56 protein-coding genes (1 of these 56 cut by a window edge) are annotated in these 52,824 nt (G+C 36.1%); 5 read left to right on the top strand and 51 right to left on the bottom strand.

Annotated elements, in window-relative coordinates:
* The 39 genes from BFA01S_RS02035 to gpr form a co-directional block, all read right to left on the bottom strand.
* A protein-coding gene (locus BFA01S_RS02035) for a tRNA (adenine(22)-N(1))-methyltransferase (protein WP_066225200.1) crosses the window boundary here: on the bottom strand, positions 1 to 547 show its 5' portion. The gene continues 170 nt to the left of window position 1, outside the view; only the first 547 of its 717 coding nucleotides appear in the window; it begins with the start codon at positions 545 to 547; its stop codon lies off the left edge, out of view.
* Positions 548 to 661: 114 nt separating this feature from the next.
* Positions 662 to 1,027, bottom strand: coding sequence for a cytochrome c550 (gene cccA, locus BFA01S_RS02040; protein ID WP_066225202.1), 366 nt, complete (start codon positions 1,025 to 1,027; stop codon positions 662 to 664).
* 174 nt (positions 1,028 to 1,201) lie between these two features.
* Positions 1,202 to 2,341: an acyl-CoA dehydrogenase family protein gene (locus tag BFA01S_RS02045; protein WP_066225203.1), complete on the bottom strand. Its 1,140-nt coding sequence runs from the start codon at positions 2,339 to 2,341 to the stop codon at positions 1,202 to 1,204.
* A gap of 68 nt (positions 2,342 to 2,409) precedes the next feature.
* Entirely contained in the window at positions 2,410 to 2,934 is a 525-nt protein-coding gene (locus tag BFA01S_RS02050; RefSeq protein ID WP_066225205.1) for a hypothetical protein, read from the bottom strand.
* 207 nt (positions 2,935 to 3,141) lie between these two features.
* A complete protein-coding gene (gene rpoD / locus BFA01S_RS02055) occupies positions 3,142 to 4,254 on the bottom strand; it encodes an RNA polymerase sigma factor RpoD (protein ID WP_066225207.1) in 1,113 nt (370 codons plus the stop codon).
* A gap of 152 nt (positions 4,255 to 4,406) precedes the next feature.
* Complete coding sequence (gene dnaG, locus BFA01S_RS02060; RefSeq protein WP_066225209.1) at positions 4,407 to 6,230, bottom strand: DNA primase; 1,824 nt, start codon at positions 6,228 to 6,230, stop codon at positions 4,407 to 4,409.
* A gap of 32 nt (positions 6,231 to 6,262) precedes the next feature.
* A complete protein-coding gene (locus BFA01S_RS02065; protein ID WP_066225210.1) occupies positions 6,263 to 6,715 on the bottom strand; it encodes a YaiI/YqxD family protein in 453 nt (150 codons plus the stop codon).
* A 611-nt stretch (positions 6,716 to 7,326) separates the two neighbouring features.
* On the bottom strand, positions 7,327 to 8,127 hold the full coding sequence (locus BFA01S_RS02070; protein ID WP_066225212.1) for a pyruvate, water dikinase regulatory protein: 801 nt from the start codon (positions 8,125 to 8,127) through the stop codon (positions 7,327 to 7,329).
* A 19-nt stretch (positions 8,128 to 8,146) separates the two neighbouring features.
* Positions 8,147 to 8,785, bottom strand: a complete 639-nt coding sequence (gene ccpN / locus BFA01S_RS02075; protein WP_066225214.1) for a transcriptional regulator CcpN — start codon at positions 8,783 to 8,785, stop codon at positions 8,147 to 8,149.
* A 458-nt stretch (positions 8,786 to 9,243) separates the two neighbouring features.
* Positions 9,244 to 11,310: a glycine--tRNA ligase subunit beta gene (gene glyS / locus BFA01S_RS02080; RefSeq protein ID WP_066225216.1), complete on the bottom strand. Its 2,067-nt coding sequence runs from the start codon at positions 11,308 to 11,310 to the stop codon at positions 9,244 to 9,246.
* Positions 11,300 to 12,193 (bottom strand): glycine--tRNA ligase subunit alpha, encoded by an 894-nt coding sequence (gene glyQ / locus BFA01S_RS02085; protein WP_066225218.1) that lies wholly within the window; start codon positions 12,191 to 12,193, stop codon positions 11,300 to 11,302. Before glyQ ends, glyS begins: the two co-directional genes overlap by 11 nt.
* 269 nt (positions 12,194 to 12,462) lie before the next feature.
* Positions 12,463 to 13,218, bottom strand: a complete 756-nt coding sequence (recO, locus tag BFA01S_RS02090) for a DNA repair protein RecO (RefSeq protein ID WP_066225220.1) — start codon at positions 13,216 to 13,218, stop codon at positions 12,463 to 12,465.
* Positions 13,219 to 13,251: 33 nt separating this feature from the next.
* On the bottom strand, positions 13,252 to 13,395 hold the full coding sequence (locus BFA01S_RS21675) for a YqzL family protein (RefSeq protein WP_082799816.1): 144 nt from the start codon (positions 13,393 to 13,395) through the stop codon (positions 13,252 to 13,254).
* Between the two features lie 108 nt (positions 13,396 to 13,503).
* Complete coding sequence (era, locus tag BFA01S_RS02095; RefSeq protein ID WP_066225223.1) at positions 13,504 to 14,415, bottom strand: GTPase Era; 912 nt, start codon at positions 14,413 to 14,415, stop codon at positions 13,504 to 13,506.
* Entirely contained in the window at positions 14,405 to 14,806 is a 402-nt protein-coding gene (locus BFA01S_RS02100) for a cytidine deaminase (RefSeq protein WP_082799817.1), read from the bottom strand. The genes era and BFA01S_RS02100 overlap by 11 nt, the downstream gene beginning before the upstream one ends.
* Before the next feature lie 128 nt (positions 14,807 to 14,934).
* Positions 14,935 to 15,315 carry a diacylglycerol kinase family protein gene (locus BFA01S_RS02105; RefSeq protein WP_066225224.1) on the bottom strand — a complete coding sequence of 127 codons (381 nt, stop codon included), beginning with the start codon at positions 15,313 to 15,315 and terminating at the stop codon, positions 14,935 to 14,937.
* Positions 15,290 to 15,769, bottom strand: coding sequence for an rRNA maturation RNase YbeY (gene ybeY, locus BFA01S_RS02110; RefSeq protein ID WP_066225226.1), 480 nt, complete (start codon positions 15,767 to 15,769; stop codon positions 15,290 to 15,292). The genes BFA01S_RS02105 and ybeY overlap by 26 nt, the downstream gene beginning before the upstream one ends.
* Complete coding sequence (locus BFA01S_RS02115) at positions 15,766 to 17,925, bottom strand: HD family phosphohydrolase (protein ID WP_066225229.1); 2,160 nt, start codon at positions 17,923 to 17,925, stop codon at positions 15,766 to 15,768. The genes ybeY and BFA01S_RS02115 overlap by 4 nt, the downstream gene beginning before the upstream one ends.
* Before the next feature lie 129 nt (positions 17,926 to 18,054).
* On the bottom strand, positions 18,055 to 19,023 hold the full coding sequence (locus BFA01S_RS02120) for a PhoH family protein (RefSeq protein ID WP_066225232.1): 969 nt from the start codon (positions 19,021 to 19,023) through the stop codon (positions 18,055 to 18,057).
* A gap of 3 nt (positions 19,024 to 19,026) precedes the next feature.
* On the bottom strand, positions 19,027 to 20,211 hold the full coding sequence (yqfD, locus tag BFA01S_RS02125) for a sporulation protein YqfD (protein WP_066225234.1): 1,185 nt from the start codon (positions 20,209 to 20,211) through the stop codon (positions 19,027 to 19,029).
* 58 nt (positions 20,212 to 20,269) lie between these two features.
* Positions 20,270 to 20,560: a sporulation protein YqfC gene (yqfC, locus tag BFA01S_RS02130; protein ID WP_066225235.1), complete on the bottom strand. Its 291-nt coding sequence runs from the start codon at positions 20,558 to 20,560 to the stop codon at positions 20,270 to 20,272.
* Positions 20,561 to 20,654: 94 nt separating this feature from the next.
* Entirely contained in the window at positions 20,655 to 21,113 is a 459-nt protein-coding gene (locus BFA01S_RS02135) for a hypothetical protein (RefSeq protein WP_066225239.1), read from the bottom strand.
* A gap of 39 nt (positions 21,114 to 21,152) precedes the next feature.
* A complete protein-coding gene (gene floA, locus BFA01S_RS02140; RefSeq protein WP_066225240.1) occupies positions 21,153 to 22,145 on the bottom strand; it encodes a flotillin-like protein FloA in 993 nt (330 codons plus the stop codon).
* A 19-nt stretch (positions 22,146 to 22,164) separates the two neighbouring features.
* Positions 22,165 to 23,490, bottom strand: a complete 1,326-nt coding sequence (locus BFA01S_RS02145; RefSeq protein ID WP_082799818.1) for an NfeD family protein — start codon at positions 23,488 to 23,490, stop codon at positions 22,165 to 22,167.
* 170 nt (positions 23,491 to 23,660) lie between these two features.
* Positions 23,661 to 24,107, bottom strand: coding sequence for a GatB/YqeY domain-containing protein (locus tag BFA01S_RS02150; protein ID WP_066225243.1), 447 nt, complete (start codon positions 24,105 to 24,107; stop codon positions 23,661 to 23,663).
* 14 nt (positions 24,108 to 24,121) lie between these two features.
* Positions 24,122 to 24,295: a 30S ribosomal protein S21 gene (gene rpsU, locus BFA01S_RS02155; RefSeq protein ID WP_066225245.1), complete on the bottom strand. Its 174-nt coding sequence runs from the start codon at positions 24,293 to 24,295 to the stop codon at positions 24,122 to 24,124.
* Between the two features lie 123 nt (positions 24,296 to 24,418).
* On the bottom strand, positions 24,419 to 25,087 hold the full coding sequence (gene deoC, locus BFA01S_RS02160; protein ID WP_066225247.1) for a deoxyribose-phosphate aldolase: 669 nt from the start codon (positions 25,085 to 25,087) through the stop codon (positions 24,419 to 24,421).
* 105 nt (positions 25,088 to 25,192) lie between these two features.
* Positions 25,193 to 26,557 (bottom strand): tRNA (N(6)-L-threonylcarbamoyladenosine(37)-C(2))-methylthiotransferase MtaB, encoded by a 1,365-nt coding sequence (mtaB, locus tag BFA01S_RS02165; RefSeq protein WP_066225248.1) that lies wholly within the window; start codon positions 26,555 to 26,557, stop codon positions 25,193 to 25,195.
* A gap of 5 nt (positions 26,558 to 26,562) precedes the next feature.
* Positions 26,563 to 27,318, bottom strand: a complete 756-nt coding sequence (locus tag BFA01S_RS02170) for a 16S rRNA (uracil(1498)-N(3))-methyltransferase (RefSeq protein WP_066225250.1) — start codon at positions 27,316 to 27,318, stop codon at positions 26,563 to 26,565.
* Positions 27,319 to 27,341: 23 nt separating this feature from the next.
* The gene (gene prmA / locus BFA01S_RS02175; RefSeq protein WP_066225252.1) at positions 27,342 to 28,280 is read right to left on the bottom strand and encodes a 50S ribosomal protein L11 methyltransferase; all 939 of its coding nucleotides are present in this window, start codon (positions 28,278 to 28,280) and stop codon (positions 27,342 to 27,344) included.
* Positions 28,281 to 28,321: 41 nt separating this feature from the next.
* The gene (gene dnaJ / locus BFA01S_RS02180) at positions 28,322 to 29,437 is read right to left on the bottom strand and encodes a molecular chaperone DnaJ (RefSeq protein ID WP_066225254.1); all 1,116 of its coding nucleotides are present in this window, start codon (positions 29,435 to 29,437) and stop codon (positions 28,322 to 28,324) included.
* Between the two features lie 184 nt (positions 29,438 to 29,621).
* On the bottom strand, positions 29,622 to 31,457 hold the full coding sequence (gene dnaK, locus BFA01S_RS02185) for a molecular chaperone DnaK (protein WP_066225258.1): 1,836 nt from the start codon (positions 31,455 to 31,457) through the stop codon (positions 29,622 to 29,624).
* A 31-nt stretch (positions 31,458 to 31,488) separates the two neighbouring features.
* Positions 31,489 to 32,052, bottom strand: coding sequence for a nucleotide exchange factor GrpE (gene grpE / locus BFA01S_RS02190; protein WP_412758781.1), 564 nt, complete (start codon positions 32,050 to 32,052; stop codon positions 31,489 to 31,491).
* 172 nt (positions 32,053 to 32,224) lie between these two features.
* Positions 32,225 to 33,253 carry a heat-inducible transcriptional repressor HrcA gene (gene hrcA / locus BFA01S_RS02195; protein ID WP_066225262.1) on the bottom strand — a complete coding sequence of 343 codons (1,029 nt, stop codon included), beginning with the start codon at positions 33,251 to 33,253 and terminating at the stop codon, positions 32,225 to 32,227.
* An 84-nt stretch (positions 33,254 to 33,337) separates the two neighbouring features.
* Positions 33,338 to 34,480, bottom strand: coding sequence for a radical SAM family heme chaperone HemW (gene hemW / locus BFA01S_RS02200; protein ID WP_066225264.1), 1,143 nt, complete (start codon positions 34,478 to 34,480; stop codon positions 33,338 to 33,340).
* A gap of 138 nt (positions 34,481 to 34,618) precedes the next feature.
* Positions 34,619 to 36,442 (bottom strand): translation elongation factor 4, encoded by a 1,824-nt coding sequence (gene lepA, locus BFA01S_RS02205; protein WP_066225266.1) that lies wholly within the window; start codon positions 36,440 to 36,442, stop codon positions 34,619 to 34,621.
* Positions 36,443 to 36,783: 341 nt separating this feature from the next.
* On the bottom strand, positions 36,784 to 37,134 hold the full coding sequence (locus tag BFA01S_RS02210) for a YqxA family protein (protein WP_066225268.1): 351 nt from the start codon (positions 37,132 to 37,134) through the stop codon (positions 36,784 to 36,786).
* Positions 37,135 to 37,155: 21 nt separating this feature from the next.
* Positions 37,156 to 38,352, bottom strand: coding sequence for a stage II sporulation protein P (gene spoIIP, locus BFA01S_RS02215; protein ID WP_066225270.1), 1,197 nt, complete (start codon positions 38,350 to 38,352; stop codon positions 37,156 to 37,158).
* A gap of 66 nt (positions 38,353 to 38,418) precedes the next feature.
* Positions 38,419 to 39,522 carry a GPR endopeptidase gene (gene gpr, locus BFA01S_RS02220; RefSeq protein WP_066225272.1) on the bottom strand — a complete coding sequence of 368 codons (1,104 nt, stop codon included), beginning with the start codon at positions 39,520 to 39,522 and terminating at the stop codon, positions 38,419 to 38,421.
* 201 nt (positions 39,523 to 39,723) lie between these two features.
* On the opposite strand from gpr, the gene rpsT reads away from it, so the two are divergent.
* A complete protein-coding gene (rpsT, locus tag BFA01S_RS02225) occupies positions 39,724 to 39,990 on the top strand; it encodes a 30S ribosomal protein S20 (protein WP_066225274.1) in 267 nt (88 codons plus the stop codon).
* A 43-nt stretch (positions 39,991 to 40,033) separates the two neighbouring features.
* Here the strand turns inward: rpsT and holA are convergent, their stop codons facing one another.
* Positions 40,034 to 41,053, bottom strand: coding sequence for a DNA polymerase III subunit delta (gene holA, locus BFA01S_RS02230; protein WP_066225276.1), 1,020 nt, complete (start codon positions 41,051 to 41,053; stop codon positions 40,034 to 40,036).
* 318 nt (positions 41,054 to 41,371) lie between these two features.
* Between holA and BFA01S_RS21680 the strand changes: the two genes are divergently transcribed.
* Positions 41,372 to 41,506 carry a YqzM family protein gene (locus tag BFA01S_RS21680; RefSeq protein WP_082799819.1) on the top strand — a complete coding sequence of 45 codons (135 nt, stop codon included), beginning with the start codon at positions 41,372 to 41,374 and terminating at the stop codon, positions 41,504 to 41,506.
* 34 nt (positions 41,507 to 41,540) lie between these two features.
* Here the strand turns inward: BFA01S_RS21680 and BFA01S_RS02235 are convergent, their stop codons facing one another.
* From BFA01S_RS02235 to BFA01S_RS02245, 3 genes are all read right to left on the bottom strand, one after another.
* Positions 41,541 to 43,865: a DNA internalization-related competence protein ComEC/Rec2 gene (locus BFA01S_RS02235; protein WP_066225277.1), complete on the bottom strand. Its 2,325-nt coding sequence runs from the start codon at positions 43,863 to 43,865 to the stop codon at positions 41,541 to 41,543.
* 142 nt (positions 43,866 to 44,007) lie between these two features.
* Positions 44,008 to 44,469 (bottom strand): ComE operon protein 2, encoded by a 462-nt coding sequence (locus tag BFA01S_RS02240; RefSeq protein ID WP_066225279.1) that lies wholly within the window; start codon positions 44,467 to 44,469, stop codon positions 44,008 to 44,010.
* A gap of 65 nt (positions 44,470 to 44,534) precedes the next feature.
* Positions 44,535 to 45,155, bottom strand: coding sequence for a helix-hairpin-helix domain-containing protein (locus tag BFA01S_RS02245; protein WP_066225281.1), 621 nt, complete (start codon positions 45,153 to 45,155; stop codon positions 44,535 to 44,537).
* Positions 45,156 to 45,245: 90 nt separating this feature from the next.
* Here BFA01S_RS02245 and comER point away from each other — a divergent pair, with 90 nt between their 5' ends.
* Positions 45,246 to 46,067, top strand: a complete 822-nt coding sequence (gene comER, locus BFA01S_RS02250; RefSeq protein ID WP_066225282.1) for a late competence protein ComER — start codon at positions 45,246 to 45,248, stop codon at positions 46,065 to 46,067.
* A gap of 110 nt (positions 46,068 to 46,177) precedes the next feature.
* Here the strand turns inward: comER and BFA01S_RS02255 are convergent, their stop codons facing one another.
* The 8 genes from BFA01S_RS02255 to BFA01S_RS02290 are packed head-to-tail and all read right to left on the bottom strand — an operon-like array spanning position 46,178 to position 51,221.
* On the bottom strand, positions 46,178 to 46,924 hold the full coding sequence (locus tag BFA01S_RS02255; RefSeq protein WP_066225287.1) for a class I SAM-dependent DNA methyltransferase: 747 nt from the start codon (positions 46,922 to 46,924) through the stop codon (positions 46,178 to 46,180).
* Positions 46,914 to 47,276, bottom strand: a complete 363-nt coding sequence (rsfS, locus tag BFA01S_RS02260; protein ID WP_066225289.1) for a ribosome silencing factor — start codon at positions 47,274 to 47,276, stop codon at positions 46,914 to 46,916. The genes BFA01S_RS02255 and rsfS overlap by 11 nt, the downstream gene beginning before the upstream one ends.
* A 27-nt stretch (positions 47,277 to 47,303) precedes the next feature.
* On the bottom strand, positions 47,304 to 47,876 hold the full coding sequence (gene yqeK / locus BFA01S_RS02265) for a bis(5'-nucleosyl)-tetraphosphatase (symmetrical) YqeK (protein ID WP_066225291.1): 573 nt from the start codon (positions 47,874 to 47,876) through the stop codon (positions 47,304 to 47,306).
* Positions 47,866 to 48,432, bottom strand: a complete 567-nt coding sequence (locus BFA01S_RS02270) for a nicotinate-nucleotide adenylyltransferase (protein WP_066225293.1) — start codon at positions 48,430 to 48,432, stop codon at positions 47,866 to 47,868. Before BFA01S_RS02270 ends, yqeK begins: the two co-directional genes overlap by 11 nt.
* A gap of 21 nt (positions 48,433 to 48,453) precedes the next feature.
* The gene (gene yhbY, locus BFA01S_RS02275) at positions 48,454 to 48,747 is read right to left on the bottom strand and encodes a ribosome assembly RNA-binding protein YhbY (RefSeq protein WP_066225295.1); all 294 of its coding nucleotides are present in this window, start codon (positions 48,745 to 48,747) and stop codon (positions 48,454 to 48,456) included.
* Positions 48,741 to 49,583 (bottom strand): shikimate dehydrogenase, encoded by an 843-nt coding sequence (gene aroE, locus BFA01S_RS02280; RefSeq protein ID WP_066225297.1) that lies wholly within the window; start codon positions 49,581 to 49,583, stop codon positions 48,741 to 48,743. Before aroE ends, yhbY begins: the two co-directional genes overlap by 7 nt.
* Before the next feature lie 12 nt (positions 49,584 to 49,595).
* Complete coding sequence (yqeH, locus tag BFA01S_RS02285) at positions 49,596 to 50,702, bottom strand: ribosome biogenesis GTPase YqeH (protein ID WP_066225300.1); 1,107 nt, start codon at positions 50,700 to 50,702, stop codon at positions 49,596 to 49,598.
* Positions 50,703 to 50,705: 3 nt separating this feature from the next.
* Complete coding sequence (locus tag BFA01S_RS02290) at positions 50,706 to 51,221, bottom strand: YqeG family HAD IIIA-type phosphatase (protein WP_066225303.1); 516 nt, start codon at positions 51,219 to 51,221, stop codon at positions 50,706 to 50,708.
* 417 nt (positions 51,222 to 51,638) lie between these two features.
* Here BFA01S_RS02290 and sda point away from each other — a divergent pair, with 417 nt between their 5' ends.
* Both sda and sigK read left to right on the top strand, forming a co-directional pair.
* The gene (gene sda, locus BFA01S_RS02295) at positions 51,639 to 51,779 is read left to right on the top strand and encodes a sporulation histidine kinase inhibitor Sda (RefSeq protein WP_066225315.1); all 141 of its coding nucleotides are present in this window, start codon (positions 51,639 to 51,641) and stop codon (positions 51,777 to 51,779) included.
* 229 nt (positions 51,780 to 52,008) lie between these two features.
* Positions 52,009 to 52,734 (top strand): RNA polymerase sporulation sigma factor SigK, encoded by a 726-nt coding sequence (gene sigK, locus BFA01S_RS02300; RefSeq protein ID WP_066225305.1) that lies wholly within the window; start codon positions 52,009 to 52,011, stop codon positions 52,732 to 52,734.
* The last annotated feature ends 90 nt before the right edge of the window (positions 52,735 to 52,824 follow it).

Raw genomic sequence — 52,824 nt, forward strand, 5'->3', positions numbered from 1 at the left:
TTAAAAATGGTCCTGTTAAAATAGCAGCATCTATATTTTTATTTATATAAGGCTTATTTACTTCTCCGCGCTCTGCTACCAGTATTTCATAAATTTTATCATCTTCTTCTATGATTTGTTCACTAATTAGTTCCCACTCATTTTCCATAAGCCACATTCGGACAAAATCGGCATGAATATTCGGCTGTAAAATAAGCCTGCTTACCCCTTCTAGCTTTTCCTTGCCATCATCAAGTATTTTACTAATTAATCCGCCGCCCATCCCTGCAATCGTTATACAATCAACTTCATTTGGCTCAATAACTTCTAAGCCATCACCTTTTCTCACTTCAATGGAAGCAGATAACTCATTTTTTATAACTTGATTTTTCGCTGACTGAAAAGGACCTTCCGTAATCTCTCCGGCAATTGCTGTTTTCGCTAATCCTTTAATAACCGCATAGCAAGGCAAATATGCGTGATCAGACCCGATATCAGCAAAAGAAGAATCTTTTATAAGATAGCCTGCAACTGTTTCTAATCGTTTTGATAAATGTAGTTCATTCATCTGTTTCACCAACTTTATTTAAAATAGAAAAAGTCCTTCATATAAAAAGGACTTTTACAACAAAATATGACTTCTCTAACTAATTGAAGAGGTCATATTCTTATGATATAACAATTATTTAAGTTTTGATACCCAATCTGCCATTTCGTCAATTTTCTCATCTGGTACTAAACCAGGAGGCATTGTTCCTCTACCATTTTTCAGAGTATCTTTAATTTCATCCAGACTTACTTTTTCACCGATTCCAGTAAGTTGAGGACCTACTCCACCTTCATAGTTTTGACCATGGCAGCTTATACAGCTTTGCTGATAAATTTCTTCTGGTGAAGCGTTTGCAACATCTGCCGTTTTTTCTTCTCCTTCTCCACCGCTGGCTAAGTTCTTATGATCACCGATTCCTTTAAAAGAGAATACAAACATAAGAATGATGCCTAGTACTGCAATAATCGCAAATGGAATTAATGGATTTCGACTACTCATTATGTAACCCTCCCTTATGTAAATATGCTTATAAGTACATTTTAGTAAACAATTTCTATTTTACTTTATATTTGCCAGAAGTAAAAGACCTATCTACTAACTTACCCACTATGTTCACCATTTAGACAAAAAGACTTCACCATTTAAGGTGAAGTAGATAATTATATTGACTTTTTAACACCCTATCATTTTAGCAATGACAGATCGTTGAATTTCACTCGTCCCCTCACCAATTTCAAGGAGCTTCGCATCTCTCATATATCTTTCCACATGATAGTCTTTCATATACCCGTATCCACCATGAATTTGAACCGCTTCCCTTGTTACTTCCATACATATTTCAGAAGCATAAAGCTTACACATGGAAGCTTCTTTTGTAAAACGTTTTCCCCTATCTTTTAGCCATGCAGCTTTATATACCATATTACGTGCCAATTCAATTTTCAACGCCATATCAGCGAGTTTAAACTGGATACTTTGAAAATTGGATAGCCTCTTCCCGAACTGCTCTCTCTCTTTTGCATAGTCTAGCGCTTTTTCATATGCTGCTTGGGCAATTCCTACTGCCATAGCTCCAATCCCAATTCTTCCGCCATCAAGTGTGATTAAAAATTGTTTAAATCCTTTTCCCTTTCCACCGAGTAAATTTCCCCTGGAAACTTTCACATCCTCTAATACAAGCTCAGTTGTATTGGAAGCATGGAGACCCATCTTATCATAGCTATTTAATATTTTGAATCCTTCTGCGTCCGTTGGCACAATGATTGCACTAATTTCCTTTTCTCCATTTTTCTTATTAGTAATAGCAGTTAATGGAAGAAATTTAGCATATGAGGCATTCGTTATGAAACATTTCGTTCCATTAATGAGAAAATACTCTCCTTCTTCTTTCGCTTCAGTCACCGTCCCTCCTGCATCCGAGCCTGCATTTGGCTCCGTGAGACCAAATGCACCTAATGACTCACCAGTACAGATTTGTGTTAAATAAAGCTCCTTCTGCTGCTCTGTACCGAATAGAGCGATCGGTGCACCTCCTAGTGATATATGGGCTGAATAAGTAATTCCTGTAGAGCCGCATGCACGGCTTAATTCTTCAACTACAATGGCAAAACTGATCGTGTCCGCTGCACCACCACCATATTTTTCTTCAAAAGGAAGACCAAGTATTCCAAGTTTGCCCAGCTCTTTAAAAATATCCTTTGGAAATTTTCGAAGTTGATCCCTTTCAAGTGCTCCAGGGGCTACTTCCTCTTCAGCAAATTCCCGAATTGTCTTTTGAATCAGCTTTTGCTCCTCACTTAATTCAAAATTCATCAGTTCTCCCCCTTTAAACCGAAGCTTGCTTATATCTTATTATTAAAAGGAAGAGAGTATATCTTTTTTCAAAAGAAATAGACAAATAATAAAGATAAAAAGCCGATTATACCACTTATAAGCAAATAAATAAGCCTCAGCTTTCTGCTTAAATAAATCCATAGGCAGCAGTTTGCAAATATTGTTAAGCTTAAGAATAATTTATTTCCACCTGTCATATATTCAACGACATCAATTGTTAAAATTAATAATAAAATAGCAGAGACACTTAAGGATAAATGAATAGTCCTATTGTTTTTATAGAAAAAAGCCGTAATAATTAATGAGAAAATAAGGAAAATTGATACGATAAGCATTTGCAAAATAAAAGAGAATTCAGTAAAATAAGTGACAATAAGTGTTAAAGGTAAAAATAATGCAATAATGAATGGAAGAATATGATTAAAAGAGAACTTTTTCCTATATTTACTTTGTTCAACATTACCTTCCGTGTATAATGCTAATAAGAAATCACAATATGTATGGGGAAGCATTTTATTTCGTTTCCAATGAAGAATTTCTTCAATAATGATTGTCTTTTTTTCTTTATTCATAACGATCCGCCTTCTTCTTTGATACTATTAGTTTAAAAATAATTACAGCGATTGTAAACTATAGTTTTTTGTTAGCGCTATCATAGAAAAGCGGAAGGGACTGTTCAGACCCGACAAGCATAAATAAAAGACCCAGTCTACAATAGTTAGAAAGTATTAGCAACAAAATAAAAAAGACAGACTAATGTCTGCCTTTTAGAAAATGGCCTATTCTAAGAAATCTTTCAATCGTTTACTACGGCTTGGATGTCGAAGCTTTCTTAATGCCTTTGCTTCGATTTGACGGATACGTTCACGGGTAACACCGAAAACTTTACCTACTTCTTCAAGTGTCCTTGTTCTTCCGTCATCAAGGCCGAAACGAAGTCTTAATACATTTTCTTCACGATCTGTTAAAGTATCTAATACGTCCTCTAATTGTTCTTTTAAGAGTTCGTATGCAGCATGTTCTGATGGTGAAGTAGCTTCCTGGTCTTCAATAAAATCTCCTAGGTGGGAGTCATCTTCTTCCCCGATTGGAGTTTCTAATGAAACTGGCTCTTGAGCAATTTTTAATATTTCTCTTACTTTATCAGGAGTAAGCTCCATATCCTCACCAATCTCTTCAGGAGTTGGTTCGCGGCCTAAATCTTGAAGTAATTGACGTTGGACACGGATTAATTTATTAATCGTTTCAACCATGTGAACAGGTATACGGATCGTTCTAGCCTGATCTGCAATTGCACGTGTAATTGCTTGGCGTATCCACCAAGTAGCATACGTACTGAATTTAAATCCTTTACGGTAATCAAATTTCTCAACAGCTTTCATTAATCCCATATTACCTTCTTGAATAAGATCAAGAAACAGCATTCCACGGCCTACATAACGTTTGGCGATACTGACAACGAGACGGAGGTTTGCTTCAGCGAGTCTCCGTTTAGCCTCTTCATCGCCTTCTTCGATTCGTTCTGCTAATTCAATCTCTTCATTAGCAGATAATAAGTCAACGCGACCTATTTCTTTTAAGTACATTCTTACCGGGTCGTTTATTTTTACACCAGGAGGAACGCTTAAATCGTTTAAATCGAACTCTTCTTCTTTTTCTAATGTTTGAATGTTAGGATCCTCAATTTCCTCATTTTCATTAATTAGTTCAATACCTTGTTCTCCAAGAAATTCATAATACTCATCCATTTGGTCTGATTCAATTTCGAAATTAGACATACGTTCTGCTATTTCTTCATATGTCAAAACCCCACGCTTTTTACCGGCTTCGGTTAATTGCTCTTTTACCTGGTCAATCGTTACTTCTGTTTCATGGGTTTGTTTATCAGCCATTGGATCCCCTCCTTCCAACCTATCAGATATGAAGATAAGGTTCGGATTACTATAGGTCATATTTAATAATTATCCCAAATTCCACCTAATAAGATCTTCCTCAAATCTTCTGCTTTTATCATTTATATTAAAATAAAGAGTAAATGAATTTATTATTTTAAAGCCTGTTTTAATTTGATAATTTCCATTGCTATAAGGGCTGCTTCTTTAAATTTCTTTTGTCTTTCAGCCTCATTTTTTTCAGACTCTTTTTCTTTTATCATTAACATCTTTTGATGATTCAACACATTTTTTATATAATCCGCAATTTCTCGCTCAGTAACTTCATCATTTAAAGAGATCATTGCAATATCTGAAACAAGTGTATGGAGCTCTGCGCTTGGCAATCTTGATAAGAAAAGACTGATATCTTCCTCATTGCCTTCTTCATAATAAGCATATAAGTAAGTAACAAGTGCTCGATGTTCCTCTATATTAAACTGGAGGCCGATTGCATCTAAAACTCTTTGTGTAATTTCCTTACTGCGGAGCATATGTCCAATAAGTCTTCTTTCGGCATTATGAAAAGCCGGTAAGAGCCTTTTGGTTTGGATCGGAGCTCTTCTTTCTTCTCCTATGGGCTTCCGCTCATTCTTGAAATTATTATTATGACCAGATTTCTTCCCTGATCTTGTTTCAACAGCCAGCTGCTCTTTCAAAGCGTCCATTGAAAGTCCAAACTCGGACGACAGCTGTTTTAAGTATAATTCCCGTTCAACTGAGTTATCAATCGAACTAATTTCCTTCATGACATTTTCAATATATTTTAATCTGTCACCTTCATCCTGAAGATTGATACCCCGGCGAAAATAACTCATCTTAAACGTCATTAATGTCACATTTGCCCCTATTACATCGTCTTTAAACTTCTGTGATCCATATTTATTGATGTAGTCATCAGGGTCCATTCCATCTGGTATCATTGCTACTTTTATTTTACATCCAACATTCATCAGCAGTGAAGCGGCTCTTAATGTCGCTTCTACTCCTGCTTTATCTGAATCATAGCAAATGATGACCTCTTCCACGTTTCGGCGAATAATTGTAGCTTGCTCCTCTGTTAAAGAGGTACCCATTGTTGCAATCGAATATTCAACATCTGACCGCACTGCAGAAATAACATCTGCAAACCCCTCAAAAAGAACAACCTGCTGTTTTTTACGGATATGTAGTCTAGCCTGATGGAAGTTATACAGCAGTTTACTTTTATTAAACAATTTTGTTTCCGGACTGTTTAAATATTTTGGCTGTTCTGTACCTAAAACTCGGCCTGAGAAAGCAACTGTAACACCATGATGGTCTAAAATCGGAAACATAATACGGTTTCTAAATCGATCAAAAAATTGATTTGAAGAACTCTTCTTCACTAATAAACCAGCCTGCTCCATCATTTCAAGGTCGAAGCCGTTTTTTGTTAAAAAATTCGTAATAAAATCCCAAGAATCAAGTGCATAGCCGATTTCAAAGCGTTCAATCGTCTCTTTCGTAAATCCTCTATTCAGCAAATATTCTAATGCATGTTCACCTTCTTTTGTATTAAGTAACAAATGATGGTAAAACTTCTTCAGTAATTCATGTGCCTCAATCATTACCTGAATATCTTCATTAACCGCCTGGGGAGCCCCATCACGAACAGCGAGCTTTGGGAGCTCAATATTTGCTTTATTAGCAAGACTTTCTGCCGCTTCAGTAAATGAATGACCTTCAAGCTGCATTAGAAATGAAAAGACATTCCCACCTGCACCACAACCGAAACAATGGAAAATTTGTTTATCTGGTGATACAGAAAACGACGGAGTGTTCTCCCCGTGGAATGGGCAAAGGCCGAAATAGTTACGCCCTTGTTTCTTCAATTGAACATATTCACTTATCACATCGACAATGTCAGATGTCTTTTGTATTTTCTCAACCAATTCTTCGGGAATTCTATTTCCCATGTTAACAACTCCGTGATTCTGATATTCGTGATTTATTTAAGATCTCCTGCAAGTTTCGACAACATTTTTTCAAATGTCGTGATAAAATTTAATAGATCTTCATCAGTAAAACGTTTTGGACCTTTTAAATATTTTCCTCTTCGCCTTTCTTTTGCCGAAAGATAGCGAAATTGCAACGCAGTTTCAATATTATGTTCTGTATATTGTTTTCCCCTCGGAGTAACAATATGAACATCTTTTTTTAATAAAAGACCTGCTAAACCAATATCTTGAGTGACAACAACATTGTTTTTTCTTACATTATTAACAATGTATAAATCAGCCGCTTCTTTTCCAGTATCGACAAAAACCCAGTCACCGCCATATTTTTTGTCAGATAGATGGTTATAAGATGCTACAAAAACGACTTCAAAGTGATATTTTGAAGCAACACTTACAATTTCTTGTTTCACTGGACAAGCATCTGCATCGACAAAAACCTTCATTGTTTTCTCCTCATGATTTTTTATTCTACATCACTCTAGCGGAATCCTTCTTCCTATATGTTATAAAAATAAGAAACCTATCAAATTTTATAAAAAACTTGATTTATTACTTATTTTTTCACATTTCACTTTTGTCGAATTTTTTTTCTATGACAAGCTTGACAAGTTCACAATAAATAGTTTATTCCTTCTACTCCAAGTCTAAACCTAAAACTGTATATTTTTATCACAATTTTTTATTATAATATAAATTCTTATCATTTACTATTAAATAATGAGCTTTTTATTAGAAAATAATGCTGATTTCTCCGGCACTTAATTATAATTAGAAAATAATATTGAAATTACTGTAATTGGGCCTCCATTACGGCGGCATAAGCGAAGGTAAAATATTTATCTATATCAGAATCATATTTGCCTACTTTCCGCTGTTAGCCTTATTACGAGGCCCCCGTTGCCTTTTCCATAAAAAGAGGCATTCTCAAGATAAATATATCCTTCCTCTTTCATTTAGAACTAATACAGCTCTCCAATTGATCCTGAAAGTATGTACGAGTAAAATCGAGAAAGAACAATTCATTATTGAGATCGCCCCCTATTTAGTTATTATTTTAACGAATCATGAGATTTGCAATAATATTTGCTGTTTCCTCAACTGCTTTATTCGAAACATCTACTGTTTGGCAGCCAATTTTCTCTATTACTTTATCAAAAAAGTTTAGCTCTTCTTTTATCCGATCAATATTTGCGTAAATAGCCTGGTCATTTAATCCTAGTGAAATAAGTCTTTCTTTTCTTATATGATTTAATTTATCCGGACTAATACTTAAACCAATACATTTCTTTGCAGGAACTTTATACAGTTCTTCCGGTGGCTCTACCTCCGGAACTATTGGAACATTTGCCACTTTAAATCGCTTATGTGCAAGATATTGTGACAATGGTGTTTTCGATGTCCTTGATACACCAATTAAAACGATATCTGCTTTTAAAATTCCGCGCGGATCTCTTCCATCATCATATTTTACTGCAAATTCAATTGCCTCTACCTTTTTAAAATATTCCTCATCAAGCTTTCTTACTCTTCCTGGTTCATACTTAGCTAATTTACCGTAAGCTGATTCCATCTTATCAATTAACGGGCCGATAATATCGTAATAGATAACCCCTTGTTTTTCTGCTTCCTTTATTAAATAATGCCTTAATTCTGGAACAACGAGTGTAAAACAGACGATAGCTCCCTCTGCCTTGGCAATTTCAACAATTTCTTTAATCGTTCCTTTATCTTCTACGTATGGAATTCTTTTTATTTTCGCACCTGAACCATTAAACTGGCTGACTGCTGCTTTCACTACTAATTCCGCTGTCTCTCCAACAGAATCTGATATAATATAAACGACTCTATACCCCATTTGAACCCCCCTAATCGATCTATAATATTTCATCTTCAGTAAGATTAACTAATATTGAAGTCATATTTGTTTTTGTAACTCTTCCAATGACTTCAAATCCCTTCTCTGTCTCTTTAACGACCGGCAATGCATCAATTTGCTTCTCAATAAGAGTAATAGCAACGTCAATGATATAATCCTCCTTACGGCAGATTGTTATATTCGGCATTCTGGTCATAATAATATTTACTGGCACAGATGTAAGCTCTTGTTTACCTATACTGGCACGCAGCAAATCTTTTCTGGAGAGAACACCTACTAATACAGCTGACTCATCGACTACAAATAATGTACCAACATCTTCAAGGAACATTGTGCATATAGCATCATATACTGATACATTCGTATTTACAACGACTGGGATTGATTGAAAATCCCTCACCTTTAATTTCCTAAGTTTCTCAGCAATAAGCTGGGAACTCGTTTTCCCGGTATAAAAATAGCCGACACGAGGTCTCGCTTCTAAGTATCCGGCCATCGTTAAAATCGCTAAATCTGGACGTAAAGTGGCTCTTGTCAAATCTAATTTCTCCGCTATTTGTTCTCCAGTAATAGGGCCATCTCCTTTAACAATTTGTAAAATTTGTTCTTGGCGCTTATTTAGTTCGATCGTTCTCACCACCTTCTGTTACGAATTTATCCCACATTTAACGGACAGTAAGACTCCCACCTTAAGATTATAGCTAATGCATGGAAGATAGGCAGAAGATCAACTGCCCATAAAAGTCCAATTAGTTCAACTAACGATTAGTGGAGGATGAGGAAAACCCTACTGATCGAAGTTTCACTTTATGAAAAAGAGACTGTCTTATAAAGAGCCCCCTTCCACAACGATAAGATATAGCTGTTCTATCTGTTAAAACACTTGCTATATATAAAGTTAAAGAAAAGTCATACCTTTATTTTAAGACAGCCTTATTCTTCTTTATCCCAGTCTTAACGGGCAGTAAGACCCCACTTCAAAGCTCCAGCAATTCGAAGAAGGTAAATGGGGGATCCAACTGCCTGTAAAGGTCCGATTGGTTCAACTAACCTCCAGTACGGGATCGGGAAAATCCAACTGAAGGAAGTTTCACTTTATTTCACAATAATACTATTCATTTTAGCGTATGTTTGGATAAGATTTGATAAGCCCTTCATTTGAGCAAGCCTATTTTGCTTTATTGCTTCATTTTCTGACATAACCATTGTTCCGTCAAAATAAGTATTGATTTCTGTTTTTAATGAAGCAAGTATTTTAAAGGTTTCGCTCTCATTAATGCTTTCCTCTAGCTGATACACTTTGTCTTTCACTGCTAAATATTTATTGTAAAGCGATTTCTCACTTTCATTTTCAAAAAGAGCTGAATCGATGTCTGCTTTTTCTGCTGATTTAGCAATGTTCATGACACGTGATAATGCCTCAACAACTTCCTTGAATTCTTCATTCTCTGCTTCACGCTCTAATACTTCTGCACGAGCTATGAGTGAATTTACTTCCTGATTTGTTGATTCTAACACTGCCTCAACTAAATCATGACGAATATGATGCTCTGCTAGCACATATTTCAGACGTAATTTAAAGAATGCTACTAAATCCTGCTTCGCTTTTTCAATATTGAATTGCGAATAATTTGCAAGTGCCAGTTCAAATAATACAGGCAAAGAGATATTCCATTTCTTAGATAAAAGAATTTGTACGATTCCGCTGGCCTGTCTTCTTAGGGCATAAGGATCTTGGGAGCCTGTCGGAATTTTATCAATTGCAAAAAATCCGGCAATCGTGTCAAGCTTATCAGCTAATGCTAAAGCTGCACCGACATTTGTTGAAGGTGACGCATCCTCAGCATGACGCGGCATATAATGCTCGTTGATCGCTGTTGATACCGAATCATTTTCACCGCTCAGCTTTGCATATTTCTCACCGATGTTCCCTTGAAGTTCCGGGAATTCATTTACCATTTGTGTTACAAGGTCAAATTTACAAATAGCTGCTGCTCTGTTCACATTTTCTTTCTCTTCTGTAGAAAAATTCAGCTCTTCTGCAATCTTACCTGAAAGGTTAACTACGCGTAAAACTTTCTCACCTAATGTACCAAGTTCTTCATGGAACACAATATTATTAAGTTTTGAAACCGCATCATCGATATTTAATTTTAAATCTTCCTTATAGAAGAAATCTGCATCGGATAATCTTGCACGCAATACTTTTTCATTTCCTCTTGCAACGTTTTCTAAATGCTCAGTATTCCCATTTCTCACTGTCACAAAGTTCGGCTGCAATTGTCCCTCACTGTTACGTACTGGGAAATAACGTTGATGCTCTCTCATTGTTGTAACTAATACTTCATCTGGAAGTGCTAAGTATTCGTCCTCAAATGAACCGAAAAGAGCCGTTGGATATTCAACTAAATTATTTACTTCTTCAAGAAGATCTTCATCCACCGGAATAACCCAGTTATTATCTTGTTCTAATTTTCTTAACTGGCTGCGGATATCTTCTTTACGTTTCACTGGATCTACAATGACAAATTCATTTTTTAAAATTTCTTCGTATTGCAGAGGACTTGCAATTTCAGTTTTCCCGCCTAAGAAACGATGCCCATAAGTTGTTCTTCCAGTTTGAACTTTTGTAATTTCAAATGGGATAATCTCATCACCAAAAAGAGCAATCAGCCATTTAATCGGACGGATAAAACGCATTTCTTCGCTTCCCCAGCGCATGTTTTTTGGAAAAGTTAATCCAGTAATAATATTAGCAACTTCTTTTAAAAGCTCTTTTGTCTCTGTACCTTTAATGAACTTTTGAACATGAACATATTCAACACCGTTTATTTCTTTAAAATAAATATCTTCTACAGAAGCTCCTTGCCCTTTTGTGAAGCCGATTGCTGCCTTAGACCAGCTTCCATCTTCATTTAAAGCGATTTTTTTCGCCGGGCCTTTCGCTTCTTCTTCAATATTTTCCTGTTTCTCAGCAACATCCTGCACTAAAACGGCTAATCGTCTCGGCGTAGAATAAGACTTTACAGCACCGAAAGAAATTTTTGAACTTTCGAGCCATTTTGAAAGCTTTTCTGTTAACTGATTCATTGCATTTGTTACATACTGAGCTGGAACTTCCTCTAAACCAAGTTCAATTAATAAATCACGTTTATTTTCCATTTTTAAGTACCTCCCCATCTTGAAGCATTGGGAAACCTAGTTTTTCACGCTCATCATAATATGTTTTCGCTACTTTTCTAGCTAAATTTCTTACACGAGCGATATAACCCGTTCTTTCTGTAACAGAAATCGCTCCTTTAGCATCTAAAAGATTAAATGTGTGTGAACATTTTAAAACATAATCATACGCAGGATGAACAAGTCCCTCATCCATTTGGCGAATTGCTTCCTTCTCATAAGTTGAGAACAGTTCAAATAACATATCTGTATTTGAAGTTTCAAAGGCATATTTTGAATGCTCGTATTCAGGCATGCGGAAAATGTCTCCCACAGTAAATCCATCTGTCCATTCTAAATCAAATACATTTTCTTTATCTTGAATATACGATGCAAGTCTTTCAATTCCATACGTAATTTCCGCAGAAACCGGTTTACAATCAAGTCCACCTACTTGCTGGAAATACGTAAATTGAGTAATTTCCATCCCATCAAGCCAAACCTCCCAGCCAAGACCCGCACAGCCTAGGGAAGGGTTTTCCCAGTTATCCTCAACAAAGCGAATGTCATGCTCTAATGGATCAATACCTAATGCACGCAGGGAGTCTAAATAAAGCTCCTGAATATTATCAGGTGAAGGCTTGATAATTACTTGGAATTGATGATGCTGATATAACCTATTTGGGTTTTCACCGTAACGGCCATCAGCTGGACGTCTTGAAGGCTCTACATACGCAACCTTCCACGGCTCAGGACCGATACTGCGTAAAAACGTATAAGGGCTCATCGTTCCTGCACCTTTCTCAGTATCATATGCCTGCATTAAAATACAGCCTTGGTCAGACCAATGCTTTTGTAATGTTAATATCATTTCTTGAATGTTCATTACAAACACCTCCATAATTTTAAATAAAAAAACTCTCGTCCCTATGTCTGTATAAGACATAGGGACGAGAGTTACCCGCGGTTCCACCCTAATTGCTAAAATATATTAGCCTCTTTCAATCGTTCTGCTCAGGAATGCCTTTTCCTTCCGACTCATTCCTTAGCTTTCACCATCCTAAGGTCGCTTTTTAATGAATTTATTCGTAAGTACTTCTTTCCTTCAACACAGTATTTTATTAAATAGAATCTTAATCGAAAAAACCACTCATGTCAAATAAATTTTCCTTTTAAATTATCTATTTGTGTTAGAAACCGCTTTGATTTCAAATGAAGTCCGGAATATTCTTCATAATATGCGTCAATAACATGCTTTAATTCTAATTTTGTTTCCTCTTTGACAGAAATCTGACCTAAACGGTTTAAATCGAAATGATAAAATAGCCGCAGCAATTTTACAGTGTTTTGAGAAATTTGCAGACGATACGGATCTTTTTCAAAACAGCGGTGACAAATAAATCCGCCTTCACGGATAGAAAAATGGAACGTTCCATCTTTTTCCCCACATACAGCACAACTGTCCAGCTGCGGGTGCAGCCCTATTACACTTAACATCTTTATTTCAAAAATATTAATAAGAATTTCCGGGTCTACCCCTTCATCTAACAACTGTAAAGTTTGCTTAAAAAATTCAAATAAAAATGGATTTTTTTCAAAGTTCTCTGTACTTTTATCGAGTAATTCAGCTATGTATGAAGCATATGCAGTGAGGAAAATATCCTCTTTTATATTTCTCATAGAAAGGATGGTTTCACCTTGCTGCAAGCTTCCTAGTCCACTTGTTTTTTGAAATAAAAACGAGCCGTAAGTAAGAAGTTGGGTAATAGCTGAAAGGCGGCTTTTTGGTTTTTTCGCCCCTCTCGCCATGAGCCCAACTTTTCCTAGTTCACGAGTATATATTGTAATAATTTTATTTGATTCTCCGTAATCTGTTGATCTGATTACGATACCCTCGCATTTTTGAAGCAAATTTCTTCACCGTCCAGCTAGACCAGCCAAGACTTAAGAAATTGGAAAATCTAATTCGGCTAGTTCGTCTTCTTGAGAATCGGGTCTATCATCGTTTTCCTTTTCTAACTCTTTAAACAGAAGATACGTATCAACGCTACCTGTTTCCGAAAAGACTTTCCAGGTAAAATTCAACATATAAACCCCACCTTTCTGTTTTTAACACTAGCAAGCTTTATCCAATTTCTTATTCTATATCTTGACCTTCTTTTATCTGTTTCATGTTAAACAATTTTTGCTAACTGTTTAATATTCATCTTCTCTAAATCCATAATCTCTTAACTGAGACATTTTATTTCTCCAGTCTTTTTGAACTTTTACCCATAGTTCTAAAAAGACTTTAGATCCTAATAATGCTTCAATATCGATTCTGGCACGCTGGCCAACTTCTTTCAGCATTTTCCCTTGCTTTCCAATAATAATCCCTTTTTGGGAGTCACGTTCAATAATAATTGTAGCAGCTACATAAACAGCATGATTATTTTCGCGTTTCTCAATGGAATCAATAACGACAGCAACTGAATGTGGAATTTCTTCTCTCGTTAAATGTAAAACTTTTTCCCTGATCAGTTCAGCAATAATAAAACGTTCAGGATGATCAGTTACCTGGTCTTCCGGATAATATTGCGGTCCCTCTGGCAGGAAGGATTCAATCTGAGTTAATAATGTATCAATATTATTACCTTCTAATGCGGAAATAGGAATAATTTCTTCGAAAGGATATAGCTGTTTATATTGATCAATTAATACTAATAATTCATCTGGATGTACTTTATCAATTTTATTAATAATGAGGTAAACAGGTGTATTTGTATTTTTTAATCTTTCGATAATAAATTCGTCGCCACGTCCATATCCTTCTTCTGCATTGATCATAAATAAAACGAGATCAACTTCTTTTAACGTATTTTGTGCGACTTTCATCATAAAATCGCCAAGTTTATGTTTTGGTTTATGGATACCCGGCGTATCAATAAAAATGATCTGTGCATCATTTGTTGTGTAAACACCTTGAATTTTATTTCTCGTTGTTTGAGGCTTATCACTCATAATAGCGATTTTTTGTCCAATTACACGATTTATAAAAGTTGATTTCCCGACATTTGGTCTGCCAATGATGGAAACGAATCCTGATTTATACTGTTGTTTATTTGTCATTTAAATCCTCCGGTGAAAATGCTCCTGGTAGCAATTGTTCTACTGTTAGTTGCAAAGTATCGTTTTTTAAATTTGTTAAAATAATAGTCATATTTTTATCGCAAAGTTCACTTATTACTTGTCGGCAAGCTCCGCAGGGCGGGACTGGACGATTTGTATCAGCTACAACTGCCATTGCTGCAAATTGCTTTTCTCCTTCTGAATACGCTTTAAATAAAGCAGTACGTTCTGCACAATTACACATGCTGTATGCAGCATTTTCAATATTACAGCCTCGGTACACTTTACCGTCTTTCGTTAATAATGCTGCACCTACTTTAAATTTTGAGTAAGGTACATATGCCATTTCACGGGCTGCTTTCGCTTCCTCGATAAGCTGTTCTATATTCAATTTATGCTTCTTTCCCTTCTAATTGGCTTAACCTTATCTCCTCTTAATTTTACCTAAAGTATAGAAGAATTTCATCCTTCTATACCGTTTGTAATATTTTTGTAAATTTCCCGCATTATATCTTTTTATTATAAAAATATTTTCGGAAAAAATATAATCATTCCAATAATAGCAGCTAAGATAGCATAAATGAATACTGCTCCTGCAGCCGCATCTTTTGCTGCCTTCGCCAATGGATGATACTCAGATGTTACTAAATCAACAATCTTTTCCAAAGCTGTATTAATAAGCTCCAGGGCAAGAGTGCCTCCTATCAGAAAAAGAACAATGATCCATTCTACTCGTGATAGAGAGATTATAATAGAAGTGATAATGACAGCAACTGAAATAATACAATGAATTTTAAAATTTCTTTCCGTCTGGAATGTGTCTTTAATACCTGCCGATGCAAAAACAAAACTTCTCAAAAATCGTTTCAATCCATTATTCCGCTGATCTTTTGAGTCCATATTGTTCTAATATTTCCTTTTGCTTATTGAACATCTTTTTCTCATCTTCCTCATTCATATGATCATATCCTAGTAAATGTAAGAAACCATGAACAGCTAAAAAGCCTAATTCTCTTAAAAATGTATGACCATATTCATCCGCCTGTTCTCTCGCACGAGGAATAGAAATAATAATATCCCCTAAAACTGTCGGCATGTCCAAGCCTATAATTTCAAGTTCTCCCTCTCCCATTTCCTCCAGCGCAAATGAGATGACATCTGTAGGCTGATCCTTATCTCTATATTCTTTATTTATTTCTTGTATACGCTCATTTGATACAAATGTGACACTTAATTCCGTATCTTGTTCCACAGCTTCCATTTCAGCTGCAAACTGCAGTAATTCCTCGACTTTACTTATTTCTTCTTCTGTCAGTTCCTCTGTTTCATCGATAAGATCAATATCTAGTCTCATGATTTTTTCTCCTTCTGTTTTTTATTTAATTCCGGGTATTCGATTCTTGAATGGAAGATTCCCTTCAATGTCTCACAGAAAGATTTCGCAATAATATCAAGCTCTTTTAATGTAATATCACATTCATTCAGCTGATTATCCTGTAATCGGTCAGCAATAATCGACCTTACCAGCTTTTCAATTTTTTCCGGTGTCGGATTGGACATCGAACGTACTGCAGCCTCTACACTATCAGCGATAGAAATAATCGCTATCTCCTTTGTTTGCGGCTTTGGACCTGGATAGCGAAATTCATCTTCATAAATAGCATCATTCGTTTCCTTCGCTTTATGGTAAAAGTATTTGAGAAGCGTTGTTCCATGATGCTGTTCCGCAATATCAATAAATTCTTTTGGCATCTTATGTTTACGTAAAATCTCCACTCCGTCCGTAACGTGAGCGATAATGATATTTTTACTTAGCTGTGCAGAGAGCTTGTTATGGGGATTTTCAATATTCATTTGGTTTTCGATAAAATACCTCGGACGCTTTGTTTTTCCAATATCATGATAATAAGCGCCAACCCTTGCTAAAAGCCCATTCGCTCCAATTGCTTCACAAGCTGATTCAGATAAATTAGCTACCATAACACTATGGTGATAAGTACCTGGCGTTTCCGTTAATATCTTTCTTAGTAAAGGATGATTAGGACTTGAATACTCAATTAATTTCATTGCAGATAAAATACCAAATCCCGTTTCAAAAAACGGCATAAAACCAATCGTCAGTACAGAAGAAACAAGCCCTGAAACACTTGCCATAATAAAGTAGGACCCTGTTTCTAAGTTTGAATATGTTCCATTAGTAATAAGCATAACTGCATTAATAATAATGAGATTAATTAACGCTACAAATAAGCCGGCTTGTAAAATTTTTGATCTTAAATTTTGCTCGCCTAAAAATAATATGCCACCGAGACAGCCAAATAAATAATAAATACCAATTTGGAAATTAAATGTTCCTGTAACACCTTCATTAAAAATAATGCTTCCAGTTACAGCTAAAATCATACTCGTTAAAATAGCTAATCTCTCATTAATGAGGAGCTTAATAAGCATCGGTCCCATCGCAATCGGGACAACATAACCAATATATGTATAATCAATTTTTTGAAACAAGCTAACAATTTTCAGTAATAAAATCGTTATGGAGAAAATAAGACAATAGAGGAGAAGATAATTATTTTTCTTTAAAGCTTGTTTTTCAAGCTTTTCAAAATAGTAAATAATAGCAGCAACAATTAATAAAATAAGTAAGCCGGCTCCTATAAAAGGCTTATACGATTTCTCATTATCCAATAAACCGACGAGGCCTAATTTCCGGTAAATTTCCCGATTAATAAGCTCATCTTCTTCAACGATAATCTGTCCTTGCTTAATTTGAACTTCTTTTACATTATCGACTGCTTGCTGCCTCTTTATTTCCGTTGCTTCTAAATCAAACACATAGTTTGGAGTAATTGCAAATTTTCCAAGCTCTGTTGCCGATTTAAGAATGTCTTGACGGAGCGGCGCATATTGTAATTCTTCATGCACCTGGTTTTTTGCTTCCGTAAGCTGAACAATCGGAATTTCCTTGCTCATAATATTGTTAACCGCTGTAACGACTGCATCTTTAGCCATTTTCAATTCATCATTTTTTGCGGCTAATAATGTCTCAAAAACATTTTCTGGAATTCTTTCATTTATCGAAGAAGTTAATTTTTTTTGCAGGCTTTTTAACTTTGCTTCCTCTATTGGCAAAGTCTTATTTTTCCCTTTTTCAGCGGAATTAGATTCCTCATTTACTTCTATAATCGTATCAAAAATCGAAGAAACAAGATCCACCTGCTTATCTGTAATTTCCCTTCTTAGGACATACTGATCTTCGACAGAATCATAGGCCTCCTGCTGTTTTCTTTCTGTCTCAATTTTATCTTCTACTGTTATTGGTGCATAGATCGTCTGATCTGATAAAGAAAATAACTCAACATCTAATGTTTCCGGTTTTATATTACTGTATAAAGCTGCAAAAATAACAGCCCCTAAAATGAAGTATAGAAAAATATTCAAGAAACGATACTCTCTTAATTGTCTAAACAGATGATGGCTTTTTGATCGCATCCCGTCTTTTTCCATAGAAGGCACCACCTTATTAGGAATCTACTTAATTAGAATGAATTTCAGCCTGTATTTTCTTTTCTTCCAAAGAAAACTCGCCAATTGGCGAGCTTCTAAAGGAGCTAATCGGATTAATGGCTTTTTCGCTTATCTTTCATCTTCTATTTGTTCATAAGCATTAATAATTCTCGCCACAAGCGGATGTCGAACAACGTCTGACTGCTCAAGCTCAATAAACTCAATCCCTTTAATATTTGCCAGTACTTCTCTGGCAATAGCTAGACCTGACTTTACTCCTCTTGGCAAATCAATTTGTGTAGCATCACCTGTAATGACCATTTTAGAGCCAAAACCTAATCTTGTTAAAAACATTTTCATTTGTGCCGGCGTCGTATTCTGTGCCTCATCCAAAATAACGAAAGCATCATCTAAAGTACGCCCTCTCATATAAGCTAGCGGCGCAATTTCAATCGTCCCGCGCTCAATGAGCCTTACCGTATGCTCCATTCCAAGCACATCATGAAGTGCATCGTATAATGGTCTTAAATATGGATCAACCTTTTCCTTTAAATCTCCAGGTAAAAACCCTAGACTTTCTCCAGCTTCAACTGCCGGCCGAGTTAAAATAATTCTTTTAATAGAACCATTTTTCAATGCATTCACGGCCATTACTACAGCCAAATATGTTTTTCCGGTACCAGCCGGGCCAATTCCAAAAACGAGATCCTTTTTTTGAATGGCAGTTACATATTGACTTTGTCCAAGCGTTTTAACTCGAATGGACTTTCCTTTAGCATTTTTAGTAATTTCCATATTGTACAAATTTTCAAATTGATCTAATTTGCCATTTTGGGCCATACTAATTGCGTAAATAATATCGCGTTCACTAATATTGATCCCTTTTCGAATAATTATTAAAAGAGATTTAAACATTTCATCCACTAATTGAACGCTGGATTGCTCGCCTTGAACATACACAGCTCCGCCTCTTGTTACAATTGAAACTTGCAATTCATCTTCTATTCTTTTTAAATGAACATCATTGTTCCCAAATAAAGCGATTGCTTCATTCGGATTATCTAATTGTTGATTCATTGTCACTAATTCTTCTGGCATTATTTAGTCTCCCTGAACAATTGGTGTAGTTTGAACAATATCTTCCGTTACACGGTAGAGTATGTTTAGTTTAACTTTACCAAACTCATTCGTCTCATGCAAAACTTTTTCTCCCTTTACTTCACCATCTTCTCCCAATTTCTTCTCTATTTCCTTTTTCCCCATTTCAATTCCCGCTTTTCTCGCTTGTTCAACAGTATAGCTTCGCTTTACGTTTTCTTTCTCACGATAAATTTCTTTGTGATATGAAATAGGTAAAGTATAGTTCAAAAATTTCAGTTTGCGATCATCATCCTCTACTTCATAAGAAGAATACATTTCATTTGAAAAACCCCATACTGGAAGATCGAATGACCAAAAGCGGATAAAATGCTTGTTCTTAGCTTCCCCACTAAAGACATTAAAACTCGTCTCTAACGGTACAGTAACTGTTGAACGGTACCATGTTTCTCCGTAAATCTCAGCTTTAGCAGCTACTTCTTCTTTTTCATCCTCTTTACCAATTAATCCCGAAACGAGTAATTGCCCCTTATTTACATATTCATTAACAAATACAACAGGCTCTCCTTGTTCAACGAACATTTTTGAAATAATCGCTTTTTTCTTGGCAACAATATTTCTTGGACTAATATATTTCTCCGTTTCAGGCTGATTTTTTTCTACTACTTTTAAGTGGTATATTGTTCCCTTTAATTCTACGCCTATCCATGTAATTTCTTTAATATTATCGGTAATTTCTTTTTGAATCTTATCGGGATTCGGCGCAAACGGCTGAAACTTCCCCACATTTATTCCGATTCGATTTAATTCCTTTTTTATCTGATGTTCGGTTTCTGGTTTTGCCCCTTCAATTTTAACGCCCCATACCATATTTGAAAGTGCAAAAACAATAAAAAGAAACGAAATAATACCGATAACAAAGCCGCTGTTTCTCAACGACCGTTTCATAAGAAATGGTAAACCGAGCCTGCGCCCAAATCTGCATTTACACTCATTTTTCCTCGCAACTTCCCTAAGTGCATGTACATCTTTTATCCGAATAAAAAAAGTAACAGCCTCTCCCCGTTTTTTCACGTTCCAAACAATAATTCTTTTTCGTATACAATCATTTAAAAACCTTTCTGTCCCTCTTCCTGAAATTATGACCCTAACGGTTCCAAATAGATAACTCGTCCAATGATTCTTCATTCCCATCCCCCTACTAATAATGGCTTGAACTTTTTTATTAGGAAAGCTGGCAAGTTCATTACTCCACTTTTTCTAAAAATAAAACTTCGTTTATTTTTCCTTCCAGTAAAATTTCTTCAGGTAAAATTGTTTTAATAACGAAACCTTCACCTTTTATGAGAAGCTGACCTTGTTTTAAAAGTAGACGAAGCTCATTATCACGAAACGTTAGGAGTCCCCTATGGTTTTCTATGTAAATATGAAGTTGCCCTACCATCGTAATCCGTGGCAAATCCATCATGACATCTGGTGGAAGCTGAGCAGTATTTGTTATCCATCTTGTAAGCTGCTGACGCCATTTTCTTGCCATAAAAAAAGACCCCCTTTCATCTCATATGTATGAGAAAAAAGGGGGTTCTATAACTATAATTTATATTCGCCTTCTCCTTGGAAAAGGAGTTATATTAGGAATGCCTCCTCTTAAAATGCGGGCTTTTGCTTCTTGGCTTTCCTAATATTTCACTATAAATAACCGCTCGGACAACCGTTTTCTTATTAAATGAGAACATTTCATTATCCTTTTTGCTTTCATTTAATAATGGTTTTCTAGGCTGATTCAGCCGGGAAACTGTTTCTTTCGTTCGATTGGAAGCTTCTCTCTGTCTCATTCTTTCTCTCACCTGTTCAGATGCTTCTTGAACAGGTGAAGGAGGAGCAGCAGCTTCTTTTCTATTCCTTCTCTCAGTTTCCCTACCAGCTGTTGTAAAAACCGGTTTAGGGCGCTCCTGTTGGTTCGGAACTTGAATCGGGCGTTCTTTCCGTTTATTTTCTTCTTCTTGTTTTCTTCCTGTAAAAATCTTAGAAACAAACCAAATAATTGCTCCAATTATGAGCGGGTTTGTTAATAAATCAGAAAAGTCCATTACAAGCCCCCTCCTTTGTTGAGAGCTGAATTTATCCTATTATTTCTTTTCATCATCATTCTGGTCTTTACTCAGTTTTCCAATAGAATCTCTCATATCTGTATCAGCTGAAATATTCTTTAAGTTAAGATAATCCATTACACCGATATTACCTGTTCGTAGAGCTTCCGCCATTGCAAGTGGAACTGTCGCTTCCGCTTCCACAACTTTTGCATGCATTTCTTGAACGCGGGCAACCATTTCCTGTTCTTGTGCAACAGCCATTGCACGTCTCTCTTCGGCCTTCGCCTGAGCGATCTTTTTATCAGCTTCCGCTTGTTCTGTTTGAAGCTCTGCACCAATGTTCTTACCGATATCAACGTCAGCAATATCAATCGAGAGGATTTCAAATGCTGTTCCAGAATCCAAGCCTTTGCTTAAAACCGTTTGCGAGATCATGTCAGGATTTTCTAATACCTTCTTATGATCTGTTTGGGAACCAATTGTAGAAACTATTCCCTCACCGACACGCGCAATAACTGTATCCTCCCCGGCTCCACCGACTAAACGCTCGATATTTGCACGAACAGTTATTCTAGCTTTCGCCTTTACTTCAATTCCATCCATCGCAACACCCGCAATAAATGGTGTTTCAATTACTTTCGGATTAACACTCATCTGCACCGCTTCCAGTACATCCCGTCCTGCAAGATCGATCGCCGCAGCACGCTCGAAACTCAACTCAATATTCGCACGTTCCGCTGCAATTAATGCGTTAACGACACGGTCGACATTACCACCTGCTAAGTAGTGACTTTCAAGCTGATTCGTTGTCACTGGAATTCCTGCCTTATGTGCTTTAATTAATGGATTAATAACTCTGCTTGGGATTACACGGCGGAGCCTCATTCCAATTAAAGTGAAAATACTTACCCGCACACCAGCAGCTAATGCTGAAATCCATAGAGCAATTGGAACAAAAGTGAAAAATACAGCTAATAAAATGAATCCTATTACAACTATTCCTGCAATTAATAAAATAGATGCGTCCATGTTCTTCCTCCTCTTATAATCAGTCTTTTTTTATTTCTCTCACAACGATGCGTGAGCCTTCCACTTTAATAATCTTCACATGCTGACCAGTGGCAATGTAACTGCCTTCTGTCACTACATCAAGCCGCTCATCATCAATAGCTACTGTACCAGATGGTCTTAATGTTGTAATTGCGACACCTGTTTTTCCAATTAGCTCGTGACGAGTAATATTTGATACATAACCGCTTTCAGTCGTTGTAGCATCACGTAAAATAAGTTTTTTAAATATTTTCATTCGTTTACCAAACACCTTTACTATAAGAATAGATGCCGTTATAGAAACGAGAGCAGCAATTAAAAGAGAAATCGTCATATGAATAAAATTACCTGAGGCGATATAAAGGCTCATTATAATACTGCCAAAGCCCAGTATACCAATGATACCTCCGGCTATAAAGAATTCCACGATAATTAAAATTATTCCGACAATAAATAGTATGATTGCTTCCATACCAGCAAGCCCTGCAACTAAATGCCCATAAAAAAACAATAACAGCGAGGCAATTCCCATTGTTCCTGGAAAACCAAAGCCCGGAGAATAAAGTTCAATGATAAGTCCTAAACTACCAATGGACAGCAAAATAGGTACGACAACCGGATGTGTTATAAATCGTGCAAGTTTATCTGCAAAACTTTCCTTCCCCTGAACAATTTCAGCATTTTGCAAGCCAAGCTCCTTAATTAATTGTGCACGGTCTGCGGCACTGCCTTCTGCATATCCAACTTCTAGAGCTTGTTTTGAATCAAGTGTGAGGAGATTTCCCTTGCCTGCCCCATATTCAGGTAAATCAATCTCTTTATCAGCCATTGCAAGTGCATATTTCGGATCACGTCCATTTTGCTCAGCAGCTTCTTTCATTTCTGATAACCAAAGTGATTCTACTTTTTTATCAGCTGCATTCCCTTCGAGATCAATAACAGCTGCTGATCCTATTTTTCCGCCCGGAACGATATAAATCTGATCTGCATTTAATGCGATATACGCACCAGCTGAAAGAGCGCGCCGATTAATAAAGGCTGTCACTGGAATATCTGTTGCTCGCAGTGTATCAGCTATTTCCATTGCTGCATCTACTGCTCCACCCGGCGTATTTATCTCAAGGAGAATATGATCCACTTGCTGCGCTTCTGCTTCTTTTACAGATCGTTTAATAAACTCTGACAATCCTTTTTCCACCGTATCCTCTAAAGGTATAACATATACCTTTTTAGCAGAATCACTTAATGTACTGCCTGTTCCAGTAAAAAATGACAGGATAAGTCCGCATAATATAACGAACTGAAAAAAATGCTTTCTAGTCACAATATCTCTAATCCCCCTTTCTATTAAAACATATCATTTATTACGTTTTACATTCATAATAAGTTTCATTTTTTAGGAGGAAAGGTAAAAAATTTTATACTTAAGAGGAAATTAGTTTTTCCGCTATAGTAAAAGGCATCTTACAAAATGTAAGATGCCTTACCAATCATTTATGATAGTTGTTGTTGAACAAGCTTATTCACTAAATTGCCGTCAGCTTTTCCTTTCACTTTAGGCATTAGTGCTCCCATTACTTTACCCATATGTGCCTTTGAGGAAGCATTCACTTCTAAAATCGTTTCTTTCACGATTTGAAGCACTTCTTCTTCTGAAAGCTGTTCTGGCATATATTTGCCAAGGATAGCAATTTCAGCTTGAGTTTTTTCAACTAAGTCTATACGATCAGCTTTTTTAAATTCGTGGAGGGAGTCTTTACGTTGCTTTAATTCGCGAGAAAGAACTGTCAACTCTTCTTCTTCAGTTAAATCTGCACGCCCAAGCTTTATAGCTTCATTTTGCAGTGCAGCTTTTACCATTCGGATGACCATTAATTTGTCTTTTTCCTTGTTTTTCATCGCTTGTTTCATATCTTGATTTAAATTCTCAAGAAGACTCATAATTACACCCTCTTTTAGAATTTGCGTTTTCTCGCTGCTTCAGACTTCTTCTTACGTTTTACACTCGGTTTTTCATAGAATTCGCGCTTTCTAGCTTCTTGTATAGTACCACTTTTTGATACTGTACGTTTGAAACGACGAAGAGCATCTTCAAGTGTCTCGTTTTTACGAACAACTGTTTTTGACATTCTCTTTCCCTCCCTCCGAATACAACCAATCGAAAATCATCAAATAAACATGCTTCATACATGTACTAAACAATTATAATATATGCTTTTAAACTGGTCAACTCAAATGATAATGAAATTTAATTAATAATCAGTTTTTGCTGTTTCTCCTTTTACAATAGCAATACCTGAGCTTGCTCCAATTCTCGTTGCACCAGCTTCAATAAGACTTTTTGCTCCCTCAAGATCACGAACTCCTCCGGAAGCTTTCACACCAATTTCTGGACCAACTGTTTTTCTCATTAAAGAAATATCAGCTGTTGTAGCCCCGTCTGTACTAAAACCAGTAGAAGTTTTAACAAAATCAGCACCGGCTTTAACGGCAATTTCACAAGCCTTGATTTTTTCCTCCTCAGTTAAAAGACTCGTTTCAATAATTACTTTCGTTAGCGCCTTCCCTTTAGCCGCTTCAACGACTGCATGAATATCTCTTTCAACAAGTGCATCATTTTTATCTTTTAATGCACCGATATTTATAACCATATCTACTTCTTCTGCACCTTTGTCAATTGCATCCTTCGTTTCAAATGCCTTTGTTTCCGGTGTATTCGCTCCTAGCGGGAAGCCGATGACTGTACATACTTTCACTTCTGTTCCTTTTAGCAGTTCTGCGGCTAATTCAACCCATGTCGGATTTACACAAACAGATGCAAAACAATATTGCTTTGCCTCCGTACATAAAGTCTCAATCGCCGCTTTCGTTGTATCTGCTTTTAATGCTGTATGATCAATCATTTTTGCTAAATCAGTCATAAAAATTACTCCTTTCAGTTTATATTACTTTTCAATATGTTACCATTTCCTCTCTAAAAAAACGAGGAATGGAAAAAATAAAAAAAGGGCCAACAGCCCTTTTTTTTAAGAAGTCATTCTAATATTTTCAATTGGTGTATCTGCATTATCTTCTACAACACGAACAAATTGCCCTTCATTGTATGGATAACCAGCCTTTGTAATTTTTACTTTTACAATCTTACCGACCATTTCCTCAGTAGCAGGGAAAACAACTTTCAAATAGTTATCTGTATAACCTACATATAAACCTGACTCCGAACCTTCTTTATATTGCTCTTCCGGAATAACTTCCAACACTTCATTTTCATGTAAAGAAGCGTATTCTTTCGCAAGCTGATCTGATAACGAAATTAAACGGTGAACACGTTCATTTTTCACTTCTTCATCCACTTGATCTTCCATACGTGCAGCAGGAGTTCCAGTGCGTTTAGAATAAGGGAATACATGAAGTTCCGAGAAACGGTGTTCTTTAATAAAATTATATGTTTCCATAAACTCTTCTTCCGTCTCTCCTGGGAAACCTACGATAACATCTGATGTAACTGCTAAACCAGGTAATGCTTCTTTTAAACGTTCCAGACGCTCTGCGAAAAATGCCATGGAGTATTTTCTTCTCATTCGTTTTAACACAGTATCTGACCCGGATTGAATTGGTATATGCAAGTGGCGAACAACTTTATCAGACGTCTTTAACACTTCAATTACTTCATCTGTTATTTGACTTGCTTCAATAGATGAAATTCGGATACGTTTTAATCCGTGAACTTTCTCATCTAATTCTCTAAGCAGCATCGCTAAATTATAATCTTTCATATCACTGCCGTAGCCGCCTGTATGAATGCCAGTTAAAACAATTTCTTTATAACCCGCATCAACTAATTGCTGCGCCTGTTTAATTACTTCTTTCGGATCACGTGATCTCATTAAACCTCGCGCCCAAGGAATGATACAAAATGTACAGAAATTATTACAGCCTTCTTGAATTTTTAAAGAAGCACGTGTGCGGTCTGTAAATGATGGAACATCGAGCTCTTCATAAACACGTGTCTTCATAATATTGCCGACACCGTTAATCGGTTCTCTTTCCACTTTATACTGCTCAATATAGTCAAGCATCTTAGTACGATCCTGTGTTCCTACAACGATATCAACACCTGGAATCGCCATTACTTCTGCCGGTGACGTCTGAGCATAACAGCCTGTTACGCAAATAACGCCATTCGGATTTTTACGAATCGCCCTTCTAATAACTTGACGGCTCTTCTTATCACCTGTATTCGTTACTGTACATGTATTAACGACATACACGTCTGCAGATGATTCAAATTCCGTTCTTTCGTATCCTTTTTCTTTAAATAATTGCCATATTGCTTCTGTTTCATAATGATTCACTTTACAACCTAATGTATGAAAAGCGACTGTTGGCATAATATTCACCTCGATAATTCAAAATAATAAGAAACAGCGGATAATAAATAAAGTGGTGCTGTTTCTGTTCTCAATATTCTTGGACCAAAGCTGCAAATAATAAAACCCTCGTCTTCAAGCTTTTTTATTTCATCTTCAGTCAATCCGCCCTCAGGACCAAAAACAACGATCATTGACTCGCCTTCTTTTAACTGTTCGAAGGCTTTGGCTAAATTTTTCTTTTCACCCGCTTTAGCGGCTTCTTCATAAGCGACAATCTTTACATCATATAATTTAGCTTCACCTAATAATTCAGTAAAGCTCTTCGGTTTAAAAACATGTGGGACTATATTGCGATAAGACTGCTCAGCTGCTTCTTTCGCAATTTTTTGCCAGCGCTCTATTTTTTTACCTGCCTTTTTATCATCAAGCTTTACTATGGAACGGGCAGCATTAAAAGGGATAAACGAATAAGCTCCGAGTTCGGTGCCCTTCTGAATAATCCACTCAAGCTTATCCCCTTTAGGCAGCCCACTCGCAATGGAAATGCGAACTGGCAGCTCATGATTAACACTTAACCATTCTATAATATGACAAGAAACGAGGTCATTGGTAATTTCAGCAATTTCGCAAAGTGCTTCATATCCGTCAGAAGTACAGCATCTGATCTTATCACCCGGCTGCATTCTAATTACACGGGAAATATGGTGAACATCCTCCCCATTAATAGTAAGAGTTGTATTTAGTTCCTGCTTCTTCTCTGATATGAAATACCTTTGCAAACTTGGCACCTTCTTCGTTATCTTTATTTTTTAACAGCAATATATGCTACCCAGTCTTCTAACGTCTTTGTCTCTTCGACTTCAAAACCGGCTTTTATTAAGGCAAGCTTCACTTCCTCTTTTTTCATATCAATAATTCCAGAAGTAATGAATTTTCCGCCTTGCTTTAATAATGCATATGCTTCATCAATGAATTGAACGATAATCTCAGCTAATATATTAGCCACAATGACATCTTTCGTACCTTCAATATCATGTAAGAGATTATTTTGTTTAACAGTAACAATATTAGCGACTTTATTTAATTCACAGTTCATATGTGCACTTTCAACTGCCACTGGATCCAAGTCAAGCGCTAATACTTCCTTAGCCCCTAACATGGAAGCTGCAATACTTAATACACCAGACCCTGTACCGACATCAATGATAACATCATCTTTTTCAACTGTTTTTTCAAGCGCCTGAATACATAAAACGGTCGTTGGATGTGTTCCAGTTCCAAAAGCCATTCCCGGATCAAGCTCAATAATTAATTCATCAGAATGAACCGGCTCATATGTTTCCCAAGTTGGTACAATTGTAAATCGATCCGAGATTTTCACTGGATGATAGTATTTTTTCCAAGCTGTTGCCCAGTCCTCATCATCCACTTCATTGATCTGAAGTTCATTTTCACCTAAATCAATTTGATACTCACTTAATTTATTAATAGCATCTTTTATTTCAGCAATATTTTCTGGTGAAAAATGATCAACCGGCACATACGCTTTGATTACAACTCCCTCATCAGGATAATCATTAGGATCTAGTTGGTAGATCTCTCCATATACACTTTCTCTCTCTTTAAGTAACTCCACTTTATCTTCGATGACAACACCGCTTGCTCCAGCCTCGTGCAGTATATGTGAGATAGGTTCTACAGCTTCTTGTGTCGTATGAATACTGATTTCAGACCATTTCATTCTACCAACTCCAATCCAATTTAAAACGATATAAAATTTAATTATTCACCTTTGAATGCACGTTTCACTTTATCAAAAAAGCTTTCCTCATGCTCATCAGGTTTATCTCCGCTAATATCAGCGAACTCTCGTAAAAGTTCTTTTTGTTTTTCTGTTAAACTTGTCGGTGTTAATACGCGTAAAATAACATATTGGTCTCCTTGACCATACCCGCGCACATTCGGTACACCTTTACCTGATAATCTGAACTTTCTGCCTGTCTGTGTTCCAGCAGGAACTTTCAGTTTTACTTTTCCATGAATAGTAGGTACTTCAATTTCGTCACCTAATGCTGCCTGTGCAAAAGTAAGCGGCATTTCGCAATAAATATCGTCACCATCACGTTCAAAAAACTCATGACCTCTTACATGGAAAACAACATATAAGTCACCAGGTGGTCCACCGTTAACACCTGGCTCACCTTGGCCTGGTACACGAAGCTGCTGACCATCATCGACACCTGCAGGAATTTTAACGTTAATTTTCTTTCTCTTTTTAACTTTTCCTGCTCCGCCGCATGTTGCACATTTATGTTTGATGGATTTTCCTGTTCCATTACAATGATGACAAGCTCTTTTATTCACTATTCTGCCGAACGGAGTATTTTGTTCTACACTCAGTTGCCCTGTTCCATTACAATGAGAACACGTCTCAGCCGAAGTGCCCTTTTTCGCACCACTTCCATCACATGTTTCACATGTCTCTTCACGTGGTATTTCAATTGTACTTTCCTTGCCAAAAGCAGCTTCCTCGAAGCTTAGCGTCATCGTATACTGCAAATCAGCACCTTGTCTCGGAGCATTTGGATCACGGCGTCTGGCACCGCCAAAAATAGTACTGAAAATATCTTCAAAACCGCTGAATCCGCCAAAATCTGCTCCACCGCCAAATCCTTGATTAGGATCTGCATGACCGAATTGGTCGTATTGCGTACGCTTTCTGTCATCACTTAATACTTCATATGCTTCTGTTATTTCTTTAAATTTTTCATCTGCATCCGCTTCTTTATTAATATCCGGATGATATTGTTTTGAGAGCTTACGATAGGCTTTTTTTAATTCGTCCTTTGTCGCGTTCTTACCTAACCCAAGCACTTCATAGTAATCACGCTTACTCATTTATTCCTCACTCCCGATTTCTCACATAAAATAAATTGTATCACTCTAAACAGAGTAAAAGCAATAAGAAAAGCACAAGCTCCTTCTATCGCTTGTAATAAAATAAATATTTCAGTTAATGTGTGATGAAATACTTAAAAAAGCCAAAGCCAAGGCAAGCCTGACTTTGACTTTTAAAAGCTTATTATTTATTTTCTTTTTCTTCTTTTACTTCTTCAAATTCCGCATCAACAACATCGTCAGCTTTACCTGCGTCAGCTCCGTCTGCACCTTGTGCTTGCTGAGCTTGAGCTGCCTGTTCATAAAGCTTTACTGAAAGATCTTGCACGATTGTTTGCAATTCTTCTTTCTTCGCTTTAATCTCGTCTAAATTATTGCTTTCAATTGCTTGTTTAAGTGCATCTTTTGCATCATTCGCTTTTGAAACCTCTGATGCATCAACTTTGCCTTCAAGATCTTTAAGTGTCTTCTCTGTTTGGAATACAAGCTGATCTGCTTCATTGCGCAGCTCTACTTCTTCCTTGCGCAGTTTATCTGCTTCAGCATTGTCTTCCGCTTCTTTTACCATACGTTCGATTTCATCATCTGATAAACCAGTAGAAGATTTAATTGTAATTGTTTGTTCTTTATTCGTACCTAAATCTTTCGCACGTACGTTTACGATACCGTTTTTATCAATATCAAATGTTACTTCAATTTGCGGTACTCCGCGTGGTGCCGGCGGAATATCTGTTAATTGGAAGCGACCTAATGTTTTATTATCTGGAGCCATTGGACGTTCACCTTGAAGAACATGAATATCAACAGCTGTTTGGCTATCAGCAGCAGTTGAGAACACTTGTGATTTACTTGTCGGAATTGTTGTATTACGTTCGATAAGCTTTGTGAATACATTACCCATCGTTTCAATTCCAAGTGAAAGTGGTGTTACGTCTAAAAGAACAACGTCTTTCACATCACCAGTAATAACTCCACCTTGTACAGCTGCACCTAATGCAACAACTTCGTCAGGGTTAACACCTTTATGAGGCTCTTGCCCTAATACTCGTTTAATTGCTTCTTGAACAGCTGGAATACGAGTAGAACCACCAACTAAAATAACTTTATCAATTTCACTTGCAGAAAGATCAGCATCTTGTAATGACTGGCGAACCGGTCCCATTGTTCTTTCTACTAAGTCTGCTGTAAGCTCATCAAATTTTGCACGAGTTAAGCTAACCTCTAAGTGAAGCGGTCCTGCTTCACCAGCAGTGATAAACGGTAAAGAAATTTGTGTTGAAGTAACACCTGATAAATCTTTTTTCGCTTTTTCAGCAGCATCTTTTAAACGTTGAAGTGCCATTTTATCTTTTGATAAGTCGATGCCATTGTCCTTTCTGAACTCAGCAACTAAATAATCAATAATAACATCATCAAAATCGTCTCCGCCAAGACGGTTATCACCAGCAGTTGAACGAACTTCAAATACTCCGTCACCAAGCTCTAAAATAGATACGTCAAACGTACCACCGCCAAGGTCATAAACTAAAATAGTCTGATCTTCATCTGTTTTATCTAATCCATATGCTAAAGCCGCTGCAGTAGGCTCGTTAATAATACGCTCTACTTCTAATCCTGCAATTTTACCAGCATCTTTTGTTGCCTGACGCTCAGCATCATTGAAGTATGCAGGAACAGTAATAACAGCCTTTGTTACCGGCTCTCCTAAATACTCTTCTGCGTATGATTTTAAATGCTGAAGAATAATAGCAGAAATCTCCTGTGGCGTATAACCTTTTCCTTCGATTTCTTCTTTATGTGTCGTACCCATATGACGTTTGATCGACATGATCGTATTAGGGTTTGTAATTGCTTGACGCTTCGCTACTTCCCCTACTTGACGCTCACCATTTTTGAAAGAAACAACAGATGGAGTTGTACGGTTACCTTCTGGATTTGGAATTACTTTTGGTTCGCCGCCTTCTAAAACTGCGACACATGAGTTTGTTGTACCTAAGTCGATACCAATAATTTTACTCATTTTCTTTAGAACCTCCTACATATGTAAAATTTTATTGATTCACTTTAACCATTGCTGGTCGAATAACCCTGTCTTTTAGCTTATACCCTTTTTGCAGTTCTTCAACAACTGTATTACTTTCAAAGTTTTCATCTTCTACTTGCATAACAGCCTGATGGAAATTCGGATCAAAAGGTAAGCCGACAGATTCAATCACTTCCACACCTTCATTTTGAAGAGCTTGGATAAGCTGTTTATGAATCATTTCCATACCTTGTAAAAGTGATTTCGTTTTTTCATCATCTGCTTCTATTTGTAATGCTCTTCCAAAATTATCAAGAGCAGGTATAATTTCAGTAACTAAGCTTTGGGCACGATATTTTTGTGCAGCCTCTTGATCAAGGCGACTGCGTCTTCTAAAGTTATCGTAATCAGCCTGTACACGCAGCATTTTGTTTTCTGCTTCATCCAATTTAGCTTCTAATTCTGCGATTTTTTCATTCGCTTCCGCATTTTCCCCGCTGCTGACATTTTCATCTGCATCTAAAATTTCTACTTCGGGTTCGATTACTTCTTCCACTTCATTTTCAACAGCTTTTTTTTCATCTGACACGATCTTTCACCTCCTTCATCTTAAGTTTTATATATTAGTATGAATACTTTAAATGGAATAAAGATTAGTATATTTAAAAGGAAATCGGCTTCCCTGATTATAATCAGACATTTGAACCGGAGAAGCCGGACATTTCCTTTTCAAATCAGTTCTTTATCCAATATTGCCAACGATTCTACTCATGATACAATTGTGTTAAAGCTTTTGACATGTCACTCGTTACATATTGCAGTAGACTTATGACCCTTGAATATTCCATTCTCGTTGGTCCGAGAATAGCAACTTTACCAATTTGTTTTTCCCCTAAAGCATAAGTAGCTGTTATTAAGCTGCAATTTTCCATCGCTATATTTTCGTTTTCTTTCCCGATCTTAATAGAAATACCGGTACCCTTCGTTTTAAGAAGTTCGTACAGCTCATTTTTTTCTTCAATCATCGATAAAAGCGCCTTGATTCTTTCCACATCGTGAAATTCGGGCTGACTGAGCATATTCGTCTTGCCGCCAAAGTAAATTTTTTCATTTTTATCAACAGCAAGAGTCTCTGCCATCATCTTCAGTATTGAATCATAATTTTGAATATGATATTTCAATACATTTACTACTTCTTTATAAATCTTATCCTGTAAATCGATTAACGGTACTCCTGATAAACGCTCATTCAAAATATTAACCATCTGCTCAATCTCACTCGGTGAAATTGTATCTGGAAACGTAATTGTTTTATTTTGAACATGCCCGGTATTCGTCACAATAATCGCAACAGCAGTATTCTCATTAATCGGAATAATTTGCAGCCTCTTCAATTGATTTTCATTTACTTTCGGCCCCAGTACAATCGATGTATAATTTGTAAGTTCGGAAAGTATTTGTGCAGATTTTTGAACAACTTTCTCCAATTCAAAAATTCTTTCTGCAAAAATGGATTTAATCGTTGAAACTTCATTGCGTGTCAGCCGCTTTGGAGATACGAGATGATCTACATAATAGCGGTATCCTTTTTCAGAAGGAATTCTGCCTGATGAGCTATGAGTTTTCTCAATAAACCCCAAATCTTCTAAATCAGCCATATCATTGCGAATGGTTGCAGAACTAAATGTAATTAAACCCTTTTTCGCCAACGTCCTAGAACCAACTGGCTGAGCTGAGCTAATAAAATCATCAATAATAACTTGAAGGATCAACAATTGGCGATCTGTAAGCAACTATATCACCTCTGTTAGCACTTACACTTAGAGAGTGCTAATTATATTATAAAAGGTATCAAAACGCGCGAAAAATGTCAATTATTAAATCACACCTATAAACTCCTGAAACACTTCATTTCCAAGCAGTTTTCCCCTGCGTGATAATTTAATGGAATCTTCTGTTTCCAACAGTAATTCTTTTGCAGCAAGCTCTTCAATCTGTTTGCCGAATACAGCATTTAATTCCGTATTAAACTTAGATTGAAACTTGGACTTTGAGACACCTGCTGTTTTTCGTAATCCTAGAAAAAGCTCTTCTTCCATCTTTTCATTATCCATCACTTCATGGATTTCCATTTGTGCTAAACCTGTTTCATGGACATGTTCCATATATTTTTTTAACGGACCATAGTTTGCTGTCCGGTATCCATTTACATACCCATGTGAGCCTGCTCCGAATCCATAGTAATATTCATTATTCCAATATGTTAAATTATGTTCACTTTCATAACCCGGTATTGCATAATTACTAATTTCATATTGCTTAAAGCCATGTTTCTCCATCTCATTCATTGCTAGTTCATACATAACAGCTTCCTCATCTTGCGGCGGAAGGGACAAACGTCCTTTTTTCATTAAATTATAAAAAACTGTTTTCGGCTCGACGATTAAAGAATATGCAGAGTAATGCTGGACATTTAGCGAAAATGCAATATCTAATGTTTCCTTAAAATCCTCTACTGTCTGTCCAGGTAAACCGTACATTAAATCAAGGCTCATGTTCGTAAACCCAGCTTTTTCTGCAAGTTTCAATGTCCTGAATACATCTTCTTTTCTATGAACACGGCCGATTTTAGCAAGCAATTCATCGTTAAAGCTTTGTACACCGACGCTTAATCTGTTTACTCCGCCATTTTTTAATACTTCTAATTTATCAATCGTCAGCTCTCCCGGATTTGCTTCAACAGCAAATTCTATTAACTGCTCTGTCGGTTTAAGCTCTTCATGGATACTTTGCAGTAAACGGTCAAGCTGTCTTGCATCAAGTGCTGTCGGTGTTCCTCCGCCGATAAAAATCGTCTTCAACGCTGATGTAGGGTATTTCTTTATACTGTTCTTCATTTCCATTTGTAAAACATCTAAATATTCATCTACCGGCTGATTATGAAAAAACACTTTATTAAAATCACAATAATGACAAATATGATGGCAAAAAGGGATATGAATATATGCCGACTGTATCAAAATTTCCACCTTCTCTAATAAAAAGCGTAAGCACCTAATAAGAGCGAGACACTTAAGCCAGATTCCGTACTTCATACAAAAATTATACTGTAAATTAAGAAGCCGCAGAGCTTTTTTGCCTGCGGCTATCCATTTCCATTAATTATCATCCATTTTCAAGACAGCCATAAATGCTTCTTGCGGCACTTCTACAGAGCCGACTTGTTTCATCCGTTTCTTACCTTCTTTTTGTTTCTCAAGCAGTTTACGCTTACGTGAAATATCCCCGCCATAACATTTAGCAAGAACATTTTTACGCATTGCTTTAATCGTTGAACGCGCAACAATTTTTTGACCGATTGCAGCTTGAATCGGAACTTCGAATTGCTGACGCGGGATAAGTTCTTTTAATTTCTCAACAATAACTTTTCCACGCTCATATGCAGAATCTCTATGAACGATGAACGATAGGGCATCCACTTGTTCCGTATTTAGAAGTATATCCATTTTCACTAGTTTAGACGGTTTGTAGCCGATTAATTCATAATCAAATGAGGCATAGCCTTTTGTATTTGATTTTAACTGATCAAAGAAATCATAAACAATTTCAGAAAGCGGCAATTCATAGTTTACACTCACACGAGTTTCATCTAAATACTGCATATCAATGAAAATACCGCGTTTTTTCTGACAAAGCTCCATAACAGCACCGACATAATCATTCGGTACCATAACAACCGCTTTTACATACGGTTCTTCAATATGATCAATTTTTTGCGGATCTGGCATATTTGATGGATTATCGATACTTAGTTCTTCTCCATCTGTCATATAAATCTTGTAAATAACACTAGGTGCTGTCGTAATTAAATCAATTTTAAATTCCCGTTCAATCCGTTCCTGAATGATTTCCATATGAAGCAAGCCTAAAAATCCGCATCGGAAACCGAAACCTAATGCCTGTGAAGTTTCAGGCTCATATTCAAGCGCTGAATCATTCAGCTCAAGTTTTTCCAATGCATCACGTAAGTCATTATATTTTGACGTGTCAATTGGGTATAATCCACAGAATACCATCGGATTTAACTTCCGGTAACCTGGAAGCGGTTCTGTTGCACCATTTTTTGCATTCGTAATCGTATCACCGACACGAGTATCACCAACATTTTTGATTGCCGCTGTTAAATATCCAACATCCCCGACATTCAATTCATCAACACGAGTTGCTTTTGGAGTAAACACACCAATTTCAATTACTTCAAACTCTTTTCCAGTTGCCATCATTTTTATTTTCTGACCAACTTTAATTGATCCTTCCATAACACGGATATAGGCAACAACCCCGCGATAAGCATCATAAAGAGAGTCAAAAATCAGCGCTTTTAATGGGCCCTCAGGATCGCCTTCTGGAGGGGGAACCTGTGCTACAACCTGCTCTAAAATATCTTCAATCCCAATTCCCGCTTTTGCAGAAGCAAGCACTGCTTCAGATGCATCTAAGCCGATCACATCTTCAATTTCCTGACGAACTCTTTCTGGGTCTGCACTTGGTAAATCTATTTTATTAATAACAGGCAGAATTTCTAAATCATTATCAAGCGCTAAATATACATTCGCTAAAGTCTGCGCTTCTATTCCCTGAGCAGCATCAACAACAAGCACCGCCCCTTCACAGGCAGCAAGACTTCGTGATACTTCGTACGTAAAGTCAACATGTCCAGGTGTATCAATCAAGTGAAAGATATAATCTTCCCCGTCTCTTGCACGATATTTTAATTGAACAGCATTCAATTTAATCGTAATTCCACGTTCTCTCTCAAGATCCATCGAATCTAAGAGCTGGTCCTTCATCTCACGCTGTGTTAACGCAGATGTTTTCTCTAAAATCCGGTCAGCTAATGTTGACTTACCATGGTCAATATGGGCAATAATCGAAAAGTTACGTATTCTCGATTGTCTGTTCAACTTCTCTTCTCTATTCATCGTATGTCTCACTCCTACTAATAAACCACAAATACACTAGCTTAGATTATATCAATTGAAAAAACAAGATTCAAGAACTAATGCGGAAGCGCCTTGATTAGCCCCGACAAGCATAAGACAGGCAAGAATAGAAGATGCTCTTTATCTTCAATTCTTGAATGACTTGTGACTCGAGGGGCTAGGCACTACAGCTGGATGGTAAGAAATGCGCAAGTGCCTTGTTCATCCCTGGATATTAAAGACAATTATCTGATCTTGAGCCGAATTCATGTTATTTTGAGCCAATTGTATTTAAAAATGGACTAACTCACTATTTTAAGAATTAGTCCATCCTGTAATATTTATTCGAACCATCTGTTAATTAGCTCGCTAAGAGACTCCACTCCTGCTGATACCGTACTGCTTACGAAATCCGATAATTTTTTTCCTGTTTGTGAAAAAAAGTTAAAAGCTTCAATTTGTTCAAGCTGTTCCTGTTTTTTTTGCAAATCCTGACTTGTTACACTATTACCAAGAATCGACGCTTCCATTTCACCGTCTCGTTCATTTTCTACTTGAAAGGCGCCGCTTAGCTTTGGATCACTGTATCCCTTCATTTGCAGCATTCCTTCGTTCGCCTGCTGCATGCCGATTAATACACCTATAAACAGAATAGAACTTAAAAAGAAACATTTCAGCATAAATTTAATCATTTCTATTCCCTCACAAATGATTTACTGTTGCTCCGTCTGTGCATTGCCATCTACTTTTTCAGCTTTCCAATAATGCTCGCTGAAAACATCAGCAACCGCTTCTACTGCATTTTTCAACTCTTCCATATTATTATCAACTCCACCGAATTCAATAAGTGTCGCCTGATCTGATAAATCTTGATTAAAAACTCCATTTGTTCCCGCACCTTGCTTTTTAAACACTCCGCGGCTGAGTCCCGGATATTTCTTTTGGAACAGATTATGAAGCTCCTCGGCAAATTTCATATTTTGACTCGCTCTCGAGCTTTCGCCACCGACGATAAATGCGAGCTTTGCATAAGATTTCCCCTGAATAGTTACAGTTGTCACTTTCTTTGGCTGTGAATCACGATGAATATCAATTAAATACTTAATATGCTCATTTCCCGCCATTGCGGTTTGAACGATTTCTCTGGAAGCCGAATATGATTTGTGATACTTCCAGTTGCGGTTTTTTAATATACCCTGAATGTTTGTTTTTTCAACTTGGGCACCAATTCCCTTATCAGCAAGCTCTTTACTTAACATATCGCTTAGCAATGTTACATTTGCTTTGGAATGTATCGCTTTATTAGGATTTGTTTCTCCTTTTAAAAGCGGTAAATATGATTCTGTATTATGGGAATTATAAATATAAACTACTTTTCTATCGCCAGTTGTTTGAGCAGGAGGCGGCTTTGGCTCATTATTTCCATCTTCAATTCTTAAATCCTCAATGGAAGCCTCTCTCTCCTTTTCAAGCACCTCCATCGGCGGTGCTGATTCAAACGGCATATTCGTATAGTTTGTCCCTTCCCCTGCGATAATAATTTCACTGTCATATAGGGAAAAACCCGGAAGCTCCCTCCCTAAAAGAGATCTCGGATCATCTGGGTTAATACTTGTTGTAACCTTAAATAAGATAGAAGAAAGTTTAATAGGTTCTGGTATTTCTCCTTCTGAGGAAATAAAATAACGATTTTCCGCACCTAATAAATGCAAAAAAGCTTCCCCGTTTATATTTTCAGTTAAATCATTAATAGACGATGATGTAAGCCTGTATTCGGGCTTTAAAGATGTTAAAATCCCAGACAATAGAAATGTCATGACAAGGACGATGAATCCTAGCATAATCCCTTTTTTAATGCTTGTCCCATTAACTGTTACGATCATATTCCGATTTTTGCGAATCCACTTCATGACTAAATCCTCCTTCAAGCTTGTCTACACTAACGTATGAACAAACTTGAAGAAGTAGAACTTTTCTTAATGTGTATATGCACCTGTATTTCCTTGATCTACTTCACTGTGAAGCGCTGTGTTTAATCCATTTGCAATGACATTAGCCATATCTGCAATAAATGTATCTACTTCTTTCGGTGTTACCATTAAATTATGACCTAGAGGTGCCAGCACTTCATGAATCAATGTTCTTTTTTCTTCTTCTTCTAAACTGCCGACAATACCTAAAAACTGCTTCCTATGTTCCTCACTAGGTAAATCCTCATCTGTTAAAACTTTTTTCTCACCAAAGCTCATCCAGGCAGGGACTAAAGACTTTGACGCCTTATTTCCTTCATTAAGCTCCCTACCGAAATGTTTTAAAATATAATCAATCGTATCGCTGGCAATGGACACTGCATCAACAACAGTAGGAATGCCAATTGCAATAACCGGTATGCCAAGCGTCTCCTTGCTAAGTTCTTTACGCTTATTTCCAACGCCTGAACCAGGATGGATACCTGTATCTGAAATTTGGATCGTCGTATTTACCCTCTCAATAGACCTTGCTGCCAACGCATCGATCGCAATAATAAAGTCAGGCTCTGATTTTTCTACAATTCCAGAAATAATATCGCTCGTTTCAATCCCTGTAATCCCCATTACACCAGGGGCTATTGCACTAACTGGACGAAACCCTTCCTCTACACTTTCCTGCTGGAGTTTAAAAAGATGACGCGTCACGAGTAAATTTTCTACTGCAATTGGTCCAAGAGCATCTGGTGTCACATTCCAGTTACCTAAACCAACAACTAAACAGCTCGCATCTTTTTTAATTCCTGCTTCGATTAGAAATTGACTAAATTCTTTCGCAAACACTTCAATTACTTTTTGCTGTAATTTTGTATCTTTTTGTCTTATCGCTTGAATTTCTAATGTTAAATAATTTCCTGCTTTTTTTCCTGTCGTTTCCGATCCTTCTTCTGTTATTTCAATCGCTGAAATATGAATCCCGTCTTCCTCACGTTCTTCCACAATAATGCCTTTTAATTGTGAAGACTCTTCTTTTTCCATTAATGCCATGTTTTTAGCTTCGACAGCTAAGTCAGTTCGAATCGAATACCAGCTTAAATCCAAAGGTTTTTCCACTGCTCCGCCTCCCTGTATGTAGATATGTTTATTTTCCCCAATTAATATAAAAATCATTCGAATATGCAAGTATAAACTAATTTTCCTTTACATTAGTATTGCATTATAGGAGGGCGTTTGATAAAATATCACTTGTTCTTATATAAAAAATGAACCTGAGTTATATATCTCGGATTGATACCTTCTTAGGAGGTGAAAGTTATGCCAAACATTAAATCAGCTATTAAACGCGTAAGAACGAATGAAGATCGTCGCGCGCAAAACGCTTCTGTTAAATCAGCAATGCGTTCTGCTATTAAAAAAGTAGAAGCTTTAGTCGTTAACAACGATGTTGAAAACGCACAAGCAGCACTTAAAGAAGCTGCTAAAAGAATTGATAAAGCAACTCAAAGCGGTCTTATTCAAAAGAACACTGCTGCTCGTTACAAATCTCGCTTAGCGAAACAAGTAAACGGATTAACAGCTTAATCTGTTCAAAATAAAAAAACGGTCCCTTACGAGGATCGTTTTTTTATTTTTTAAAAAGTTTTAATAAGAATAATTCGAGTACTAACTGCTTATCCTTTTTACCCGTCTTCATTTCATAGTCAGCTTCCGCTAATTGAATCATATAATTTGCCAGCTCTTCTTCATGAAAAAGGCCTGCCTGTTTTAATGCAAGCTTCACACGAAAAGGATGTACCTTAATCGTATTCGCAATCTGCTGCTGCCCGTAGCCGACTTTTCCAAGCTCCTTTACTTGTAAAATAAGTCTGAATTGAGTAGCCAGTAAAGAAAGAATTTTAATCGGCTCTTCATTTGCTTTCAGCAAATCATAAAAGATCTTTAAAGCTTCCGTACTGTTTCTATGTACAACTTTTTCAATTAATTCAAAAATATTTTGTTCTAACGTTCTTGCAACTAATTTATCGACAATTTCCCTCGTTATCTGTCCGTTCTCTCCTACATATGTACTCAGCTTTTTTATTTCCTCGTTAATTGTAAGTAAATCACCAGCTGTTAATAGAAGCAGCTGTTCTATCGCTTCCTCATCTAATTGAACTTTTTCTGCATCCGCTAAATCAATGATCCATTTCGCTGTTTCTTTATCAGAAAGACTGTTCATTTCTACAACAGTGCTCTGTTTCTTTATTAATTTCGTTATTTTTTTTCTCTCATCTAATTTTTCATATGGAGCATAAAAAATTAAAATCGAATATGGAACTGGAGATTGTAAATATTGCTCTAATCTCTCTAATCTATGTTCATTTTTTTCCTTTTTCTTCTCACTCGTTAAAAAATAGGGGTTTTTAATAATTGTTACTCTTCTTTCTCCGATAAATGGCAATGTTTCTGCATCCTCAAGTGCGATTTCAAGTGCAGTTTCTTCCATATCATAAGTCGATAAATTAAAATCCTTTTCTTCTTCTAAAAGGGCAGCTTCAATTAATTTTTGTGTCGTTTCCTGCAGCAGAAAAGATTCTTTGCCAACTAATAAATAAACCGGGTCCAATTTCCCCTTTTCTATATCTTTCCATATATTAAAAATCATATATTGTTCTCCCATCATTCACAAAAGATCCATTTAATCGTATAAGGAAAGCATTATTTTAGCAAGTTTTAAAAGGACTGCCACCCAATAAAATGACAGTCCGAATCTATATGAACGTTCCATTCAAGAGCCTAGGTCATCTGAAATGAAACGATACTAAAAAAATAATAACATTGAACATATACTGTTAGTTTTTAGTGTTTCCGTTCGTTTTTCATTTATTTGTGAAAATGATTAGTAAGTGTGGTAAACGTTTACGATAGTATAGATTTTTTTTTCCAATTCGCTTATACTAAGTATGAAATAGGAGGGGTAAAAATGAACCAATTTGAAAAGGATGTACAAACTAAGCGCAACGATGTTGTAGATTCTGGTGTAGGCTTTATCGCTGCTTTTGGATTTTTTGCTTTAATATTCATAATCGGTACAGTTGTTAAATTAATCGGAGTTTAAACACTACATAGAGACTGTAAAAACGGTCTCTTTCTCATTCATCCTCTTCTCTTACTGTATCGTATGGCGGATGTATCGAAAAGGTTCCTCTGTTCCCCTTATACTCATACATAATAGCTCCTTGTATATCTGTTCTGAACAGAGGAATGTCTCGTTCTTTAAGTTTTTCAACAACATCTTTATGTGGATGATTATAGCGATTGTTATAACCCGCGGAGACAATTCCGATCGACGGTTTAATCTTATTCAGAAATTCATCAGATGTAGAGCCTTTGCTTCCATGATGACCAACTTTTAACACATCTGCAGTTAATGAATCATATTTCCTTATTATCTCCTCTTCACCCTGATGCTCCAAATCACCTGTAAACAACCATGATAATCCACCAATTTTACTATAAAGCACGAGAGAATCATCATTTTTACTTTCTGTCAATTTTTCTGGTGATAGCACATCAAAACGTAAGCCGTTCTTTTTAATATAGTCACCTCTTTTTACAACAGTAATTTTCACCCTCTTTTCAATCGCTTTTTTTATAATCTCCTTTTCTAAATCTCCTCTTATAAACCCAATTGGTAAAATAATTTCTTTTACTTTCACACCATCCAATAAATGACTGACCTCCCCAATATGATCTGTATCGCCATGTGTTAAAAATAATAAATCAATCTTTGTTACACCAACCGATTTCAAATATGGAATTGTTATATCTTTCGCAATGGAAAATTTCTTATTCCGCTCTGCCCACTCACCTTTTTCACTAAAATTCAATTTTCCTCCTGTATCAATTAAATATGTCCCTCTTTTAAACGGCTGCTGAATAAGAATCGAGTCTCCTTGTCCAACATCTATCGCCATTATTTTCCCATACGGATTTAAAAATGGGACTAGAAAGTGGAGCATAAAAATAAATAGAAGAGGAACAAAGGAACGAACTTTTTCTTTCATACTAGCAGCCCTTTCAAATTGAATAAAGAAGAATAAAATCGAGGACACATATAAAAAAAGGATCAGTATACCTGGCTTTCCAAAAGCGAGAGTAAATAACTTAAAAGATGCGGAAAACTGAACGAAATGATGACTGTAAGAAATAATGATATCAAGAAAATGGATGAATAAACTCCCAATATGAAGTAATTGCAAACAAAATGTCATTAATGCTAATGGTAAAACGAGAAAAGAATAAAAAGGAACGAATATTAAATTCATCGGTAAACTCAAAATAGAAATTTCATGAAAATGATAAAATAAAATCGGGGCAGCACCTAATTGTGAAAAGATTGTAATGAGGGATGATCTCATAAACCAGCTATGAGAATGAACAATAATTTTGGATGATATAATAAGAATAAAACTGACAAGGAAAGAAAGCTGAAAGCCAATATGAAACAGTTCATATGGATTTAATAAGAGCATGAGCAGATACGTCATACTAATAATATCAGCGGGTGACACTCTCCACTTAAAGATTCTTAATAAAAAATAGATAATGACCATAACAGACGCTCTTGTAACAGAAGGGGCACCACCGGTAAGAACAATATAAGCAGGTAAAAAACAAATTAAAAGGAGCCTTGTTCTAGTATGTGTAAGACCTATTCTTATGAAAAAGTAATAAAGACCCCCGACTAATAAACCTACATGCAAGCCTGATATAGCGAGGAGATGGACGATTCCAAGCTCTTCATATGCTGTTTCAACTTCGTCTGCAATAAGGGACCTTTCTCCGAAAATAAGTGCTTGAACAATTCCTCTTGATGATTCTGGATAGTATTTTTCAATAAGCATAAGTCCATTTTTACGAATCTTTTGAAGGACTGTCATAATACCTTTATCCTGTTTATGACAAGCTGAGATAGAATTAAGTTTTGCACGCCAATGAATTTTTTGATTGAATAAATATTCTCTATAGTTAAAAGCATTTGGCATTGTCGGTAATTTCGGCTTCTCCAATTCTCCTTGAAAATAACATTGCTGTCCAAGCTGAAGCTTTTCTATATTTAGTTTTTCCTCATATGTTTTTATATAGTATGTAAAGCTCAGCTTTTCACCAGTTTGATCAATTAAGATTCCTCGAAAAAAATCACCATCAAGAAAAAATTCACCGCCAAGCCTTGCCTGTGACTTATATTCTCCAGCACCTAAATTCGAACGGTTATTTATTTCACTAAGATGGAAATACAAAGAGAAGATAAAGAAGATAATAATAGCGGAAAATAGAAGAAAATATTTTTTGTAAATAGATAAGTAGAAAAAATAGAAAACAGACAATAAAACAGCTATAAAATGAAATTGATACTTTAAAGAAATAATTCCGAGTGTGGCAGCAATTGCTAAATATGTCACCTTTCCTCTCACTTTTTCAGGCTCCTATTTTATTATTTTAGACAGGAAGACTCCCGCTTCAAGTAATAGCTATACAGGGGACAGTTTCCAATTATCACATTCCTACCTCCTTAAAATAATGAAAATTTAAAGAGGTAGGAATGTTTACAGATCATCACTTTTCATTTACCGTTGTATTCAACACAATTCCTTCAAATTCTACTTGTTCGACTTTCACATTTGCTTGTTCAAACAGTTCAACTGCATACGGATGATTTTTATAACTAGCTGCATAATAAACAGTTTTAATTCCGCTTTGAATAATTGCCTTGCAGCATTGCAAACATGGAAAATGTGTTACATATATTTCTGCACCCTCTGTCGGTACACCAAATTTCGCGCATTGAATAATCGCGTTCATTTCCGCATGAATCGTACGCACGCAATGATTGTCAATAACATAGCAGCCTTCATCAGAACAATGCACTCCCCCTGCAATTGATCCGTTATAACCTCCTGCTATAATTCGCTTATCACGTACAATTGTCGCTCCAACTGCAAGTCTTGTACAAGTACTGCGAAGGGCAAGCAAATGGCTTTGCGCCATATAATATTGATTCCATTCAATTCTGTTCATTTCTTCCCCACCTAAAAAAATTTCTATCATCAGTTTATCGGTTATATGGAACTGCCGTCAATTGATTATTTAACTGTTATATTTTCCTTTAATTTTTCAAATGTTTTTTGGCCGATTCCGCTCACCTTTAACAAATCTTCTTCCGTTTTAAAAGGACCTGATTCATTACGATAGGAAATAATTGCCTCTGCCTTTGATGGACCAATTCCTGATAAAGTTTGTAGCTCTTCTGATGTTGCTTTATTTACATTTATTTTTGTGGAATCTGAAGAACTAGTTATTATTGGAGAGGAAGCAGCAATATTTTCTTCTTCTCCCTGCTTTGGAACATATACAACCATTCCGTCTTCAAGTAAAGCAGCGAGATTAATTGATAATTGATTTGCATCTGCTGTGAGCCCGCCTGCTTTCTCAATAACATGATGGATTCGATCACCGCTCTCCATCACGTAAACATCTGGTTTTATAACGGCACCTTTTACATCGATTACTATCTCTGAACTCATTTCAATAGCAGGATTTTCAATATCTTCCTCTATATTTTCCTCATTATTTTGTAAAAGGACTTTGTCTAATTCATGATCTATTTCTTCTTTCATACTATTGCTATAGTAGAAAAAAGCAAGGAAGCTTAAAACAATTGTAATAATAATCAAAGGATATTTATGCTGCTTAATAAATTCCAATTTCTTTCTCCTCTCAAACTTAATTCATAAAGACAGCAATTAAATCATATGTTTTACTTAGAAAGATGTTTCGTAAGGAGGGATGATGCATTGAATATTGGTTTTATTGGAACAGGCAATATGGGGAAAATATTAATCGAGGCTATAATCGAATCACATTCCTTAGCACCTTCCGCGATATTCATGACAAATCGGACAATTGCAAAAGCAGCTGCGATTAATAAAATATATCCTGGAACAAATGTAATGGATAATGCAAGCGAAGTTATAAAACATTCCGATATTATTTTTATTTGTGTGAAGCCATTAGATATTCACCCCCTTTTATTAAATGTTCGCCATTTATTAAGACGAGACAAATGTCTTATTTCTATAACTAGTCCAGTACAAGTGGAACAGCTTGAATCAATTGTAAATTGTCAAGTTGCAAGAGTTATTCCAAGTATTACGAACCGTGCGTTTGCAGGAGTTTCTTTATTTACATTCGGAAATTCTTGTTCGAATGAAATGCAGCAAAAAATTGAAAAATTATTTGAAGGCATTTCTACACCAGTAGAAATTGAAAATGAAATTACGAGGGTAGCATCAGATATCGTCAGCTGCGGTCCTGCATTTTTCAGCTATTTATTACAGAGATTTGTCAACGGAGCTGTTAAAGAGACAGAAATAAGCCAGGAAAAAGCGGTGCAGCTTGCAAGTGAAATGATCATTGGTATGGGTAAATTGCTAGAAACAGAACTGTACACTTTGCCTACATTGCAAGAAAAGGTATGTGTGAAAGGCGGTGTCACTGGAAAAGGGATTAAAGTTTTAGAGGAAGAACTTGGACCTGTATTTGAAAACCTTATAAAAAGTACACATAGGAAATATGATGAGGATATCGAAGAAGTTAGGAGGCAATTTGAAAAGTAATATATCTTCACATAATGTATTCTTTCTATTCCCCAAATATCCTGCTTTCTTTTCAAAAAAACCATCGAAAAATTTTTTCGATGGTTTTTTAAAAGTTGGAAATATACTAACTATCGGAGCTGCGCTACAAAAAATATTCGTTCCGACTGTTCATTTGGTTTAGACTGTACTGAGAAATCAGCATTTATTTGAACAACTTTAAAATTAGCATCTTCCAGCCATTTTACATATTGTTCTTCTTTAAATGTCCGCTGATAATGAACTTCATCGTATCTTTCATATAAGTGACCTTCCTTAACAAAAAAAGTTAAGTCATGTTCAATACTGTTTGGCTCATCTGCTAAATATGAATTCCAAATATAGCTTACTTCCTCATCTTGATCTGTGAACGTTGCATTTGCAAATATATGATTTATTTTATATAAAGAATGAACGTCAAAAATAAGCAAACCATTCTCTGCTAAATGATTACTAACTGCTTTAAATGTTCGCTTAACATCTTCCTCTGTCTCTAAATAATTTAAAGAATCACAGCAAATAATTGCTATGTCAAAAGCTTGCTCAAATCCTTCTAAACTCCTCATATCTTGCTCAAGCAGGAAAAGCTTCACATTGTTTTCTGCAGCTTTCACATGTGCAACCGCCAGCATTTCCTCACTTAAGTCAACTCCAGTTACTTCAAATCCTTGTTTAGCAAGTCTAATAGCGATTTCTCCTGTACCGCAGCCAATATCTAAAATTTTCTTTCCACTATTATCATATGTAGAAATTATTTCTTCAATATAACTTTGCCACAGATCATACGGCGCATCATCCATTAGATAATCATAGATACTCGCAAAACCTTTATAGATCATTCGTTAACACACTCGTAAGGTCTTCTATAGGAGCATCTCCCCATAGACGTTCAAGATTATAATAACCTCGCTCTTCATGATGGAAAACATGTGCAACAACATCCCCTAAGTCAATTAATATCCAACGAGCTTCATCGAACCCTTCTAATCGTTTTACTTCAAGCCCAAGCTCTTGCGCCTTGTCCTTGATTTCCCTTGCAATCGCTTGTACTTGTCTGTCAGAGTTACCATGACAGATAAGGAAATAATCGGCGATCAAAGAAATACCTTTCATATTTAAAGCAATAATATCTTCTGCCCTCTTGCTATCTGCTGATTTTGCTACAATTGTTAAAAGATCTTTTTCATTCAAATTGTTTTTCCTCCTTTAAATTAAAACTCATTTTTTACTATTTTCAACCGTCACAAAAAAATTATAAGTATCTATTGTTTCCGGATAAACAGCCTGATTTTTTTTCATTAAGAAAATAATCGTATTTTGCAAAATTTTAATAAGCGTTTCATCTAATTGCCTGAAAGCTAATTCTCTTACTTCTTCTACTCCAGGAAAATTACGATTTGGTTCAATATAATCAGCAATGTAAATAATTTTCTCTAATCGTGACATATCCATCCTTCCAGATGTATGATATCTAATCGCCATTAAAATCGACTCATCTGTAATTCCTACTTCTTTTTCCACCAAATAAGCTCCAACCGGTGCATGCCACAATTCATCATTATGTATTAAAAGATTTGAAGGCATCTTTTGCTCTATAATAATCCGCTTCATTTCTTCTTTCGGACGAAACTTTGCATAATCATGGAAAATCGCCGCAATTTCGGCTTTTTTTTCATCTTCCCCATACCGCTTGGCAAGTGCCACCGCTGTCTCCATAACGCCTACCGTATGGATATAGCGACGTTCTGTTAAATGTTCTTTCACTATACTAAGTGCCTTTTCACGATCCATATAAATGATACTCCTCAATATATTTTTTAACATCTTTATGGAGAAGATAATCCGTCGTCTGTTTATTTTTTATCCGGTTTCGAAGTAATGTTGATGACACATCAAACTGTGGCACATCCACCATTTGAACATCATAGTCAGTCTTCTCCTGAAAACCCGGCCGCCTTACACCAACAAATGTGACAAGCTTGATTAATTCATCAATATTATACCATTTTGGTAAATATTCAATCATATCTGCGCCAATGATAAAATAAAACGAAACATTAGGAAACTGTTCCTTCAAAAGAATAATTGTATCATATGTATAGGAAGGGCCTTTTCTATTCAATTCAACGGACTGAACTTTAAAATTAGGCTTATCTTTTAAAGCAAGTGTCAGCATATTTAAACGATGCTCACTATTTGTAAAATCTTTTGTTTGTTTATGAGGAGGTATTTGATTAGGCATAAACCAAATTTCAGATAGCTCTAGAGCAGCACATACTTCGCTTGCAATTAACAAATGTCCGTTATGTGGCGGGTCAAATGTTCCACCTAAAATCCCTATTCTCATATACCTTCCTCCATTACTTTATTATTTTGGTAAAGTAATTTTTTTGTTTTCTACAGACTCTTTGTATAGAACAATCGTATTACCAATCACTTGTACAAGTTCTGCTTTTGTATCTTTGCTAAGTTTTTCTGCTACTGTATTACGGTCTTCTTCACAATTTTGAAGAATATTAATTTTAATAAGTTCACGAGCTTCCAGTGCTTCACTTATTTGCTTTACCATATTTTCATTTACTCCACCTTTACCAACTTGGAAAATTGGATTTAAGTGATGTGCCTCTGCACGTAAATAACGTTTCTGTTTTCCCTTTAACATATATTCCCTCCTAGTTTTTCATACACAATCGATTCCATTCGCTTTATATCAGGTTCTTCCCCAGTCCATAATTTAAAAGCCAGTGCTGCTTGATAAACAAACATACCTACACCATTATGTACAATCAAACCTCGTTCTTTCGCTTCTTTTAATAATGCTGTTTCGATTGGATTGTAAATAATATCACTTATAATACTTCCCTCTTTAGCCATCTTCAGAGAGATTGGCTGTTCATTTACATTAGGGTGAAGCCCGCTTGCGGTCGTATTAATAATAACATCATATTCTTCTAATTCTTGTTCTGCCTGCCTGATTGTAATAAATCGGCTTTCATGCTCAAATGGACAATCATTCACAAGCTTCTCGGCTTTTTCAACTGTTCTATTGCATAAATCGATTTGCGTGCATCCTTCTGAAGCAAGGGTATAATAAATAGCTCGTGCTGCACCCCCTGCACCAATAATTAAAAAACGATTTGCTGTCAATGATTTCGTTAAATTTGACTTTAATGATTCCACGTATCCATTTCCGTCTGTATTATAGCCGATTAATTTACCATTGTCATTGACTACAGTATTAACAGCACCGATAATTTCCGCCGTTTTATGAACTTCATCTAAAAACGGAATAATGTCTATTTTATGTGGGATCGTTACATTAAATCCTTTTATACCTAGAGCTTTTATACCTTCTATCGCGGCTTTTAGGTTTTCAGGTTCAACATGAAATGCCCCATAATGAGCATCTATTTTCAAATTTTTAAATGCATCATTATGTATCGCCGGCGACATGGAATGTGCGATCGGACAGCCAATTACACCATATAAATTCTCCATTCTTCTCTCCCCTTAAATTAGCGATTTCCTAATGGTAACATTTACTCCTTTAGGAGCATAAGCAGTCACTTTCTTACCCGGTTCATTTATCGTTACCCAGCCAAGTCCGGAAAATACGATATCTGTCTTCGCCTCTTTCACCATAAATTCATGTGGAATAAGCTCCGGAAAATGATCAAGATCGTCTTTTCTTGGCGGATTTAAAAGCTCTCCGGCATGCTTTTCATATAGGTCATCTGCATTTTCTAATTTTGTACGATGAATCATTATTTCATTTGGAATATAACAAGTAAGCGACGTTCTTCCACCGCTAACATAATCAAACCTTGCTAATCCTCCGAAAAACAATGTTTGTCTCTCATTTAACTGGAATACCTTCGGCTTAATTTCCTTTTTAGGAGTTAACAGCTTTAAATCGTTTTTATCAATATAATGTGCCATTTGATGATGATTAATAATACCAGGTGTATCGTATAATGCTGTTCCATCATCAAGCGGTATTTCAATTAAATCTAATGTCGTACCGGGATAATGTGAAGTTGTAATAACATCTTTTTCACCGGTCACCTCTTTAATCATCCGATTAATAAAAGTTGATTTACCGACATTCGTGCAGCCAACGACATATACATTTTGTCCGTTTCTAAGTTCATCAATTTGTTCTGCAACTTCTCTAATCCCTTTTCCCCTTGCAGAGCTCACTAAACAAACATCAATTGGATTTAGCCCTTGTTCCTTCGCTTCTCTTTTCATCCATTGAATTAATTTTTGCTGTTTTACTGATTTAGGCAAAATATCAACTTTATTACCTACTAATAAAACAGGATTACCACCAACAAATCTTTGAATACCAGAAATCCAGCTTCCATTAAAATCAAAAATATCAACAATTTTAACGATTAATCCTTCCGATTCTCCAATTCCATGAAGAATTTTCAAGAAATCATCATCTGTTAAAGAAACATCTTGAATTTCATTATAGTTTTTCAGCCGGAAACAGCGCTGACAAATAATATTTTCTTTTTCTAATGTACTTAAAGGAGCATAACCTATTTCATTTGGTAATTCAGATTGAATTTGAACTCCGCATCCTATACATGAGTAGTGATTGTCTGACAATTTCTATTCCTCCCATTGAAGCATTCCTTTTCGTTTTAAAGCAGCTAAGATTCTTCTTTCAATTTGACGATTAAATCTCGTCATAAATCCGTCCGTTTGTGCAACTGGTACGACTAAAATTGTATGGAATCCATTTCGGTTTCCTCCAAGTATGTCTGTAAGCAGCTGATCACCGATGACAACTACTTCATTCTTATTTAAATTCATCTTTCTGACTGCTTGATTAAAAGCTTTGCCCATCGGCTTTCTGGCTCTGTAAATAAAAGGAATATTTAAAGGATCTGAAAATGACTTTACACGAAGCTCATTATTATTTGAAACGATCGTTACATCAATACCGCTCATCTTTACTTCTTTAAACCATTCAATCAACTTCGGTGTTGCTGATGGTCTGTCCCATTCAACGAGCGTATTATCTAAATCTGTAATAATTCCTTTAATTCCACGGTCTTTTAATTGCTGAATTGAAATATGAAAAATACTCTTCACATATTCACCAGGTAAAAATAGTCGTAACACGTGTTCGACACCTCATTATACTGTTTTTTGCCATCTTACATCATATCTAATTTACAGCATACTTTCAAAGGAAACTATATATTTAAAGAAAATAAAGACATAATTTAAAACGGCAGAAATTTCGATAAATTAAGTCATATTAAAAACTTTTCGACAAAAACACATTTTTCCAAACAACTGTGGATAATTCTATACACATTATTCTAATTGAATAACCAATCTTTATCACCATTATGAACATAATATTCACAACTTATCCACTGAGTACTGTGGATAACAGAACGGTTGTTCTTAACTCTAGTTCATGTTAGATTAAACTTACAAACAGAAAGGTAACATACAAATATATGCTGAATTATTCTTCTTTAGAATAATAAAATGTTAGGAGGTGTTTTTATGATTCTTCATCCTACGAGCATGCAGAAACTTTCTGATGAATTACTAATCCAATCTTATTTTAAAGCCAGAGAGCTAAACCTTAATAATGATTTTATTGAGTTAATTAAATTAGAAATCAATCGCCGCTCATTAGGACATGTATTGAAAGTTTTCTCATAATCTTTCTTGCATCTCGAGCGGTTCTCTTTTTGTATAATCCCCGTTTTTCACTGTGATTAAGATATATATTATACCATTCAGGCTGTACATTAGGCATTAACTTTAATATTTTTCCTTCTTACACATGAATTTTTTCTTCTTTCATTGGACAGACACAAATAAGCTCTGCTGCACATAAGTATTAATAATAGGCATTCGCCTATTTAAAGCTTCTCACGGAGGTGGAAGTATGACAGGGATTCTAACAGCAGTTGGTTATTTTCTCAAAGAAGTATTATTTTTAGTATCATACGTAAAAAACAATGCCTTTCCACAACCATTATCAGCAAGTGATGAGAAAAAATATTTATATTTAATGGCTGAAGGCGACGAAAACGCAAGAAATTTATTAATTGAACATAACTTAAGGCTTGTTGCCCATATCGTCAAGAAGTTTGAAAACACCGGTGAAGATTCTGAAGACCTTATTTCCATTGGCACAATTGGTTTAATAAAGGCTATTGAAAGCTACTCCCAAGGAAAAGGTACAAAATTAGCAACATATGCGGCGAGATGTATTGAGAATGAAATACTGATGCATTTACGTGCTCTTAAGAAAACGAGAAAAGATGTTTCATTACACGACCCGATCGGCCAGGATAAAGAAGGAAATGAAATAAGTTTAATTGATGTTTTGAAATCAGAAAACGAAGATGTCATTGATATGATTCAATTAAATATGGAACTAGAAAAACTGAAACAATATATTGATATTTTGGATGAACGTGAAAAGGAAGTAATTGTCGGAAGGTTTGGATTAGATTTAAAAAAGGAAAAAACTCAAAGAGAGATTGCAAAAGAACTTGGAATATCCAGAAGCTATGTATCCCGAATTGAAAAGCGGGCGATTATGAAAATGTTCCACGAATTTTATCGAGCTGAAAAAGAAAAAAAGAAGCGGCTAAAAAAGAAATAAAGTGAAGCTTCCATCAGTGGGGGTTTTTCTCATTCCCCACTGATCGTTAGTTGAGGCCCACAAGATGTGGGTCACACATACGTTGCTCGC

The sequence above is a fragment of the Metabacillus fastidiosus NBRC 101226 genome, assembly GCF_001591625.1.
Classification (GTDB): Bacteria; Bacillota; Bacilli; order Bacillales; family Bacillaceae; genus Metabacillus; species Metabacillus fastidiosus.

Bases quoted from the DNA above. Each gene is read 5' to 3' on its own strand.
- dnaK (WP_066225258.1), bottom strand. From the start codon at position 31,457: ATGAGTAAAATTATTGGTATCGACTTAGGTACAACAAACTCATGTGTC.
- BFA01S_RS02045 (WP_066225203.1), bottom strand. From the start codon at position 2,341: ATGAATTTTGAATTAAGTGAGGAGCAAAAGCTGATTCAAAAGACAATT.
- BFA01S_RS02150 (WP_066225243.1), bottom strand. From the start codon at position 24,107: ATGAGTCTTCTTGAGAATTTAAATCAAGATATGAAACAAGCGATGAAA.
- rpsT (WP_066225274.1), top strand. From the start codon at position 39,724: ATGCCAAACATTAAATCAGCTATTAAACGCGTAAGAACGAATGAAGAT.
- yhbY (WP_066225295.1), bottom strand. From the start codon at position 48,747: ATGTTAAAGGGAAAACAGAAACGTTATTTACGTGCAGAGGCACATCAC.
- cccA (WP_066225202.1), bottom strand. From the start codon at position 1,027: ATGAGTAGTCGAAATCCATTAATTCCATTTGCGATTATTGCAGTACTA.
- spoIIP (WP_066225270.1), bottom strand. From the start codon at position 38,352: ATGAAGTGGATTCGCAAAAATCGGAATATGATCGTAACAGTTAATGGG.
- BFA01S_RS02070 (WP_066225212.1), bottom strand. From the start codon at position 8,127: ATGGGGTATAGAGTCGTTTATATTATATCAGATTCTGTTGGAGAGACA.
- BFA01S_RS02255 (WP_066225287.1), bottom strand. From the start codon at position 46,924: ATGATCTATAAAGGTTTTGCGAGTATCTATGATTATCTAATGGATGAT.
- mtaB (WP_066225248.1), bottom strand. From the start codon at position 26,557: ATGCCAACAGTCGCTTTTCATACATTAGGTTGTAAAGTGAATCATTAT.
- sda (WP_066225315.1), top strand. From the start codon at position 51,639: ATGCAGAAACTTTCTGATGAATTACTAATCCAATCTTATTTTAAAGCC.
- deoC (WP_066225247.1), bottom strand. From the start codon at position 25,087: ATGACTGATTTAGCAAAAATGATTGATCATACAGCATTAAAAGCAGAT.
- BFA01S_RS02120 (WP_066225232.1), bottom strand. From the start codon at position 19,023: ATGCCAGAAGAATTAGTGACAATGAATCAACAATTAGATAATCCGAAT.
- rpsU (WP_066225245.1), bottom strand. From the start codon at position 24,295: ATGTCAAAAACAGTTGTTCGTAAAAACGAGACACTTGAAGATGCTCTT.
- BFA01S_RS02065 (WP_066225210.1), bottom strand. From the start codon at position 6,715: ATGAAGGTTTTTGTCGATGCAGATGCTTGTCCAGTGAAACAAGAAATT.
- BFA01S_RS02135 (WP_066225239.1), bottom strand. From the start codon at position 21,113: ATGGACTTTTCTGATTTATTAACAAACCCGCTCATAATTGGAGCAATT.
- floA (WP_066225240.1), bottom strand. From the start codon at position 22,145: ATGGACGCATCTATTTTATTAATTGCAGGAATAGTTGTAATAGGATTC.
- BFA01S_RS02105 (WP_066225224.1), bottom strand. From the start codon at position 15,315: ATGGACTCAAAAGATCAGCGGAATAATGGATTGAAACGATTTTTGAGA.
- yqfD (WP_066225234.1), bottom strand. From the start codon at position 20,211: ATGAAGAATCATTGGACGAGTTATCTATTTGGAACCGTTAGGGTCATA.
- glyQ (WP_066225218.1), bottom strand. From the start codon at position 12,193: ATGAACATTCAAGAAATGATATTAACATTACAAAAGCATTGGTCTGAC.
- BFA01S_RS21680 (WP_082799819.1), top strand. From the start codon at position 41,372: ATGAACCAATTTGAAAAGGATGTACAAACTAAGCGCAACGATGTTGTA.
- sigK (WP_066225305.1), top strand. From the start codon at position 52,009: ATGACAGGGATTCTAACAGCAGTTGGTTATTTTCTCAAAGAAGTATTA.
- yqfC (WP_066225235.1), bottom strand. From the start codon at position 20,560: ATGGCAAGAAAATGGCGTCAGCAGCTTACAAGATGGATAACAAATACT.
- BFA01S_RS02270 (WP_066225293.1), bottom strand. From the start codon at position 48,432: ATGAGAATAGGGATTTTAGGTGGAACATTTGACCCGCCACATAACGGA.
- holA (WP_066225276.1), bottom strand. From the start codon at position 41,053: ATGATTTTTAATATATGGAAAGATATAGAAAAGGGGAAATTGGACCCG.
- yqeK (WP_066225291.1), bottom strand. From the start codon at position 47,876: ATGGATCGTGAAAAGGCACTTAGTATAGTGAAAGAACATTTAACAGAA.
- BFA01S_RS02115 (WP_066225229.1), bottom strand. From the start codon at position 17,925: ATGGAAAAAGACGGGATGCGATCAAAAAGCCATCATCTGTTTAGACAA.
- dnaG (WP_066225209.1), bottom strand. From the start codon at position 6,230: ATGGGAAATAGAATTCCCGAAGAATTGGTTGAGAAAATACAAAAGACA.
- BFA01S_RS02240 (WP_066225279.1), bottom strand. From the start codon at position 44,469: ATGAACAGAATTGAATGGAATCAATATTATATGGCGCAAAGCCATTTG.
- dnaJ (WP_066225254.1), bottom strand. From the start codon at position 29,437: ATGAGTAAGCGTGATTACTATGAAGTGCTTGGGTTAGGTAAGAACGCG.
- BFA01S_RS02050 (WP_066225205.1), bottom strand. From the start codon at position 2,934: ATGAATAAAGAAAAAAAGACAATCATTATTGAAGAAATTCTTCATTGG.
- aroE (WP_066225297.1), bottom strand. From the start codon at position 49,583: ATGGAGAATTTATATGGTGTAATTGGCTGTCCGATCGCACATTCCATG.
- BFA01S_RS21675 (WP_082799816.1), bottom strand. From the start codon at position 13,395: ATGTTGAATTTTACCTGGAAAGTCTTTTCGGAAACAGGTAGCGTTGAT.
- lepA (WP_066225266.1), bottom strand. From the start codon at position 36,442: ATGAATAGAGAAGAGAAGTTGAACAGACAATCGAGAATACGTAACTTT.
- prmA (WP_066225252.1), bottom strand. From the start codon at position 28,280: ATGAAATGGTCTGAAATCAGTATTCATACGACACAAGAAGCTGTAGAA.
- era (WP_066225223.1), bottom strand. From the start codon at position 14,415: ATGACAAATAAACAACAGTATAAATCAGGATTCGTTTCCATCATTGGC.
- BFA01S_RS02210 (WP_066225268.1), bottom strand. From the start codon at position 37,134: ATGATTAAATTTATGCTGAAATGTTTCTTTTTAAGTTCTATTCTGTTT.
- glyS (WP_066225216.1), bottom strand. From the start codon at position 11,310: ATGGAAAATAAACGTGATTTATTAATTGAACTTGGTTTAGAGGAAGTT.
- ybeY (WP_066225226.1), bottom strand. From the start codon at position 15,769: ATGAGACTAGATATTGATCTTATCGATGAAACAGAGGAACTGACAGAA.
- rpoD (WP_066225207.1), bottom strand. From the start codon at position 4,254: ATGGCTGATAAACAAACCCATGAAACAGAAGTAACGATTGACCAGGTA.